Source organism: Pseudomonas sp. Ors-4-3C (assembly GCF_055755035.1).
In genome coordinates this window covers 4,870,001-4,926,924 of the sequence record NZ_CM146900.1, presented here as the reverse complement: position 1 = coordinate 4,926,924, position 56,924 = coordinate 4,870,001, and the positions used below count along the sequence as shown (strand labels likewise).

Annotated in this window: 51 protein-coding genes (2 of these 51 running past the window's edge); 24 read left to right on the top strand and 27 right to left on the bottom strand. The window is 60.2% G+C overall.

Annotated features, from left to right (window positions below):
- The 4 genes from ACVHNU_RS22320 to rpsU form a co-directional block, all read right to left on the bottom strand.
- Nucleotides 1–2,231, bottom strand: partial view of a bifunctional diguanylate cyclase/phosphodiesterase gene (locus tag ACVHNU_RS22320; RefSeq protein ID WP_473018316.1) — the 5' portion only. 1,516 nt of this gene lie to the left of the window's left edge; 2,231 of the gene's 3,747 nt are visible here — the first part of the coding sequence; it begins with the start codon at nt 2,229–2,231; its stop codon lies off the left edge, out of view.
- A 126-nt stretch (nt 2,232–2,357) separates the two neighbouring features.
- A complete protein-coding gene (gene rpoD, locus ACVHNU_RS22315) occupies nt 2,358–4,205 on the bottom strand; it encodes an RNA polymerase sigma factor RpoD (protein WP_003228865.1) in 1,848 nt (615 codons plus the stop codon).
- Nucleotides 4,206–4,272: 67 nt separating this feature from the next.
- Nucleotides 4,273–6,237: a DNA primase gene (dnaG, locus tag ACVHNU_RS22310; protein ID WP_003228863.1), complete on the bottom strand. Its 1,965-nt coding sequence runs from the start codon at nt 6,235–6,237 to the stop codon at nt 4,273–4,275.
- A gap of 483 nt (nt 6,238–6,720) precedes the next feature.
- Complete coding sequence (rpsU, locus tag ACVHNU_RS22305) at nt 6,721–6,936, bottom strand: 30S ribosomal protein S21 (RefSeq protein ID WP_002551877.1); 216 nt, start codon at nt 6,934–6,936, stop codon at nt 6,721–6,723.
- Nucleotides 6,937–7,135: 199 nt separating this feature from the next.
- Between rpsU and tsaD the strand changes: the two genes are divergently transcribed.
- Nucleotides 7,136–8,161: a tRNA (adenosine(37)-N6)-threonylcarbamoyltransferase complex transferase subunit TsaD gene (gene tsaD, locus ACVHNU_RS22300; RefSeq protein WP_003228861.1), complete on the top strand. Its 1,026-nt coding sequence runs from the start codon at nt 7,136–7,138 to the stop codon at nt 8,159–8,161.
- Nucleotides 8,162–8,184: 23 nt separating this feature from the next.
- Here the strand turns inward: tsaD and plsY are convergent, their stop codons facing one another.
- Entirely contained in the window at nt 8,185–8,754 is a 570-nt protein-coding gene (plsY, locus tag ACVHNU_RS22295; RefSeq protein WP_103485902.1) for a glycerol-3-phosphate 1-O-acyltransferase PlsY, read from the bottom strand.
- A gap of 74 nt (nt 8,755–8,828) precedes the next feature.
- On the opposite strand from plsY, the gene folB reads away from it, so the two are divergent.
- Together folB and folK are read left to right on the top strand one after the other, a co-directional pair.
- Entirely contained in the window at nt 8,829–9,185 is a 357-nt protein-coding gene (gene folB / locus ACVHNU_RS22290) for a dihydroneopterin aldolase (protein ID WP_003228857.1), read from the top strand.
- Nucleotides 9,176–9,694 carry a 2-amino-4-hydroxy-6-hydroxymethyldihydropteridine diphosphokinase gene (gene folK / locus ACVHNU_RS22285; protein ID WP_103521082.1) on the top strand — a complete coding sequence of 173 codons (519 nt, stop codon included), beginning with the start codon at nt 9,176–9,178 and terminating at the stop codon, nt 9,692–9,694. Before folB ends, folK begins: the two co-directional genes overlap by 10 nt.
- A gap of 84 nt (nt 9,695–9,778) precedes the next feature.
- On the opposite strand, the gene ACVHNU_RS22280 is transcribed toward folK, so the two are convergent.
- From ACVHNU_RS22280 to ACVHNU_RS22230, 11 genes are all read right to left on the bottom strand, one after another.
- Complete coding sequence (locus ACVHNU_RS22280; protein ID WP_473018315.1) at nt 9,779–11,008, bottom strand: multifunctional CCA addition/repair protein; 1,230 nt, start codon at nt 11,006–11,008, stop codon at nt 9,779–9,781.
- A 64-nt stretch (nt 11,009–11,072) separates the two neighbouring features.
- Nucleotides 11,073–12,635 (bottom strand): SpoVR family protein, encoded by a 1,563-nt coding sequence (locus ACVHNU_RS22275; protein ID WP_003228850.1) that lies wholly within the window; start codon nt 12,633–12,635, stop codon nt 11,073–11,075.
- Nucleotides 12,632–13,903 (bottom strand): YeaH/YhbH family protein, encoded by a 1,272-nt coding sequence (locus ACVHNU_RS22270; RefSeq protein ID WP_003228849.1) that lies wholly within the window; start codon nt 13,901–13,903, stop codon nt 12,632–12,634. The genes ACVHNU_RS22275 and ACVHNU_RS22270 overlap by 4 nt, the downstream gene beginning before the upstream one ends.
- Before the next feature lie 121 nt (nt 13,904–14,024).
- Complete coding sequence (locus ACVHNU_RS22265; RefSeq protein WP_003228848.1) at nt 14,025–15,947, bottom strand: PrkA family serine protein kinase; 1,923 nt, start codon at nt 15,945–15,947, stop codon at nt 14,025–14,027.
- 295 nt (nt 15,948–16,242) lie between these two features.
- Nucleotides 16,243–16,572, bottom strand: a complete 330-nt coding sequence (glpE, locus tag ACVHNU_RS22260; RefSeq protein ID WP_003228847.1) for a thiosulfate sulfurtransferase GlpE — start codon at nt 16,570–16,572, stop codon at nt 16,243–16,245.
- 33 nt (nt 16,573–16,605) lie between these two features.
- Complete coding sequence (locus tag ACVHNU_RS22255) at nt 16,606–17,487, bottom strand: symmetrical bis(5'-nucleosyl)-tetraphosphatase (protein ID WP_473018314.1); 882 nt, start codon at nt 17,485–17,487, stop codon at nt 16,606–16,608.
- A complete protein-coding gene (gene apaG / locus ACVHNU_RS22250) occupies nt 17,487–17,867 on the bottom strand; it encodes a Co2+/Mg2+ efflux protein ApaG (protein ID WP_003228843.1) in 381 nt (126 codons plus the stop codon). The genes ACVHNU_RS22255 and apaG overlap by 1 nt, the downstream gene beginning before the upstream one ends.
- Before the next feature lie 114 nt (nt 17,868–17,981).
- The gene (rsmA, locus tag ACVHNU_RS22245) at nt 17,982–18,800 is read right to left on the bottom strand and encodes a 16S rRNA (adenine(1518)-N(6)/adenine(1519)-N(6))-dimethyltransferase RsmA (RefSeq protein WP_003228841.1); all 819 of its coding nucleotides are present in this window, start codon (nt 18,798–18,800) and stop codon (nt 17,982–17,984) included.
- Complete coding sequence (pdxA, locus tag ACVHNU_RS22240; protein WP_473018313.1) at nt 18,797–19,786, bottom strand: 4-hydroxythreonine-4-phosphate dehydrogenase PdxA; 990 nt, start codon at nt 19,784–19,786, stop codon at nt 18,797–18,799. The genes rsmA and pdxA overlap by 4 nt, the downstream gene beginning before the upstream one ends.
- Nucleotides 19,783–21,099 (bottom strand): peptidylprolyl isomerase SurA, encoded by a 1,317-nt coding sequence (gene surA, locus ACVHNU_RS22235; protein WP_003228836.1) that lies wholly within the window; start codon nt 21,097–21,099, stop codon nt 19,783–19,785. The genes pdxA and surA overlap by 4 nt, the downstream gene beginning before the upstream one ends.
- Nucleotides 21,080–23,878: an LPS-assembly protein LptD gene (locus tag ACVHNU_RS22230; RefSeq protein WP_473018312.1), complete on the bottom strand. Its 2,799-nt coding sequence runs from the start codon at nt 23,876–23,878 to the stop codon at nt 21,080–21,082. The genes surA and ACVHNU_RS22230 overlap by 20 nt, the downstream gene beginning before the upstream one ends.
- A 130-nt stretch (nt 23,879–24,008) precedes the next feature.
- Here ACVHNU_RS22230 and ACVHNU_RS22225 point away from each other — a divergent pair, with 130 nt between their 5' ends.
- From ACVHNU_RS22225 to ACVHNU_RS22215, 3 genes are read left to right on the top strand one after another with little or no spacing between them, the layout of a single operon-like run.
- Complete coding sequence (locus ACVHNU_RS22225) at nt 24,009–25,028, top strand: aminoglycoside phosphotransferase family protein (RefSeq protein WP_262143352.1); 1,020 nt, start codon at nt 24,009–24,011, stop codon at nt 25,026–25,028.
- Nucleotides 25,025–25,696 carry an N-acetylmuramate alpha-1-phosphate uridylyltransferase MurU gene (murU, locus tag ACVHNU_RS22220; protein ID WP_103485895.1) on the top strand — a complete coding sequence of 224 codons (672 nt, stop codon included), beginning with the start codon at nt 25,025–25,027 and terminating at the stop codon, nt 25,694–25,696. The genes ACVHNU_RS22225 and murU overlap by 4 nt, the downstream gene beginning before the upstream one ends.
- A gap of 1 nt (nt 25,697) precedes the next feature.
- Nucleotides 25,698–26,465 carry a TerB family tellurite resistance protein gene (locus ACVHNU_RS22215; RefSeq protein ID WP_473018311.1) on the top strand — a complete coding sequence of 256 codons (768 nt, stop codon included), beginning with the start codon at nt 25,698–25,700 and terminating at the stop codon, nt 26,463–26,465.
- Nucleotides 26,466–26,594: 129 nt separating this feature from the next.
- On the opposite strand, the gene ACVHNU_RS22210 is transcribed toward ACVHNU_RS22215, so the two are convergent.
- On the bottom strand, nt 26,595–27,584 hold the full coding sequence (locus tag ACVHNU_RS22210; protein ID WP_003228824.1) for an alpha/beta hydrolase family protein: 990 nt from the start codon (nt 27,582–27,584) through the stop codon (nt 26,595–26,597).
- 74 nt (nt 27,585–27,658) lie between these two features.
- Here ACVHNU_RS22210 and ACVHNU_RS22205 point away from each other — a divergent pair, with 74 nt between their 5' ends.
- The 10 genes from ACVHNU_RS22205 to trpE all read left to right on the top strand — a co-directional run bounded on the left by ACVHNU_RS22205 (nt 27,659) and on the right by trpE (nt 40,252).
- On the top strand, nt 27,659–30,055 hold the full coding sequence (locus ACVHNU_RS22205) for a PAS domain-containing sensor histidine kinase (RefSeq protein ID WP_473018310.1): 2,397 nt from the start codon (nt 27,659–27,661) through the stop codon (nt 30,053–30,055).
- A 127-nt stretch (nt 30,056–30,182) separates the two neighbouring features.
- Nucleotides 30,183–30,812, top strand: coding sequence for a response regulator (locus ACVHNU_RS22200; RefSeq protein ID WP_003228820.1), 630 nt, complete (start codon nt 30,183–30,185; stop codon nt 30,810–30,812).
- A gap of 349 nt (nt 30,813–31,161) precedes the next feature.
- On the top strand, nt 31,162–32,286 hold the full coding sequence (locus ACVHNU_RS22195) for an ABC transporter ATP-binding protein (protein WP_473018309.1): 1,125 nt from the start codon (nt 31,162–31,164) through the stop codon (nt 32,284–32,286).
- A 49-nt stretch (nt 32,287–32,335) separates the two neighbouring features.
- On the top strand, nt 32,336–33,379 hold the full coding sequence (locus tag ACVHNU_RS22190; RefSeq protein WP_473018308.1) for an ABC transporter substrate-binding protein: 1,044 nt from the start codon (nt 32,336–32,338) through the stop codon (nt 33,377–33,379).
- 240 nt (nt 33,380–33,619) lie between these two features.
- Nucleotides 33,620–34,867, top strand: coding sequence for an ABC transporter permease (locus ACVHNU_RS22185; RefSeq protein ID WP_003228813.1), 1,248 nt, complete (start codon nt 33,620–33,622; stop codon nt 34,865–34,867).
- Between the two features lie 12 nt (nt 34,868–34,879).
- Nucleotides 34,880–35,704, top strand: coding sequence for an ABC transporter permease (locus ACVHNU_RS22180; protein WP_003228811.1), 825 nt, complete (start codon nt 34,880–34,882; stop codon nt 35,702–35,704).
- Nucleotides 35,705–35,981: 277 nt separating this feature from the next.
- A complete protein-coding gene (locus ACVHNU_RS22175) occupies nt 35,982–37,130 on the top strand; it encodes an iron-containing alcohol dehydrogenase (protein ID WP_473018307.1) in 1,149 nt (382 codons plus the stop codon).
- 80 nt (nt 37,131–37,210) lie between these two features.
- Nucleotides 37,211–37,885 carry a ribulose-phosphate 3-epimerase gene (rpe, locus tag ACVHNU_RS22170; protein ID WP_003228808.1) on the top strand — a complete coding sequence of 225 codons (675 nt, stop codon included), beginning with the start codon at nt 37,211–37,213 and terminating at the stop codon, nt 37,883–37,885.
- The gene (locus ACVHNU_RS22165) at nt 37,882–38,700 is read left to right on the top strand and encodes a phosphoglycolate phosphatase (RefSeq protein WP_103484973.1); all 819 of its coding nucleotides are present in this window, start codon (nt 37,882–37,884) and stop codon (nt 38,698–38,700) included. Before rpe ends, ACVHNU_RS22165 begins: the two co-directional genes overlap by 4 nt.
- A gap of 70 nt (nt 38,701–38,770) precedes the next feature.
- On the top strand, nt 38,771–40,252 hold the full coding sequence (trpE, locus tag ACVHNU_RS22160) for an anthranilate synthase component I (RefSeq protein WP_003228804.1): 1,482 nt from the start codon (nt 38,771–38,773) through the stop codon (nt 40,250–40,252).
- Nucleotides 40,253–40,425: 173 nt separating this feature from the next.
- On the opposite strand, the gene estP is transcribed toward trpE, so the two are convergent.
- A complete protein-coding gene (gene estP / locus ACVHNU_RS22155; protein ID WP_473018306.1) occupies nt 40,426–42,336 on the bottom strand; it encodes an esterase EstP in 1,911 nt (636 codons plus the stop codon).
- Nucleotides 42,337–42,742: 406 nt separating this feature from the next.
- Between estP and ACVHNU_RS22150 the strand changes: the two genes are divergently transcribed.
- The 4 genes from ACVHNU_RS22150 (at nt 42,743) to ACVHNU_RS22135 (ending at nt 46,060) form a co-directional block, all read left to right on the top strand.
- Nucleotides 42,743–43,336 (top strand): aminodeoxychorismate/anthranilate synthase component II, encoded by a 594-nt coding sequence (locus ACVHNU_RS22150; RefSeq protein ID WP_003228801.1) that lies wholly within the window; start codon nt 42,743–42,745, stop codon nt 43,334–43,336.
- A gap of 8 nt (nt 43,337–43,344) precedes the next feature.
- Entirely contained in the window at nt 43,345–44,394 is a 1,050-nt protein-coding gene (trpD, locus tag ACVHNU_RS22145) for an anthranilate phosphoribosyltransferase (RefSeq protein WP_003228800.1), read from the top strand.
- On the top strand, nt 44,391–45,227 hold the full coding sequence (gene trpC / locus ACVHNU_RS22140; protein ID WP_262143357.1) for an indole-3-glycerol phosphate synthase TrpC: 837 nt from the start codon (nt 44,391–44,393) through the stop codon (nt 45,225–45,227). The genes trpD and trpC overlap by 4 nt, the downstream gene beginning before the upstream one ends.
- Before the next feature lie 134 nt (nt 45,228–45,361).
- On the top strand, nt 45,362–46,060 hold the full coding sequence (locus tag ACVHNU_RS22135; RefSeq protein WP_473018305.1) for a lipoate--protein ligase family protein: 699 nt from the start codon (nt 45,362–45,364) through the stop codon (nt 46,058–46,060).
- Between the two features lie 9 nt (nt 46,061–46,069).
- Here ACVHNU_RS22135 and crp read toward each other — a convergent pair whose 3' ends face one another.
- Nucleotides 46,070–46,714 carry a cAMP-activated global transcriptional regulator CRP gene (gene crp / locus ACVHNU_RS22130; protein WP_003228797.1) on the bottom strand — a complete coding sequence of 215 codons (645 nt, stop codon included), beginning with the start codon at nt 46,712–46,714 and terminating at the stop codon, nt 46,070–46,072.
- 238 nt (nt 46,715–46,952) lie between these two features.
- Between crp and ACVHNU_RS22125 the strand changes: the two genes are divergently transcribed.
- A complete protein-coding gene (locus ACVHNU_RS22125; RefSeq protein WP_003228794.1) occupies nt 46,953–47,375 on the top strand; it encodes an OsmC family protein in 423 nt (140 codons plus the stop codon).
- A gap of 237 nt (nt 47,376–47,612) precedes the next feature.
- Nucleotides 47,613–48,407, top strand: a complete 795-nt coding sequence (gene speD, locus ACVHNU_RS22120; RefSeq protein ID WP_003228791.1) for an adenosylmethionine decarboxylase — start codon at nt 47,613–47,615, stop codon at nt 48,405–48,407.
- Nucleotides 48,408–48,524: 117 nt separating this feature from the next.
- On the opposite strand, the gene coq7 is transcribed toward speD, so the two are convergent.
- From coq7 to hemJ, 6 genes are all read right to left on the bottom strand, one after another.
- Nucleotides 48,525–49,172: a 2-polyprenyl-3-methyl-6-methoxy-1,4-benzoquinone monooxygenase gene (gene coq7 / locus ACVHNU_RS22115; RefSeq protein WP_473018304.1), complete on the bottom strand. Its 648-nt coding sequence runs from the start codon at nt 49,170–49,172 to the stop codon at nt 48,525–48,527.
- 205 nt (nt 49,173–49,377) lie between these two features.
- Nucleotides 49,378–49,716 (bottom strand): histidine triad nucleotide-binding protein, encoded by a 339-nt coding sequence (locus ACVHNU_RS22110; protein ID WP_003228789.1) that lies wholly within the window; start codon nt 49,714–49,716, stop codon nt 49,378–49,380.
- An 80-nt stretch (nt 49,717–49,796) separates the two neighbouring features.
- A complete protein-coding gene (locus ACVHNU_RS22105; RefSeq protein WP_045122654.1) occupies nt 49,797–50,585 on the bottom strand; it encodes an SDR family NAD(P)-dependent oxidoreductase in 789 nt (262 codons plus the stop codon).
- A gap of 61 nt (nt 50,586–50,646) precedes the next feature.
- Nucleotides 50,647–51,594 carry a DUF805 domain-containing protein gene (locus ACVHNU_RS22100; protein ID WP_473018303.1) on the bottom strand — a complete coding sequence of 316 codons (948 nt, stop codon included), beginning with the start codon at nt 51,592–51,594 and terminating at the stop codon, nt 50,647–50,649.
- Nucleotides 51,595–51,673: 79 nt separating this feature from the next.
- Nucleotides 51,674–52,642, bottom strand: coding sequence for an NAD(P)H-dependent flavin oxidoreductase (locus tag ACVHNU_RS22095; protein WP_210556567.1), 969 nt, complete (start codon nt 52,640–52,642; stop codon nt 51,674–51,676).
- Between the two features lie 35 nt (nt 52,643–52,677).
- Nucleotides 52,678–53,106, bottom strand: a complete 429-nt coding sequence (hemJ, locus tag ACVHNU_RS22090; protein ID WP_098965883.1) for a protoporphyrinogen oxidase HemJ — start codon at nt 53,104–53,106, stop codon at nt 52,678–52,680.
- Nucleotides 53,107–53,241: 135 nt separating this feature from the next.
- Between hemJ and argC the strand changes: the two genes are divergently transcribed.
- Both argC and erpA read left to right on the top strand, forming a co-directional pair.
- A complete protein-coding gene (gene argC, locus ACVHNU_RS22085) occupies nt 53,242–54,276 on the top strand; it encodes an N-acetyl-gamma-glutamyl-phosphate reductase (RefSeq protein ID WP_047296942.1) in 1,035 nt (344 codons plus the stop codon).
- Between the two features lie 168 nt (nt 54,277–54,444).
- Nucleotides 54,445–54,795, top strand: a complete 351-nt coding sequence (gene erpA / locus ACVHNU_RS22080; protein ID WP_003228776.1) for an iron-sulfur cluster insertion protein ErpA — start codon at nt 54,445–54,447, stop codon at nt 54,793–54,795.
- Nucleotides 54,796–54,872: 77 nt separating this feature from the next.
- Here erpA and ACVHNU_RS22075 read toward each other — a convergent pair whose 3' ends face one another.
- Nucleotides 54,873–55,964, bottom strand: a complete 1,092-nt coding sequence (locus ACVHNU_RS22075; RefSeq protein ID WP_473018302.1) for an anhydro-N-acetylmuramic acid kinase — start codon at nt 55,962–55,964, stop codon at nt 54,873–54,875.
- A 3-nt stretch (nt 55,965–55,967) separates the two neighbouring features.
- Nucleotides 55,968–56,924, bottom strand: the 3' portion of a protein-coding gene (locus tag ACVHNU_RS22070) for a peptidoglycan DD-metalloendopeptidase family protein (RefSeq protein ID WP_003228772.1). The gene runs 468 nt beyond the window's last position; only the last 957 of its 1,425 coding nucleotides appear in the window; its start codon lies beyond the right edge, outside the window; its stop codon occupies nt 55,968–55,970.

Sequence of the window (56,924 nt, the reverse complement as noted above, 5' to 3'; positions counted from 1 at the left end):
ATCGCCGCGTAGAACGCGCTGTCGTGCAGGCCGGAGGCGAGCAGGCGCGGGGTGTGGCCGAGGGCTTCACTTTCGCTATAACCGGTGATCTCGGTGAACGCGCGGTTGACCGCGCTGATGTGCTGCTGGGTGTCAGTGATCAGTACGCCTTCGGCAGTGCTCTCGAATACGGTGGCGGCCTGCTGCAGCTTTTCCTGCATCAAATGGCGCTCGGTGATGTCCCGGGCGATGGTCAGCATGCAGTCTTCGTCGCCGATTGGCAGGGGGCGGCTGGACACTTCGCACAGACGGATCTGCCCGTCGCTGCGACGGATATGGCAGGTAAAGTCGCGTACGAAGCCGTCGCGGTGCAGCAGGTCGAGCATCTGCTTGCGTTCGTTGAGGTTAACCCAGATCCCCAGGTCCAGCGCCGAGCGATCCACCGACATCGCGCTGTTGAAGCCGGTGATGCGGCTGAAGCCCTCGTTGACCTCCAGTAACAGGCCATCGCTTTGCCGCGACAACAGTAATCCATCCGGCGAGGCGTGGAAGGCCTTGGCGAACTTCTCTTCGGAAGTTTGCAGTTGCTGTTGGGTTTCCTTGAGCTGGGTGATGTCGCGCACTACGACCACCAGCGCCGGAGTGGTGTCGAGATCGAACGGCTCGGCGGAAATCAGGCCGGTGAACACATGACCATTGTTGCGGCGAAAAGGCATCTCCAGGTTGCGGATGCTGCCGGCCTGCAAGCGCTGCAGCAGTCCCGGGCCGACCCCGGGAATGCCCCAGATGTTGAGTTCAGTGGCGGTCTGGCCGACGACTTCTTCCGCTTTCAGGCCTATCTGTTCTTCAAAGGCCTCGTTGACTTCCAGCAGGCAGCCATCGGACAGCCGCGCGATCACCAGAATGTCCGGGCATTGCTGGAACACCGAGGCGAACTTCTGTTCCGACAGGCGCAGCGCTTCTTCGGTCCGTTTGGTTTCGCTGATGTCGATCATCAAGCCGCGCATCACCGGCTCATGGCCATGTTCAATCAGACTGACGATGTCGCGCACCCACAGACAGCGCCCGTCTGCGGTGATCACCCGATAGTCGAGGGTGTGATCGCGTCCTTCACGTACCGCGTCATCACAGAAGGCCTGGGCGCGGGTCAGGTCGGCGGGGTGGATGATGTTGCGCCAGAAGCCCGGAATCAGCCAGTGCGCCTGTGGATAACCGAGCAGATCCTCGGCATGGGGCGACACATAGCTGTAGGTGAAGTCGCTTATGCGCGCTTCCCAGGCGATGGCCGACAGGCTTTCCACCAGCCCGCGGTAGTGGTATTCGCTGCTGCGCAATTCCTGTTCGAGGTCGACACGTCGGGCAATTTCCGAACTCAAGCGGCGATTGATGCGAATGACCACCGCCAGAATGATCACCAGCAGCGACAGACCGGGTAGACCATAAATCAGCAGGTCCGACCAGAATGTCCGATGGTCGAGGACGTTGCCGACCCAATGTTCCTGAATGCTGCTGATCTCGTCCGGGGTCATGTCGGCGAGGACTTTGTCCAGAATCTCCACCAGCATTTTGTTGTCACGCGGTACAGCCATCGCCAACTGGTAGCGGTACGGTGTTTCGCCGCTGACGTACAAGCCTTCGAGCTTGAGTTGACGCAGGCTCCAGACACTGGAAGCGAGATCGCCGACAACCGCGTCGACCTGGCCGGTGGCCAATGCCTGCAAGGTCGAGCTGACATTGGGCATGGCCACTAGATTCAGATCCGGGTGATGTGTACGCAGCAGCTCATGGGGGGCGTAGTTTTCCACGACCGCAATTTTCAAACCGTACAAATCCTCTATCTTGCGTGGCTGGGCGCCGCCAACGTGGGCGAGGATGACAATGGGGAAGTCGAGGTAGGGGCGAGTGAATGACAGATAGTTTTGCCGCTCCGGGGTGGACATGATGCCCGGCAGCAGATCGATCTTGCCGTGTTTGACCTGCTCCAGTACTTCGGTCCAGCTCGACGGTTCGACGGGGGTGAGATTGATCGCCAGTCGCTGGCGGATCACGCCGATATAGTCGGCGGCCAGGCCCTGATAGCGGTTTTCATCATCGCGGAACTCGAAAGGCGGCCACGAAGCATCGACACCCAGGCGCAAGTCCGGGTGAGCCGCCAGCCAGCTACGTTCTTCATCGGTCAGAGTCAGCGCGTCAGCCGTTGCGGTCCAGATCATCAGTGACAGCAAGAAAAGCAAGGGCGCCAGTCTGGGCATAACCGTCTCGTTATGGCACGGGATTCATTGTTTTCGAGTGTAGACGGGGTATGCAGGGGAGGGGCGGTGAGAGGGATTTAATCTGCCCATAAACAAAACCCCCGGCCTGGGCCGGGGGGTCTGGTATCACTCGTCGAGGAAGGAGCGCAGATGCTCGCTTCGCGTCGGGTGGCGCAGCTTGCGCAGCGCCTTGGCTTCGATCTGACGGATCCGCTCACGCGTTACGTCAAACTGTTTGCCCACTTCTTCGAGTGTGTGGTCGGTGTTCATGTCGATACCGAAGCGCATGCGCAGTACCTTGGCTTCACGGGCAGTGAGGCCGGACAGCACTTCGCGGGTCGCTTCTTTCAGGCTTTCAACGGTTGCAACATCGATTGGCGACTGCATGGTCGAGTCTTCGATGAAGTCACCCAGATGAGAGTCTTCGTCATCACCGATCGGGGTTTCCATGGAGATCGGCTCTTTAGCGATCTTCAATACCTTGCGGATCTTGTCCTCAGGCATTTCCATGCGTTCGCCCAGCTCTTCCGGGGTCGGTTCGCGACCCATTTCCTGCAGCATCTGGCGGGAAATGCGGTTGAGCTTGTTGATCGTCTCGATCATGTGCACCGGAATACGGATGGTGCGGGCCTGGTCGGCGATCGAGCGAGTGATCGCCTGACGGATCCACCAGGTGGCATAAGTCGAGAACTTGTAACCACGACGGTATTCGAACTTGTCCACCGCTTTCATCAGACCGATGTTACCTTCCTGGATCAGATCGAGGAATTGCAGGCCGCGGTTGGTGTACTTCTTGGCGATCGAGATCACCAGACGCAAGTTGGCTTCAACCATCTCTTTCTTCGCGCGGCGGGCCTTGGCCTCACCGATCGACATGCGACGGTTGATGTCCTTGATTTCAGCGATGGTCAGGCCGGTCTCGGTTTCCAGCGCGGTCAGCTTCTGCTGGCAACGAATGATATCCGGCTGTACGCGACCAATGGCTTCGGCGTATTTGCTCTTGCCTTTGGCCAGGGCGTCGGACCAGCTTTCGTCGACTTCATTGCCCGGGAACTGACGCAGGAAATCGGCGCGTGGCATACGTGCATCACGTACGCACAGTTGCATGATCGCGCGCTCTTGCTGACGCAGACGATCCAGGGCACTGCGAACACGCTCGACCAGGGCTTCGAATTGCTTCGGCACCAGTTTGATCGGCATGAACAGCTCGGCCAGGACCAGCAACTCGGCAACCGCTGCCTTGTTGTGACGACCGTGCTTTTTCAGGGCCTTGCGGGTGATTTCCATCTGATCGGCCACAGCGCCGAAACGCTGGGCAGCGATGACCGGATCCGGACCGCTTTCGGCTTCTTCTTCGTCATCCGAAGCTTCGGCGTCATCGTCGTCGGTATCGTCGTCAGCCTTCGCGGCTTTCGCGTCGATCGGCGGTGGCACTTCGGCAGCCGGCGGCGCAATGCCGTCGTCCGGGTCGATGTAACCGCTCAGAACGTCGGACAGGCGACCACCTTCGGTGGTGACGCGAGTGTACTCGGAGAGAATGTGGTCAACCGTGCCAGGGAAGTGCGCGATTGCGCTCATCACTTCACGGATGCCTTCTTCGATACGTTTGGCGATTTCGATTTCGCCTTCACGAGTCAGAAGCTCGACCGTACCCATCTCACGCATATACATGCGCACAGGGTCAGTGGTGCGACCGATATCGGTCTCCACCGCTGCCAACGCGGCGGCTGCTTCTTCCGCAGCGGCCTCGTCGGTATCGGCGTCGGCCAACATAAGGGCGTCCGCATCCGGAGCACTCTCGTGTACGGGGATCCCCATGTCGTTAATCATGCGGATGATGTCTTCCACCTGCTCCGGATCTGAAATATCCTCGGGCAGGTGGTCGTTGACCTCGGCGTAAGTCAGATACTTCTGCTCACGACCCAGTTTGATCAACTCAATAATACGAGACTGCTGTTGCGCTTTTCCGGACATAACACCCTATCCACTGAAGGTCTTGGCGGGCAAAAAACAAGCCGAGGATTATACCTGAGCTATGACCTCACGCGCCAGTTGAGGTCGGGTTTGATGCGGAAACATTGCGACTTAGAAGGTCGCGCAGTTGATTTTTCTCTTCGGCGCTCAGTTCGCTTTGACGCGCTTTCCTGAGCAACTGTTCCAGATTTCGCTCGCGTTGGCGGGCTGACAAGCTAGTAATGGTGTCGAAAAACTGTTGTTCAAGGTTTTCTCCGTCAATCAGCCACTCCTTTTCCGCCAGTGCCTTGAGCAACCGACCTTGTTCAGTGCCGTGCCATCGCGCGATCAACTGAAATGAGTTTAGCTTGGGATTCTTCTGTACGGCCTCGAGCAGCGCCACAAGTAACTGTGCGTTGGTCTGATTTTCGTCCGCAATGTGTCCGGCGTCTTCAACGCGCTTGGCCAGTTGCGGGTGGTGCAGCAATGTACGCAGGGCGGTCAGGGTTGGCGACTCGACGCCAATCGGCGTGCGTGGGCGCTGTTGATCGCGATCACCGCCGCGCTTGCCGTTCTTGTCCCAGGGTTTCTTGTCCCATTTCTTGCCGCCGGCGCCGGGTTTCTTTGGCGTCCACTCCTGCTGCGGCACGTACATATCCTGTGCCTGCGGCTGATGGTAGTCGCTGTAGTCCGGCATTGCGTCGTAATCGATGCCCGGATCGTAGGCGGGCGGCGCTTCCTGTGGTGCGCTTTGGGCCAGCTGACTGACGGTTTCGCTGCTCAGACCGGTGATTTCGGTCAGGCGCTGACGCATCAGGATGCGCAGGTTGGCGCCCGGCACTTTGTCGATCAACGGTGCGGCGAGGGTGGCCATGTGAGCCTTGCCTTCGAGCGAGCGCGGATCGGCTTCCTCGGTCAGTTGCTGGAAGAAATAGTCTGCCAGCGGCTGCGCATGCTGATTGATGCGTGCCTTGAAAGCGTCAGTGCCTTCGGCGCGAACCAGGGTGTCCGGGTCTTCGCCTTCCGGGAGAAACAGGAAGCGTGCGCGGCGTCCATCCTGCAGGCACGGCAGTGTTGCTTCCAGTGCGCGCCATGCGGCGTTGCGTCCGGCCTGGTCGCCGTCGAAACAGAACAGAACGTTCGGCACGACGCGAAACAGGCGCTTGAGGTGTTCTTCGCTGGTCGCTGTGCCCAGGGTCGCGACGGCATTGCGCAAGCCTTGCTGGGCAAGAGCGATGACGTCCATGTAACCCTCGACGACGATGATTTCATCGAGATTGCGGTTGTTCTTGCGTGCTTCATAGAGGCCGTAGAGTTCCTGGCCTTTATGGAACACCGGGGTTTCCGGCGAGTTCAGGTATTTCGGCTTGTCGTCACCCAGTACCCGGCCACCGAAAGCGATGATCCGGCCACGGGTATCACGGATCGGGAACATCACGCGATCGCGAAAGCGGTCATAGCGTTTGCCGGTTTCAGCGTTCTCGATCAGCAGGCCGGCGTCGATCATGGCTTTCTGCTGCAACGTGTCGCTGCTCAAATGCTTGAACAGATTGTCCCAGCCCGGCGGTGCGAAACCCAGGCCGAAGTCCCGGGCGATCTCGCCAGTCAGGCCGCGGCCCTTGAGGTAATCCACGGCGGCTTTGCGTGCGGGATGGCTCTTGAGCGCCTGCCGGTAAAAATCGGCGGCGGCGGTGAGCAGCGGATACAGTGGCGAATCGGTCGGTTGCCGCGGTTTGTGCGGGCGACCGCTTTCCTCGCGGGGGATCTCCATGCCGGCGGCTTTGGCCAGGTCCTCGACGGCCTGGGGGAAATCCAGGTTGTCGTGGTCCATGAGAAAGCCGAGGGCGTTGCCGCCGGCGCCGCAGCCGAAGCAGTAATAGAACTGCTTGTCGGGGCTGACGCTGAACGACGGGGTTTTCTCTTTATGAAACGGGCAGCAGGCGGTGTAGTTCTTGCCGGCCTTTTTCAGTTGCACACGCGAGCTGACCACGTCGACGATGTCGGTGCGGTTCAGGAGGTCGTCAATAAAGCTCTGGGGAATCAGCCCGGCCATGGCGTTCTCGTCTGTGCTTGTAATGAGTCCGATGCGAAGGGCGGCCGGACGCAGGTCTTGAGTGAGGCGCACAAAATGGGCGGCTCGACCGGTGTCGTTTGCGTGATCGCTGTCGGGAAGTGTATCTGCCGAAAATCCACTGACGTTAGTGCCTATCAGTCTTCGACTATTTGAAAGTGTTGCGCTGAATCCGCTGACGGCCGATAAATGGCCTCGGATAGCTCAATAAAACGGGCACGCATGCAGGTGCCTTGGGCTGATCGTCGTGAGAGGAATCAGTGGGTGTGCTCGTCAGTAGCCTTGAAAGGCTCGTCAGAAAAGACGTGCACCGCTGGCAAAAGAGCCAGGCCTGACGCGGTGAAGCAGTTTTGTCTCGATCGCATGTGCGGCTTCGACGGTGAAGCATCAAGCGTTTTACGCAAATGCCATTAGCCCGGCTGAGGGCCGGGCTTAGGCAAGAAGCTTGCTACGATCGTCTGTGTATTAGTACAGACGAACGGCGCGGCGCTGTTCGCGCTGAACTTTCTTGGCGTGACGCTTAACAGCGGCTGCTGCTTTGCGCTTACGCTCAGAAGTTGGCTTCTCGTAAAATTCGCGGCTACGAACTTCAGCCAGTACACCGGCTTTTTCGCAGGAGCGCTTGAAACGACGCAGAGCTACGTCGAAGGGTTCGTTCTCTTTAACTTTGACGGCTGGCATCCAGAGCTACCTTCATTCATTACCGGGGTCAACATCCTCGCGGCAAAAGAGCACTTGAAGACGTCGGTTTTTAAGGGTTGCGGATGTTAACCCCTCATCGCTCGGAATGCAAAGCCTCTGATCGAAAACCGCTAGTCGGGGCATCGCATGGCGACTATTATGCGCGCCTTCGAATTCAGCCTAAACAAGGCGCAAACCCATGCTAGTACTGGGATTAGAAACTTCCTGCGACGAAACCGGCGTCGCATTATACGACAGCGAACGCGGCCTGCTGGCCGACGCGCTGTTCAGTCAGATCGACCTGCACCGCGTTTATGGCGGTGTGGTGCCGGAGCTGGCCTCGCGTGACCACGTCAAACGCATGCTGCCCTTGATTCGTCAGGTGTTGGCCGAGGCTGACTGCGTGCCGACCGAGATCGACGCGATCGCTTACACCGCGGGGCCCGGCCTGGTCGGAGCGCTGCTGGTCGGTGCCTCATGCGCGCAGGCGCTGGCGTTTGCCTGGGGTATTCCGGCACTCGGAGTGCACCACATGGAAGGCCACTTGCTGGCGCCAATGCTGGAGCCAAAACCGCCGGAATTCCCGTTCGTCGCTTTGTTGGTTTCCGGTGGTCATACGCAGCTGGTTCAGGTCGATGGCATTGGCCAATACAGCCTGCTCGGCGAGACACTCGACGATGCTGCCGGCGAAGCGTTCGACAAGACTGCGAAAATGATGGGCCTCAATTATCCGGGCGGGCCGGAAATCGCCAAGCTGGCCGAGAAGGGCGCCGCAGGGCGTTTCACCTTCCCGCGTCCGATGTGTGATCGCCCGGGTCTGGATTTCAGCTTCAGCGGTCTGAAAACCTTTGCCCTCAACACCTGGCAGCAATGCGTCAGCGCCGGGGACGACAGCGAGCAAGCCCGTTGCGACATCGCGCTGGCGTTCCAGCAGGCCGTGGTGGAGACTTTGACCATCAAGTGCAAGCGCGCGCTGAAACATGCGGGCATGAAGCGTCTGGTGATCGCCGGCGGCGTCAGCGCCAACAAGGCGTTGCGCGCATCGCTGGAAAAGATGCTCGGCGACATGCAGGGCGAGGTGTTCTACGCCCGTCCCGAGTTCTGCACCGACAATGGCGCGATGATCGCGTTCGCCGGTTGTCAGCGTTTGCAGGCTGGTCAGCAGGAAAGTCTGGCGATCAGCGTGCAGGCGCGCTGGCCGATGGAGCAGTTGTCGGCGCTGTGATGGGCGGTGTGGCTGAGCGGTATTTAAAAATGCCGTTCGCGCCCGGCAAACAGGTCGCGTAGATTGCCGCGGTGGCGCCAGACGATCAGCAGTGTCAACGCGCTCATCGGCAGTAGCGCCTCCGGTTCTTGCCACGCAAGCAAGGGCAGGGTCAGGGGCGTGGCAATCAGCGCCGCCAGCGAGCTGGTGCGGGTCAGGTAGAACGTCAGCAGCCAGGCACACACCGCCAGCAGTGCGGCGGGCGGATACAGGCCCAGCAACATGCCGGCAGCCGTGGCGACGCCTTTGCCGCCGCGAAAACGGAAATACAGCGGGAACAGGTGACCGATCACGGCGCACACGCCGATCCAGGCCTGATCCTGCAGCGAAAGGCCTATGGCCGCTGCGATCAGCACCGGTACCAGGCCTTTGCACAGATCACCCAGCAGGGTCAGGATCGCCAGTTTGCGACCGGCCAGGCGCAGCATGTTGGTGGCGCCGGCATTACCCGAGCCACTCATTCGCGGATCCGGATTTCCGGTCAGGCGGCTGAGCAAAATGGCGAAGGACAGAGAGCCGAGCAGGTAGGCGAGGATCGCCACTAACCAAAACATGCTAACTATTCCGGGCGAGGACGCCCTGATTCTAACGGCGCATTGCGCCCTTGTCGTGCAGCGGAGAAAAGTGCTTGGACAGAGTGTTTATCGAGGGCCTGGAAGTTGACACCGTGATCGGTGCCTACGACTGGGAGCGCGGCATCCGACAGTGCTTGCGTCTTGATCTGAGCTTCGCCTGGGACAATCGCCCGGCGGCGGCCGGTGACGACCTGACCCTGGCGCTCGATTACGCCAGCGTTTCCACGCGCATCCAGGCCTTTGCCGAGCAATCCCAGTATCAACTGGTCGAGACCTTTGCCGAGCGTCTGGTCGAAGTGCTGATGGCTGAATTCAAGATCACCTGGGTTCGTCTGAAGCTGACCAAGCCTGGCGCCGTGCCGGCCGCCAAGGGTGGTGTGGGTGTGGAGATCGAGCGCGGATGTCGCTGACTCAGGTGTACCTCGGGCTCGGTAGCAATATCGAGCGCGAAACCCATTTGCGCGCCGGACTCGACGCATTGGCGACGTTTCTGGTGGATATCCGCTGTTCGGCGGTGTTCGAGAGTCAGCCGGTGGGGATCAAGAGCGGGCCGTTCTACAACTTCGTGGTTTCGGCGCTGACCGATCTGCCGTTGATGGAGCTGGATCGGCGCCTGAAATTCATCGAAGCCGATAACGGTCGCTATGCACCGGATCGCAAGGGGCTGCCGCTGGATATCGACGTGCTGTTATACGGCGATCTGACCGGTAACTTCGACGGCTTGATTCTGCCGCGTGCCGAAATCCTGAAAAACGCCTTTGTGCTGTGGCCGCTGTCGCTGATTGCGCCGGATCGGGTACATCCGGGTGTGGGAAAAAGCTTCGCGACGTTGTGGGCCGAGGCGCAGATTGATCAGGTGTTGGCGCCGGTGGCCTTTGAGTGGCGTGGGCAGCAGCTGACGTCTTCGGATTTGCGTTGAATTAACTGCCGCTTTCGCGAGCAAGCCCGCTCCCACATTTGCAATGCCTTGCCCTTGTGGGAGCGGGCTTGCTCGCGAAGCTTTTCAGGCTGACGCCTCGTCTTTGTAGGCTTTTAGCGCCTTCAGTCGTTCTCGCTTCAGCGCTTCGCCCAGTTCCGGGCCTTTGAATCCCTTCTCCAGCAACGGCTGCACCGCGACTTCCCGTGCAGCCTTGGCAGCGCCGCGCAGATAATCCGCCTGTGGGTAACTGCGTTGCTCCAGGCCCTTGCGTCCACGGGCATCCATCTCGCAGGCGACGATGAATTCCTCAAAACGCTGCGGGCGGCGATACACGTCAAAGCTCTGCAGCAGCTCCAGCAAGGTCGACGCCTTCAGCTCCAGGGCGCGGTGGCCATGGGTGTGGTACTCGCCGACTAGCAACGCCAGTTCCTGGCAGTCCTTCGGTGCCTTGAAGCGTTCGTTGACCGCTTTGATCAGCTTCAACCCGGTGTGTTCATGGGCGATATGTCGTGGCCACTCTTCTTCCGGCGTCAGGCCTTTGCCGAGGTCATGCAGCAGACAAGCCCAGCGTACCGTTAGCGGTTGTTCGTGCAGCGCTGATTGCTCCAGAACGCTGAGAGTGTGCAGGCCGGTGTCGATTTCCGGGTGATGCGCTTCCGGTTGCGGTACGCCAAAAAGCGCGTCGACTTCCGGCATCAATACTTTCAAGGCGCCACAGTCGCGCAGCACCTGGATGAATACCTGCGGCTGATCTTCCATCAGTGCGCGGGAGATTTCTTTCCAGCTGCGTTCGGCGGTCAGCGCCTGCAGTTCACCGGACTCACTGAGCTGGCGCATCAGTTCCAGTGTTTCTGGTGCGACAGTGAAGCCAAGACTGGCATATCGGGCAGCAAAGCGCGCAACGCGCAGCACACGGAGCGGATCTTCGGCGAATGCGGGGGAAACGTGGCGCAGGATGCGCGCTTCGAGATCGCGCTGGCCATGATACGGATCGGTCAGGTTTTGCAGGTCGTCCTCGGCGATCGCGTTGATCGTCAGATCACGGCGGATCAGGTCTTCTTCGAGGGTGACTTCGGGGCTGGCGTGAAAGGTGAAGCCGCCATAACCGCGACCGCTTTTGCGTTCGGTGCGGGCGAGGGCGTATTCCTCGCCGGTCTTGGGGTGAAGGAATACCGGAAAATCCGCTCCAACCGGGCGATAACCCTTGGCGAGCATCTCGTCTGCCGTGGCGCCGACCACCACCCAATCAATATCGGTTACCGGTAAGCCGAGCAAGCGATCGCGCACCGCACCGCCAACCTTGAAAATCTGCATAAAAAACCTCCGTTAGCCCGACAGGATAACCCTTGCGCCGGACTTTCGGAGGTCAGAGCCGCATCTAAAGATGAATCACGGCCAGGTCGAGCCGACCGTAATCGCCTTCGCTGTGTTCACTTCGCGGTGGTACATGGTGGGTTTTCATGATCTGGTCACCCTGCAGGGTTTCCAGATGAATGTCGAAGCCCCATAACCTGTGCAGATGTTTCAGTACCTCGTCGGTGGAGTCGCCCAAGGGTTTGCGGTCATGTTGCTGATGACGCAGGGTCAGCGAGCGGTCGCCGCGCCGGTCGATGCTGTAGATCTGCACGTTGGGCTCGCGGTTGCCGAGGTTGTACTGCGCAGCCAGGGTTTCGCGGATGATCCGGTAGCCGGTTTCGTCATGGATCGCCGGTACCAGCAAATCGTCCTTCTGATCGTCATCAAGGATGCTGAACAGCTTCAGATCGCGGATCACCTTCGGTGACAGGTATTGCAGGATGAAACTCTCATCCTTGAAGCTGCTCATGGCGAACTTGATGCTCGACAGCCAGTCGGAGCCGGCGATGTCCGGGAACCAGCGCCGGTCTTCCTCGGTGGGGTTTTCGCACATGCGGCGGATGTCGCGATACATCGCGAAACCCAGTGCGTAGGGGTTGATCCCGTTGTAGTAAGGACTGTCGAAGCCGGGCTGGAATACCACGCTGGTGTGCGAGGTAAGAAATTCCATCATGAACCCGTCGGTCACCAGGCCCTCGTCGTACAGGTCGTTCATCAGTGTGTAGTGCCAGAACGTCGCCCAGCCTTCGTTCATTACCTGAGTCTGGCGCTGTGGATAAAAATACTGGGCGATCTTGCGCACGATCCGCACGATCTCCCGTTGCCACGGCTCCAACAGCGGCGCGTGTTTCTCGATGAAGTACAGGATGTTTTCCTGTGGCTCGGCCGGGAAACGGGCGTTGTCCTTGTCGCTGTATTTGTCCGCGCCTTTGGGAATGGTTCGCCACAGATCGTTGATCTGCTTCTGCATGTGTTCTTCGCGATCCTTCTGCCGCCGGCGTTCTTCCTCGGCGGAAATCGGATACGGACGCTTGTAGCGGTCGACCCCGTAGTTCATCAGCGCATGGCAGGAGTCGAGCAGGTCCTCCACCGCGTCGATACCGTGGCGCTCTTCGCATTGCATGATGTACTGCTTGGCGAACACCAGGTAATCGATGATCGAGCTGGCGTCAGTCCAGGTGCGGAACAGGTAGTTGCCCTTGAAGAAACTGTTGTGCCCGTAGCACGCGTGAGCGACCACCAGCGCCTGCATGCAGATGGTGTTTTCCTCCATCAGGTAGGCGATGCACGGGTCCGAGTTGATCACGATTTCGTAGGCCAGCCCCATCTGGCCGCGGCTGTAGGATTTCTCGGTGCTGAGGAAGTGTTTGCCGTAGGACCAGTGGTGATAGCCCAGTGGCATGCCGACCGAGGCATAGGCATCCATCATCTGCTCGGCGGTGATCACTTCGATCTGGTTGGGATAGGTATCCAGCGCGTAGCCGGCCGCAATCCGGGCGATTTCGCGGTCGTAGGCCTGGATCAGCTCGAACGTCCATTCGGAGCCGGTGGAGATGGGTTGGCGTTTCTGCTCTTTGGCGGTCATGTCACTAACCTGCGCTGGAAGAGTTCACGGAAGACGGGATAGATATCCCCGGCCGAGACCAGCTGCTGCTGGGCAAACGTGTCGGAAAAGGCTTCGGCAATGCGTTCGTATTCGTACCAGAGGGCCTGGTGCTCGCGCGGGGTGATCTCCACATAAGTGTAGTACTGCACAAACGGCATGATCTGGTTGATCAGGATGTCGCGGCAGATCGGCGAGTCATCGTTCCAGTTGTCGCCGTCGGAAGCCTGCGCGGCATAGATGTTCCATTCGTTGCTCGGGTAACGCTCGGCCATGATCTCCTGCATCAGCTTCAGCGCGCTGGAGACGATGGTGCCGCCGGTTTCCCGTGAATAGAAGAACTCTTCCTCGTCCACTTCCCGGGCGCTGGTGTGGTGGCGGATGAACACGACGTCGATCTTGTCGTAATTCCGCTTGAGGAACAGGTACAGCAGGATGAAAAAGCGTTTGGCGATGTCTTTGGTCGCCTGGGTCATCGAGCCGGAAACGTCCATCAGGCAGAACATCACCGCTTTCGAGCTGGGGTTGGGTTGCTTGATCAGCAGGTTGTACTTGAGGTCGAAGGTGTCGAGAAACGGCACGCGATGAATGCGCGCGCTGAGTTTTTCGATTTCCGCTTCGAGTTCCTGAATATCGCCGAAGTTATCCGGCTCTTCGCGCTTTAATCGCGCCAGTTCCTCTTTGGCCTCGCGCAGTTTGGCACGGCTGCTGCCGGACAGCGCAATGCGCCTGGCGTGAGCCGAGCGCAGGGTGCGGATGATGTTGATCCGCGACGGGTTACCCTCGTTGCTGATCCCGGCGCGCACAGTCTTGAACGTGTCGGTACCACTGAGGTTGCGTTTCACCAGATTCGGCAGTTCGAGGTCTTCGAACATGAATTCGAGGAATTCTTCCTGGGTGATCTGAAAGACGAACTCGTCCATGCCCTCGCCGGAATTGCCGGCCTTGCCCGGACCGCGTCCGCCGCCACCCCCCGGTGGACGGGCGATATGTTCGCCGGCAGTGAATTCCTTGTTGCCGGGATGAACCACGGTCTGCTTGCCGCCGCGACCGTGGTGAAGCACCGGTTCGTCGATGTCGCGACCGGGAATGCTGATCTGTTCGCCGTGTTCCATATCGGTGATGGAACGCCGGCTGACCGCCTCTTCGACAGCCTTCTTGATGTGATCACGGTAACGCCGCAGGAAGCGCTGGCGATTCACCGTGCTCTTGTTCTTGCCATTGAGACGTCGGTCGATCACATAACTCATAGGAAGCCCTCCGGGCAGCTTCAAGTTGTGAGCTTCAAGCTGCAAGTAAAAGCAGGTTCCCGGGCATCTGTGGGTTACGCGCTTTGTTCTTGCAGCTGATAGCTAGAAGCTTGCAACTGCTTCACTGCGACTTCCGGACCCGCAGGTACCACTCGGACAGCAGTCGTACCTGTTTGTCGGTGTAGCCGCGTTCGACCATTCGAGTAACGAAGTCGTTGTGTTTCTGTTGATCCTCTTTGCTGGCCTTGGCATTGAAGCTGATGACTGGCAGCAGGTCTTCGGTGTTCGAGAACATTTTCTTCTCGATGACCACCCGCAGTTTTTCGTAGCTGAGCCAGGTCGGGTTCTTGCCGTTGTTGTTGGCTCGGGCGCGCAATACGAAGTTGACGATTTCGTTGCGGAAATCCTTCGGATTGCTGATGCCGGCCGGTTTCTCGATTTTCTCCAGTTCTTCGTTCAGGGCGACACGGTTGAGAATCTCGCCGGTTTCCGGGTCACGGTATTCCTGATCCTGAATCCAGAAGTCCGCATATAGCACGTAGCGGTCGAAGATGTTTTGCCCGTATTCGCTGTAAGACTCCAGGTACGCGGTCTGGATCTCCTTGCCGATGAATTCGATATAACGCGGCGCCAGGTATTCCTTGAGGTAGCGCAGGTAGCGTTCGCGGGTCTCGGCCTGGAACTGTTCCTGTTCGATCTGCTGTTCCAGCACATACAGCAGGTGCACCGGGTTGGCGGCGATTTCATGCGGATCGAAGTTGAACACCTTGGACAGGATCTTGAACGCGAAGCGGGTCGAAAGACCGTTCATACCCTCGTCGACGCCCGCCGAGTCGCGGTACTCCTGAATCGACTTGGCCTTTGGATCGGTGTCCTTGAGGTTTTCCCCGTCGTAGACGCGCATCTTCGAATAGATGTTGGAGTTTTCCGGCTCCTTGAGGCGCGACAGCACGGTGAACTGCGCCAGCATCTTCAGGGTGTCGGGTGCGCAGTGGGCCTTCGCCAGCGAACTGTTGAACAGCAACTTGTCGTAGATTTTCACCTCGTCGCTGACCCGCAGGCAGTACGGCACTTTGACGATGTAGATCCGGTCGATGAAGGCTTCGTTGTTCTTGTTGTTGCGGAAGGTGTGCCACTCCGATTCGTTGGAGTGCGCAAGCAGGATCCCGGTGAACGGAATCGCGCCGAGGCCTTCGGTACTGTTGTAGTTGCCTTCCTGGGTGGCGGTCAGCAAAGGGTGCAGCACCTTGATCGGTGCCTTGAACATTTCGACGAATTCCATCAGGCCCTGGTTGGCCCGGCACAGCGCACCGGAGTAGCTGTAGGCGTCGGCGTCGTTCTGTGGGTACTCCTCGAGTTTGCGAATGTCGACCTTACCGACCAGCGCCGAGATGTCCTGGTTGTTCTCGTCGCCCGGTTCGGTCTTGGCCACGGCGATCTGATTGAGGATCGACGGGTACAACTTGACCACGCGGAACTGGCTGATGTCGCCGCCAAATTCGGCCAGGCGTTTGGTCGCCCAGGGCGACATGATGGTGTTCAGGTAGCGCCGTGGGATGCCGAAGTCTTCCTCGAGGATCGCGCCATCTTCGGTGGCGTTGAACAGACCCAGGGGCGATTCGAATACCGGCGAACCCTTGATCGCGTAGAAGGGCACCTTTTCCATCAGCTGTTTCAGCTTCTCGGCCAGGGACGATTTACCGCCACCGACGGGGCCGAGCAGGTAGAGGATCTGTTTCTTCTCTTCCAGACCTTGGGCGGCATGGCGGAAATACGAGACGATCTGGTCGATGCATTCTTCCATCCCGTGGAAGTCTTCAAAGGCCGGATAGCGACGGATCACCTTGTTGGAGAAGATGCGCGACAGCCTCGAATTGGTCGATGTGTCGAGCAGTTCCGGTTCGCCGATGGCCATCAATAGACGCTCGGCTGCGGAAACGTAGGCGCTCCGGTCTTTCTTGCACAGCTCCAGGTACTCTTGCAGCGAGAGTTCTTCCTGGCGTGTGGACTCGAAGCGTTGTTGGAAGTGGCTAAAGATACTCATGACGTCACCTCGCTCGATACGTGGAGCCGACGCCGGATCACTCAGTCGATGCTGGCAAGCAGCCGCTGTGGCCACTTGTTTACCCCCCAGAACACTTTCGCGGTCGACAACCTTGAAAGTCACTCCCGATGACCCGTGCGCCGGTGTACCGGCTCTCCCCTGTTTTGGATGGCCTGGGCTTAAGGATAGTTGGGAATTCGGGAGGTAAAGGGGAGATACGTAATTAGTTGTGGCAGACCGTTCGTCTGCCCCGCGCAGGCCCACGGCAGCCGGGGCCTGCGCGGGACAAAAAAAATTATTCGGGCGTGCCTTGCGCGGTTTCTGCAGGATAAGTCGTACGCCACAACTCGAAACCGCCGTCCATGCTGTAGACGTCGGAGAAGCCCTGACTGATCAGGTACGCGGCGGCACCCTGGCTGGAATTGCCGTGATAGCAAACGACGACAGTCGGTGCATCAAGGTCGGCGCCCTGGATAAAAGCGTGCAAGGAATGGTTGTCCAAATGCTTCGAGCCACTGATATGCAGTGCGGCAAAGGTGGCGGGATCACGGACATCAACCACGACGGCGCCTTGTTCACGCAGGGCCTGGGCCTGTTCCGGGGGGATTCGTTTGAATTCGCTCATGGCGGGTTCCTGTTGCTCGGCAGAATGCGCAGTCTAACGCGGCGCGCTGACTGGCGACGTTTCGGGGTTAAGTGGTGCGACTGATGGTGCAAGGCCGCCGTGTTCATCGCACTTGCAGGACACGCGTTCGCCGCTGTCGACGTTCATCAGGGTCAGGCTGCCGCCCCAGACACAACCGGTGTCCAGTGCCGAGATGCCCGGTTCGTGGACATCGCCTTCCAGCGCAGCCCAGTGACCGAAGATGATCCGCAGGCCGCGGGTCTTGCGCTCCTTGTGCTGGAACCACGGTTTGTAGCCGGGCGGGGCGGTATCGAGGCCTTCCTTGCTCTTGAGGTCGAGCTTGCCCTCGGCGGTGCAGAAGCGCATGCGGGTGAAATAGTTGGTGATGACGCGCAGGCGGGTCACGCCCGTGAGCTCGCTGTCCCATTTCGCCGGCTCATTGCCGTACATGCCGTCCAGGTAAAGCGGAAACAGGTTGTCGTCACGCAATGCCGCTTCGGCCTCGGCCGCGTACTTCAGGGCCTTGCGCAAGGACCACTGCGGAGGGATGCCCGCATGCACCATGGCCACTTCACGTTGCTCGTCGTAGTGCATGAGCTTTTGCTGGCGCAGCCACTCGAGCAGATCGGCCGCGTCGGGGGCTTCAATGATCTCGCGCAGGGTATCGGACTTCTTCAGGCGCTCAATGTTGTTGGCCGCAGCGAGCAGGTGCAGGTCATGGTTACCCAGTACGCAAACCAGCGAGTCGCGCATGCCGTAGAGAAAACGCAGGGTCTCCAGCGATTGCGGGCCGCGGTTGACCAGGTCGCCGACCAGCCACAGCCGATCGAGCTTCGGGTCGAAAGCCACTTGCTTGAGCAGACATTTGAGCGGTTCGAGGCAGCCTTGCAGGTCGCCGACGGCGTACGTCGTCATCAGTGCAAGGCTCCGGGTACGGCGAGGCGGAAAGGCTTGATGATCGCGTCGAAATGCTTGCCGTCGTCGGCGACCATTTCATAAGAGCCCTGCATGGTGCCGACCTTGGTGGTCATCACTGTGCCGCTGCTGTAAGTGTGGCTCTTGCCTGTGTCGATCAGCGGTTGCTGGCCGACGACACCGGCGCCGCGCACTTCTTCGACATGCCCGTCACCGTCGGTGATCACCCAATGCCGCGACAACAGTTTGGCCGGGAGCGCGCCATTGTTTTGCACGGTGATGGTGTAGGCGAAGGCGAAGCGGTTGTGCTCGGGTTGCGATTGGTCTGCCAGATAGTGGGTGACGACACTGACATCGACCTGATAGCGAGAATCGGACATGCAAAAGGGCCTTAAGCAAAGCGGAACGCGAGGCGTAGCTGATGGGGAATCAGTCTAGGCAAGTATCGGGCAGTAAACCAGAGTGGCGTCCTGCCCGATAGCGTTCATCGCCGGTCAGTCGGCGGCGGGGGCTTGCGGGGCTTGTTCGCTGAGCTTGTCGGCCAGGCGCACGAATGCGGCCAGGTCCAGTTGCTCGGGGCGCAGGCTGCCATCGACGCCGGCGGCTTCGATCTCGGCAGCGGTCATCAATTGCTTGAGGGTGTTGCGCAGGGTCTTGCGGCGCTGGTTGAACGCTTCGCGTACCACGCGCTCGAGCAGGCGATGATCCTTGGCCGGGTGCGGCAATACGGCGTGCGGCACCAGACGGACGATGGCCGAGTCGACCTTCGGCGGCGGGTTGAACGCGCCCGGGCCGACGTTGAACAGGTGTTCCACGCGGCAATGGTACTGAACCATGATCGACAGACGACCCCAGTCGCCACCACCGGGGCCCGCGGCCAGGCGCTCGACCACTTCCTTCTGCAGCATGAAGTGCATGTCGCGAATGATGCCGGCGTTATTCAGCAGGTGGAAAATCAGCGGCGTGGAGATGTTATACGGCAGGTTGCCGACCACGCGCAGGCTGTTCGGCGCGGCGTTCAGTGTATTGAAGTCGAACTTCAGCGCATCGCCCTGATGCAGGTTGAAGTTGCTCTTGCCGGCGAACTGCTGGTTGAGGATCGGGATCAGGTCCTTGTCCAGTTCCACCACGTCGAGTTGCGCGCCGGAGTTGAGCAGGCCAGCCGTCAGTGCGCCCTGGCCCGGGCCGATTTCCAGCATGCGGTCGCCGGATTTGGCGCTGATGGAGCGCAGGATGCGGTCGATGACGCCGGCATCGTGCAGGAAGTTCTGGCCAAAGCGTTTGCGCGCCTTGTGTTGGTATTGCTCGGTCATAAACGGGTCTCGGCCATCTGGTAGGCGGTTTCCAGGGCGACCTGCAGGCTGCCGGTGTCGATCTTGCCGCTGCCGGCCAGATCCAGGGCGGTGCCGTGGTCGACCGAGGTGCGGATGATCGGCAGGCCAAGGGTAATGTTGACCGCGGCGCCGAAGCCTTTGTACTTCAGCACGGGCAGGCCCTGGTCGTGGTACATCGCCAGCACTGCATCGCAGTGCTCCAGATATTTGGGGGTAAACAGAGTGTCGGCAGGCAGCGGGCCACGAAGGTCCATGCCCTCGCCGCGCAGGCGCTCTAATGTAGGTTCGATGATGTCGATTTCTTCATGGCCCAGGTGTCCGCCTTCACCGGCGTGCGGGTTGAGTCCGCAGACCAGGATGCGTGGCTGGGCGATGCCGAATTTGTCTTGCAGGTCGGCGTGCAGAATCCGTGTGACCCGCTCCAGCCGATCAGGGGTGATTGCATCGGCAATCTCGCGCAGCGGCAGGTGAGTGGTGACCAGCGCCACGCGCAAACCGCGGGTGGCGAGCATCATCACCACTTGTGCGGTATGGGTCAGGTCGGCGAGGAATTCCGTATGCCCGGAGAACGGGATGCCTGATTCGTTGATCACGCCTTTGTGTACCGGAGCGGTGATCATCCCGGCGAAATCGCCGTTCAGACAGCCGTTGCCGGCGCGGGTCAGGGTTTCCAGAACGAATGCGGCGTTAGTCTTGTCCAGTTGCCCGGCAACCACGGGGGCGCTGAGCGGGGTATCCCAGACGTACAGGCTGCCGGCGGGTGCCGGTACATCCGGCCAGTGATCTGGCGCCACCTCCAGCAAAGTGACGGCCAGCCCCAGCTGCGCGGCCCGCTCGAGGAGCAGGTCGCGGCTGGTGATGGCAATCAGGGGGTGTGGCTGGGCTTGCGAGGCGAGCAGCAGGCACAGGTCGGGACCGATGCCGGCTGGTTCGCCGGGTGTCAGCGCGAAACGCTTGGGTTTCACTGCGCTGCCTGGTCTGCACCAGGGAGTTTGATTTCTACGTAGGCTTCTTCACGAATCTGACGCAGCCAGTTTTGCAGCTCTTCATCGTATTTTTTGTTACGCAGAACGGTCATTGCCTGTTGCTCGCGGGCCTGCTCGGTGCTGTCGGTGGCGCGGCGGCCAAGGACTTCCAGAACGTGCCAGCCGTACTGAGTCTGGAACGGCTTGGACAGCTGACCTTGTGGGGTCTTGGCCATCACTTCGCGGAATTCCGGTACCAGTGCGTTCGGGTCGATCCAGTTCAAGTCACCGCCGTTGAGCGCCGAACCCGGGTCTTCGGAGTAGTTCTTCGCCAGTTCAGCGAAGTCTTCACCCGCCAGGATGCGCTCGTACAGCGACTGCACCAGCGCTTTGGTCTTGGCTTCGTCGCGGATCGGGCTTGGCTTGACCAGAATGTGGCGCACATGCACCTCATCACGCATCTGGGTTTCACCGCCACGCTTGCCGAGCACTTTCAGGATGATGAATCCACCTGGTGTGCGTGCCGGTTGGGTGATATCACCCACCGCCATGTTGCTCAGCTCGCGATCGAACGGAGGTGGCAGTTGAGCGGCTTTACGCCAGCCCATGTCGCCGCCTTCCAGAGCGTTGTCGCTGCCGGACTTGGCAACGGCCAGTTGACCGAAGTCAGCGCCTTGCTTGAGTTGCTGGTAAACGTCCATGGCCTGACGGTAAGCGCTCTGAATCGCTTCAGAGTTGGCACTTTCCGGCGTTGGAATCAGGATGTTCGCCAGGTGCAGCTCCTCGGACAGTTGCATCTTGCCCAGGTCGGAGGCGAGGAAGTTCTTCACTTCCTGCTCGGAGACCTGGATGCGTTCTGCCACGCGGCGCTGACGCACACGGCTGATGATCATTTCGCGCTTGATCTGGTCACGGGCGTCGTCGTAGGACAAGCCGTCGTGAGCCAGAGCAGCGCGGAATTGATCCACGGTCATGTTGTTGCGCTGAGCGATAGTGCCGACCGCCTGGTTCAGCTCTTCATCGGTAATGCGGATGCCGGAGCGTTCGCCGATCTGCAATTGCAGGTTTTCGACGATCAGACGCTCGAGCACCTGCTGATCCAGCACGCCGGGAGGCGGCATGCCGCCCCCGCGCTTGGCGATGGTCTGCTGAACTTCGTGGACACGCTGGTCCAGTTGGCTCTGCATGACCACGTCGTTATCAACGATCGCGACCACTTTATCGATGGACTGTACTGCGGCGTTCGCCGCAGTACCCAGGAACAGCGCGCCCAGCAGCAGCGGGCGCAGACAATCAGAAAGCTTGGTCTTCACGTTGACGATAACCTTGGATGCCTTTGTCGAGGAAGGTTTCAGTCTTGGCGCCGGTAAGGCCGCCGAGTCCCTTCAGAACAATTTGGAGGAAGACGCCGTGGTCGCCTTTTTCGTTTTGCGGAGCTTCCTGACTGAATTCGTCGTAGGAAACCCAGTAACGGTTGATCAGGCGAAGTTTCCAGCAGCAGTTGTCGTACTCGAAACCACCGAAGGCTTCCAGCGTACGGTTGCGGTTGTAGTCGTACTGCCAGCGGCTGATTGCGCTCCATTGTGGAACGATCGGCCAGATGACCGAGAAGTCATGCTGCTGGATTTTGTAGTAGTCCTTCACGTAGCCAGGCTGCCCCGGGGTGCCGTAATCGCCACCGCCCACCGACCACTTACCGGTGGTCTGGTCGTAGCGAACCTGGTCGTTACGATAGCGATAGCCGACGTTGACGACCTTGTTCGGGTTGTCCTCAGGCTGGTAATGGAACATCGCACTGCCGGAGCGTGGGCTGCGGCTGTCCGGGTCCCAGTTGTAGTCGGCAGTGGTGCGCCAGTCGCGGTTCCAGCGGTATTCGTATTCCAGTGCGTATGGCGATACGTCGGACTGGGCATCTTTGCGATCCTTGAACGCGATGCCTGGCAGTTGTACTTCACGATCCTTGAAGTAGTAAGCCTGGCCGACGCTGATGCGCTGACGCTCGAAACCGTTGTCTTCGATCCAGCGGCTGGTCACACCCAACGACAGCTTGTTCTCGTCGCCGACGCGGTCGGAGCCGGAGAAGCGGTTGTCGCGGAACAACGACGCGTAGTTGAAGGTGTATTCACTGGTGTCGAATACTGGAATGTCTTCCTGATCAACCTTGGGTACATAGAGGTAGAACAGACGCGGTTCCAGGGTCTGGCGATAGTTCGTGCCGAAGTACGACGTGTTGCGGTCGAAGTACAGGCCGCTGTCGACGCTGGCGATTGGTACGCCACGGTTCTGGTTGCTGTCGAACTTGCCATTGAGCTTCTGGTTTTCCGGCGACATTGCAGCAATCTGCGATTTGCCAGTGCCGTCCAGATCCAGTTGGTACTGGGTGTACTGGTACTTGAGCGACGGCTTCAGGAAACCGTAGGTCCAGTTCATCGGCAGGCTGACGCCAGGCTTCAGGTTCAGACGGTCGCCGTTGGCACGCGCCAGGCCCTGTACGTTGGTGTCCAGGCGCGGCGTAACGGTGCCATCTTCATCCGTGAAGTTGCCGTTTTGCAGGTCACGATCGAACCGGACAATTTCGGTCTCATAATCGAAATTCAGACCTTCCGGGTGATACGGCAGCTGACCATTGAAGGTGATCTGCGGCAGACGGCCGTAAGGCGTGATGTTCGAAACGGTTGCCAACTGGTACTGCTGCGCATTCAGGCGAGCGGTGTAGCTGTCGCCGCGGTAGGTCACCGAACCCTGCTGGTTCACATAGTCAGAGCTCTTCACACCGATCTGATCGGTGGTCAGATCCTGGAAGTAATACGGATCGCTGATCTTGGTGTAGTCAACCTGGGTGAACACACGGGAGTCAAGACCACCCTTGTGCTGCCAGTTGTACATGTAGCGATTTTTTTCGTAATCAGACTGTTTGCTGCGATCGGTATCTTCGTCGTTCAGATACGCCGCACCGAACTGGCCTTCGCTGGACTTGGTCAGGTAGCGGAACTCGCCTTCGACCAGCATGCCGCGCTTGCTCATGTAACGCGGGTACAACGTGGCATCGTAGTTCGGTGCCAGGTTGAAGTAGTACGGGGTGACCAGCATGAAGCCGGTGTCGCTGCCGGTGCCGATGGTCGGCGGCAGGAAGCCCGACTGACGACGGTCATCGATCGGGAAGTAGATGTACGGCGTGTACAGGATCGGAATGTCCTTGACCCGCAGTGTCACGTTGGTCGCGGTACCGAAGCCGGTGGCAGGGTTCAGGGTGATGTTGTTGCCCTTGAGCTGCCAGGCGTTGCTGTTCGGTTCGCACGTGGTGTACGTGCCGTCCTTCAAGCGGATGATCGCGTTTTCGGCACGCTTGGCGTACAGCGCGTTACCGCGGATGCGCGATTTGTGCAGCACGTATTCGGCGTTGTCGACCTTGGCTTCACCGGTATCGAGCTGCACATCGGCGTGGTCGCCGACGATCAGTGCACCGTTGTCGCGAATGCGCACGTCGCCGTTGAGTTCGGCGCGGCTCTCGGCCTGGTACAGGCTGGCCTCGTCGGACTCGACCTGCATGCTGCCCTGACGCAGGACCACGTCGCCGGCCAGCGTACCCACCTGATCTTCGGTGTTGTAGCGCGAGGCTTTGGCGCCGATAAAGGTCGGTGCGTCACTTTTATTCGTCTTGTCATTCATGCCAGGACGAATCGGTTCGATATAGGAACCAGAGCAGTAAGGACCGGTCTCGGCCAATTGGGCGGCGGTGAGCTTCTCGCGCGGAACCCAGTCGAGGTGACTGTAGTCTTCGCTACGGGATTTCAGGCCGCGACCTTTGGCTTCGGTGACCAGCACAGGCTTGGCGCCGGTGTCGGAAGTGGAACCGTTCTGGGCCGGGGCTTCGCCAGCGGCGCTGACGGCACTGCCGTCATGCACCGGACGCGGCGGCAATGCAGCTGCCGGCGTCTTGGGCGCACAAGCCCAGCCACCCGTTGCCGAGACGGCGCAGTCATACTGCTCGGCGGCGACAACGAATTGACTGGCCAGAGGTTGCATAGCCAGCAGACTGCCGGTTACCAACAACGGAAATTTTTTACGAAACGCGGGGGATTTCAATGCCATCTTATTAGTCCGGGCTTCCTGCGTGCCATCTGCCCGCGGTGTGGGCCGCACGCCTCTCGATGGTCTGAAAAAGATGCTGGATAATAAAGCATGACCCGCTTGACGGCTAGCGCCGTCGGAGACCCTTGCAATGCCTGACCAAGATGTACGCTTGCAACACCTGAAAGTTTGGCTCGATGAACAGTTGGCAATCCTTTTTGCAGATCAGGGCTGGGGCGCCGTACCCCCGGCCACGTTGACCGCGGCCAGCAGCGACGCGAGTTTCCGGCGGTATTTCCGCTGGGAAGGAGCGGGCCGCAGCTTCGTCGTGATGGATGCTCCGCCACCCCAGGAAAACTGCAAACCGTTCGTGGATATCGCCTTTTTACTGGCGAAATCCGGAATTAATGTGCCGAAAATTTATGCAGAAGACCTCGAACGCGGATTTCTTTTGCTCAATGACCTGGGCAACAAGACCTATCTCGACGTAATCGACAGCGAAAATGCTGACGTTTTGTTCAGCGATGCGCTGCAATCTCTGCTGGCTTTTCAGCAATTGCCGATGGTCGCACCACTGCCGAGTTACGACGTGGCACTGCTGCGCCGCGAACTGGAACTGTTCCCCGAGTGGTACGTGAAGCGCGAACTCGGCATCGAGTTTGATGCAGCACAGCAGCAACAGTGGCAAGCCGTCAGCGATCTGCTGATCGACAGCGCTCTGGCCCAGCCGAAAGTGTTGGTGCACCGCGACTACATGCCGCGCAATCTGATGCTCAGCGCGCCGAATCCCGGTGTGCTCGACTTTCAGGACGCGGTCTACGGCCCGGTCACCTACGACGTCACCTGCCTGTTCAAGGACGCCTTCCTCAGTTGGCCTGAAGAGCGTGTGCGTGGCTGGCTGGAAAGTTACTGGCAGCAAGCCGCTGCGCTGAACATCCCGGTGCAGGCCGATTTCGAAGACTTCCTGCGCGCCAGCGACCTGATGGGCGTACAGCGTCACCTGAAAGTCATCGGCATCTTCGCCCGCATCTGCCATCGCGATGGCAAGCCGCGCTATCTGGCCGACGTGCCGCGTTTCTTCGCCTATATAGAAGCGGTGATCGCTCGTCGTCCTGAACTGGCGGATCTGCAGGCGTTGCTCGCCAGTCTGCGTGGCGGAGTGACTGCATGAAGGCCATGATTCTGGCGGCAGGCAAGGGCGAGCGCATGCGCCCGCTGACCCTGACCACCCCCAAACCGCTGGTGCGTGCCGGCGGCGTACCGTTGATCGAATATCACCTGCGCGCGCTGGCAGCGGCCGGTTTCAGCGAGATCGTGATCAACCATGCCTGGCTCGGTCAGCAGATCGAGGATTATCTGGGCGACGGTTCGCAGTTCGGCGTGAGCATCCAGTACTCGCCGGAAGGTGAGCCGCTGGAAACCGGCGGCGGGATTTTCCGCGCCTTGCCATTGCTCGGTGACGACGCGTTCCTGGTGGTCAACGGTGACATCTGGACCGATTACGACTTCAGCGTGCTGCATCAACCGATCAATGGTCTGGCGCATCTCGTACTGGCGGACAACCCGGCCCATCATCCGACGGGCGATTTCACCCTGTCTGATGGTCGGGTGAGCGATGGTCAGCCCGGTGCGCAAACCCTGACCTACAGCGGCATTGCCGTGCTCCATCCGCAGTTGTTCGATGGCTGCGCCGACGGCGCATTCAAGCTCGCACCATTGCTGCGCAAAGCCATGGCCGATGGACAGGTCACGGGCGAGCGTCTGAAAGGCCATTGGGTGGATGTCGGTACGCATGAGCGTCTGGCCGAAGCTGAAGCATTGATAGAAGCGAGTCGTTGATATGTTGTGGCCAGGGACTCTGATTGGAGCCGGAGCAGGTTTTGCGATCGCCAGCATTCCGGGGGCCATGCTTGGGGCATTGTTGGGACAGGCGCTGGATCGGCGTCTGCACTTGCAGAGCTGGGGGCACTTGCGGGAAAAACTCGGCGGCCGGCCGATGTTGCGCAACGACGAATTGCTGTTCGTGTTGCTCGGGCGTCTGGCCAAGAGTGACGGGCGGGTGACGGACGGTCATATCCAGCAGGCGCGCAATGAAATGAACGCCCTGGAAATGAGCGAACCGGCGCGGCGGCGGGCGATTGCCGCGTTCAATCGCGGCAAGTCCGGCGGCGACCGCCTGCGCGGTTATCTGCGACGCCTGAGTGCTCAGCCGCATGCTGCCGAAGGCGTGTTGCGCGCGTGCTGGCGGATGGTCTGGGCCGACGGTCGCGCGGGCGTCAGTGAGCGTGAATTATTGGCGCAGTGGGGCAAGTGGCTGGGGTGGACAACGCACCAGATCCAGGCGCTGGCCAATGATTACGAGCCGAACAAACGGCCGATTGTCAGTGCGGCGATGAGTTATCAGGAAGCGATGCGCCTGCTCGGCGTGTCGGCGACCAGCGAGCCGGCGCAGATCAAGCGCGCCTATCGACGACTGCTCAGCCGTCATCACCCGGACAAGATCGCCGGCAGCGGCGCAACGTCGGAGCAGGTGCGTGACGCGACCGAGAAAACCCGCGAGCTGCACAACGCGTTTACGTTGATTCGGGCGCGACGGGATTTTCGCTGATCGTTAGAAGTTAGTTGTTGATGAGGGCCTCTTCGCGAGCAAGCCCGCTCCCACTTTGATCGCATTTCAGCTGAAGGAACGCGATCAGGGTGGGAGCGGGCTTGCTCGCGAATGGGGCGACTCGGTCTATCAGTCAGTCTTCTGCGGATTCAACCAGCCACGCACCCGCCGGAACAACTGTTCCTGCTCAGCCTTTTTATCCGGCAACGCCTTGAGCGCCACCTGGCTGAACGCTGAAGTCTTCAAGCGCTTGCTGGCCTGCATGCGTTCCAGCGCCGCGGTGCGATCCAGCGCCTTGTCCATGTAGAAAATATCCGCCGTCGGCAACTTCAGGGTCGGCGTTAGCTCGGCCAGTGGGGGTTTGGCCTTGCTTGGCGTTTGCGCATCGACCATCACCAGCTTCTCGACCTGCGAACTCTGCCGCTCGCTGAGGAAGCGCGCTGCCCAGTACGCGCCCGTGCCGTGACCGAGGACGACGACCCGGCGTGCGCTTTGTTGCTCAGCGTAGGCAATCGCCGCGTCGATCCGCGCGAAGATGCGCTCGGCATCCGCCTTGGACTGTTCTTCAGTCGTTTCGGCAACCACTTGATCCGCCACTTCCGCTTCACCGCCCGCCGCCTGTTCGATCGGTTGCGCGGTGGTGGAATCCTTGCTGCCACTTTCCGGGGCTTTCGGCGCGGCGGCGGGCGCAATCACCCGCGGGGCGATGACATCGCTTTGCAGATCCGGCAGGGTGATGCTCAGGCTGCTCCACTCGACGTCGGGCAATTTGTTGCGCAGCGGGCCGATCACTTGCGGCCAGTCAGCGGTTTCGCCGGCGCCCGGGACGATAATCACCGCACCTTTCGGGTCGGCGGTGTTGGCCGGTTTCCACAGGGCGAGGAAAGTGTCGGCGCCGGCCTGCAGTTGCTGCTGTTCTTGCGCCGGGACTTTGCGTTCGAGTGCCGCGGCTTCTTCCTGACTACGCTCAAGCAGTGGCTGGCGTTCGGCCGGTTTTTCGGTAGCCGGTTGCTCGGCGGTGGAGGCGGGCGCCGGATCGGCAGCCTCGACGGAAAACGCACAAGGCAGGATCAGCGACAGGCACAATGCTGGCATTGCCAGGCGGTAGACAGAGGGCATCGGTTATTCCAGGCCAGAAAAGTATCCCGGCAGCCTAATGGGTTGGTCAGAATTTGTCAGTGTACGAGACTTCAATGATGCGTTTTTGCTGCCTGTGGGTTATCGGCTGGTTGTGTTTTCCCTTGATGGGCTGGGCGGCGTCTGCGCCGGCGGCGCACGCGGCGCTGTTGACGCCCGGCGAGCAGCAATGGCTGGCGCAGCACCGAGAGCTGCGCGTCGGTCTGGTCTTGCAGGCACCGTACGCGCAGTACGACCGGCGTCTGCAGCGCTTGTCCGGGGCCAATGTCGAATTGATGAAGTCACTGGCCAAAACCCTGAATGTCGATCTGAGCTGGCGCAATTTTCAGGATCTGACACAACTGGAGGAGGCCGCTCGCGAAGGTGAAATCGACATCGCCCCGGGCCTGACCCAGACCCCGGAGGCACTGCGCCTGTGGCTGTTTTCCGATCCTTACATGCGTGTGCCGCAACTGGTGGTCAGCGACCAGAAGAGCGGCGGAGTGGTCGAGCTGGAAAAGCTCGACAGCCTGTCCCGCGTCGCCGTGCGCATGCCCAGCGTCACCGCCGATTATTTGCGCAGCAATTATCCGCACCTGAATCTGCAAGGCGTGCCGCTGGAGCGTCAGGCGTTGCAACTGTTATTGACTCAGCAAGCGTCCTACGCCGTGGTGGACGAAGCGCAACTCGGGCGATTGTCCGCCGAGCCGGAGTTCGCCGGGCTGGTGGTGGTCGGCGATATCGGCTTGCCGCAGCTGTTGCGAGTCGCCACGCGGCGGGACTGGCCACAGTTGGCCGGGATTATCGAAAGCGCCTTGCGGGCGATCCCGGCCAAGGATCTGGAGCGCCTGCACAACCAATGGCTGCAACCCAAGTACCCGCGCCTCACCGAATCGCCGGGGTTCTGGCAGAACCTCAGTCTGCTGTTTGCCGTGTTGCTGCTCAGTTGTGTGGCCATCGTGGTCTGGCAGCGACGCCAGCAACATAGCCTCGAACAGCGCCTGCTGGCGGCCCGGGAAGATATTGCCCTGCGCGCGGCCAGCGAAGAAGCCTTGCGCCTGACCCAGTTTTCCATCGATCAAAGCACCGTCGGCATTCTCTGGGTCAACTGGGACAGCCATGTGCGCTACGCGAACCGCGCGGCGGAACACATGCTCGGTTATCCACAGGGCGCGCTGATCGAGCGGCCGCTGATCGACTTTGAACCCGGCCTGCACATGGACCGCTGGCTCAACCTGTGGAAACGCGCGCGGGCCAGTGAAGAAGGGCCGCTGAGCTTTGAAACCAGTTGCGTGCGCGCTGATGGCAGCATCCTGCCGGCGGACGTCTCGCAGAGTTTTCTGCGTTTTCGCGACAGCGAGTATCTGGTGGTTTACCTCAACGACGTCACCGAGCGGCGTCGCGCTCTGGCCGCCCTGCAGGAAAGTGAAGCGCGCTTGCAAGGCATCGCCGCCAACGTACCGGGGCTGGTGTTCCGTCTGGAGCGGGCGGCGGTGACCGGGCAGATCGATTTCGCCTACATCAGTGAGGGCAGCGAGAGTCTGGTCGGTTACGCGCCGGCCGCCATCGCGCACCGTGACATGGGCTTGCGCAGTCTGGTGCATCCCGACGACAGGGCCAGTTACCACCAGACCCAGGATCAGGCGCTGGACACCGACAGTGACTGGTCGTGGCAGGGCCGCATCCTCACTCGCCAGGGCGAACAGAGGTGGGCCGAGATCAAGGCGATCACCCGCCAACTGGAGGATGGCGCCTATGTCTGGGACGGCATCGTCTGGGACATCAGCGAAAGCAAGCGCATTGAACTGGAGCTGGCCGCGTCCCGCGAGCAACTGCGCGAATTGTCGGCGCACCTGGAAAGCGTGCGCGAAGAAGAGAAGGCGCGAATCGCCCGGGAAGTGCACGATGAGCTGGGGCAGATGCTCACGGTGCTGAAACTGGAAACGTCCATGTGCGAGCTGGCCTATGCGCAGCTCGACCCGGGGCTGAACGAGCGCTTGAACAGCATGAAACGCCTGATCGCCCAGTTGTTCCAGTTGGTGCGCGATGTGGCGACGGCGCTGCGCCCGCCGATCCTCGATGCCGGGATCGCCTCGGCGATCGAGTGGCAGGCGCGGCGCTTCGAGGCGCGTACGCAGATTCCGTGTCTGGTGCAGGTGCCGGACAATCTGCCGGCGCTCAGCGATGCCAAGGCGATTGGCCTGTTCCGTATCCTGCAGGAGGCGCTGACCAACGTCATGCGCCATGCCCAGGCGCATACTGTGGAGCTGACGCTGGTGCTGGAAGGCGATGAGTTGTGTCTGACGGTCAGCGATGATGGCGTAGGCTTTGTCGCCACTGCGGATCGGCCGACTTCCTTTGGTTTGGTCGGTATGCGCGAGCGGGTGCTGATCATGGGCGGGCGCTTGCAACTTGAGAGTGAGCCGGGGGAGGGCACCAGTCTGCATGTGTGGGTGCCTGTGAATGAGGTCTGATGGTTATGTGGTGTTTGGGTCGACGCTTTCGCGAGCAGGCTCGCTCCCACATTGGAATGCACTTCCCTGTGGGAGCGAGCCTGCTCGCGAATGACCCTGGCGCTGAATAAGAATAATGGAGAAGAACGTGATCCGTGTATTGGTAGCCGAAGACCACACCATCGTCCGTGAAGGCATCAAGCAATTGATCGGCCTGGCCAAGGATCTGCAAGTGGTGGGGGAGGCGAGTAATGGCGAACAACTCCTCGAAACCCTGCGCAGCGTGCCATGTGAAGTGGTGTTGCTGGACATCTCGATGCCCGGGGTCAATGGACTGGAAGCGATTCCGCGGATTCGCGCGCTGAACAATCCGCCGGCGATTCTGGTGTTGTCGATGCACGACGAAGCACAAATGGCTGCCCGTGCGCTGAAGGTCGGCGCCGCTGGCTATGCGACCAAGGACAGCGATCCGGCACTGTTGCTGACGGCGATTCGCAAGGTAGCGGCCGGCGGGCGTTACATCGACCCGGAGCTGGCCGACCGGATGGTCTTCGAGGTCGGCCTGACTGACACACGTCCGTTGCATTCGCTGTTGTCCGAACGCGAGTTCTCGGTGTTCGAGCGCCTGGCCCAAGGCGCCAACGTCAACGACATCGCCCAGCAACTGGCCCTGAGCAGCAAGACCATCAGCACCCACAAGGCGCGGCTGATGCAGAAGCTCAACATCACCTCGCTGGCCGAGCTGGTGAAATACGCGATGGAACATAAACTCCTCTAAGCACACCGTATTTCTACTGTGGGAGCGGGCTTGCTCGCGAATGCGGTGTGTCATCCAATCATTCAGTGACTGACACACCGCGTTCGCGAGCAAGCCCGCTCCCACAGGGAATCTCCATCTGGCCTGCAATTGCGGACATATCCATTAGCGACAGGCGCTTTTGCCTGTTCTTGCGGCTCGCCGCTTGTCGCTTCCGCTGCGTTTGCCAAAACGCGCCATCCTTGTAGGGCAATCCCTACCCCCAACCTTCCATCCGGCTGAGGCGATTCTCTCCTGCGCCCCGATTTGCGTGACTGGCGCCAGCCACTAGGCTTGATCCACAGCAGTTACCAATAACAAAGGTGTGGGTATGAGCCAGGTCGATTCAAACGCAGGGACCAGTGACGTGCTGGTCAGCTTTCGTGGAGTGCAGAAGAGCTACGACGGCGAGAACCTGATCGTCAAAGACCTCAACCTGGACATTCGCAAAGGCGAGTTCCTGACCCTGCTCGGGCCGTCCGGCTCCGGCAAGACCACCAGCCTGATGATGCTCGCCGGGTTCGAAACCCCGACCGCCGGCGAAATCCTCCTGGCCGGCCGTGCGATCAACAACGTGCCGCCGCACAAGCGCGACATCGGCATGGTGTTCCAGAACTACGCGCTGTTCCCGCACATGACGGTGGCCGAGAACCTCGCCTTCCCGCTGACCGTCCGTGGCTTGAACAAGAGTGACGTCAGGGACAAGGTCAAGAAAGTCCTGAGCATGGTCCAGCTCGACGCGTTCGCTTCGCGCTATCCGGCGCAACTGTCCGGCGGTCAGCAGCAGCGTGTGGCGCTGGCCCGGGCGCTGGTGTTCGAACCGCAATTGGTGCTGATGGACGAACCGCTGGGCGCACTCGACAAGCAATTGCGCGAACACATGCAGATGGAGATCAAGCACCTGCACCAGCGCCTCGGCGTGACCGTGGTCTACGTGACCCACGACCAGGGTGAAGCCCTGACCATGTCCGACCGCGTCGCCGTGTTCCATCAGGGCGAAATCCAGCAGATCGCCCCGCCGCGCACCCTTTACGAAGAACCGAAAAACACCTTCGTCGCCAACTTCATCGGCGAGAACAACCGCCTCAACGGCCGTCTGCTCAGTCAGAGCGGCGAGCGCTGCGTGGTCGAGCTGGGCCGTGGCGAGAAGGTCGAGGCGCTGGCTGTCAACGTCGGCCAGACCGGCGAACCCGTGACCCTGTCGATTCGCCCGGAGCGCGTGAGCCTCAACGGTTCGAGCGACCAATGCGTCAACCGCTTCTCAGGGAGGGTGGCGGAATTCATCTATCTGGGCGACCACGTCCGGGTGCGCCTGGAAGTCTGCGGCAAGACCGACTTCTTCGTGAAACAGCCGATTGCCGAGCTCGATCCAGCGCTCGCGGTCGGCGACGTGGTACCGCTTGGCTGGCAGGTCGAGCACGTTCGTGCACTCGATCCGCTGTTAGAGGCGAACTGATCGCCCCCCGCAATACCAACACCAACCCTGCACGTGGAGAGAACAATAAATGTTGAGATCCCTGAAGTTGACAGCCCTGACCCTGGGCCTGATGGGTGCGGCACACGCGATGGCCGCCGGCCCTGATCTGACTGTGGTGTCGTTTGGCGGGGCGAACAAGGCCGCCCAGGAAAAAGCGTTCTACGCACCGTGGCAGGCGGCGGGCAACGGCAAGATCGTTGCTGGCGAGTACAACGGCGAAATGGCCAAAGTCAAAGCCATGGTCGATACCAAGAGTGTGTCTTGGGATCTGGTGGAAGTTGAATCCCCGGAGCTGGCCCGTGGTTGTGATGAAGACATGTTCGAACAACTCGACCCGGCGCTGTTCGGCAAGACCGAAGACTATGTAAAAGGCGCGATCCAGCCGTGCGGCGTGGGCTTCTTCGTCTGGTCGACCGTGCTGGCATACAACGCCGACAAGCTCAAAGCGCCACCCGCCAGTTGGGCAGATTTCTGGGACACCAAGAAATTCCCGGGTAAGCGCGGCCTGCGTAAAGGCGCCAAGTACACTCTGGAATTCGCGTTGATGGCTGACGGTGTTGCACCAAAAGACGTTTACAAAGTATTGGCCGGCAAGGACGGTCAGGATCGCGCCTTCAAGAAACTCGACGAACTCAAGCCTTACATCCAGTGGTGGGAGGCGGGCGCCCAACCGCCGCAATACCTCGCTTCCGGTGACGTGGTCATGAGCTCGGCCTACAACGGTCGCATCGCGGCCGTGCAGAAGGAATCCAACCTCAAGGTCGTCTGGAACGGCGGCATCTACGACTTCGACGCGTGGGCCATCCCGAAAGGTCTGGACAAGACCCGCGCCGATGCTGCGAAGAATTTCATTGCCTACTCGGTTCAGCCGCAGCAACAGAAGACCTACTCGGAAAACATCGCCTACGGCCCGGCCAACACGCAAGCGGTACCGCTGCTGAGCAAAGACGTACTGAAAGACATGCCGACCACCCCGGAAAACATCGCCAACCAGGTGCAGATCGACGTCAGCTTCTGGGCTGACAACGGCGAGCAACTGGAGCAGCGTTTCAATTCGTGGGCTGCGAAATAACCATCGCTCCCACTATGAGGGCTCCTGTGGCGAGGGAGCTTGCTCCCGCTTGACCGGGCTGGCGCACCAGTGCGCAGCACTCACAAAATTGGCACTGCCAACACAATTTTGGGGCCGCTTCGCAGCCCAGCGCGAGCAAGCTCGCTCGCCACAGGGAATCGCCATCCTCAGGCATGGTGTTTCAACACAACAGAGGTGGTTCGCCACCTCTGTAACGATCAAAGATTTGCGGAGTACGTCATGGCCATCGCCGTTCCCTTGAACGAGGGCACCAGCCCCACCTTGAAGCAGAAGCTCAAGCGCGCCGAGCGGGTCAACCGCTGGAAGGCCCAGGCGTTGATTGCGCCGCTGGTGCTGTTTCTGTTGCTGGTGTTCCTGGTGCCGATTGTGGCGCTGCTCTATAAAAGCGTCGGCAACCCGGAAGTGGTCGGCGGCATGCCGCGCACCGTGGCGGCCATCGCCAGTTGGGACGGCCGCGGCCTGCCCGCCGAACCGGTTTATAAAGCCGCCGGCGAAGACCTCGCCGAAGCCCGCAAAAACCAGACCTTGGGCGATCTGTCCAAGCGCTTGAACATGGAGTTGGCCGGCTATCGCAGCCTGCTGACCAAAACCGCCCGCGCGCTGCCTTTCGCCAGCGAGCCGGCCTCCTATAAAGAAGCCCTCGAAGCGCTCGACGAGCGTTGGGGCGATCCGGCCTACTGGCAAGCGGTGCGCCGCAACACCAGCAACATCACGCCTTACTACCTGCTGGCGGCAGTCGATCACCGCATCGACGACCTTGGTGAAGTGGCGCCGGCCACCCCGGATCAGGCGATCTACCTCGACATTTTTGCCCGGACTTTCTGGATGGGGCTGGTCATCACCGTGATCTGCCTGTTCCTCGCCTATCCACTGGCCTACCTGTTGGCAAACCTGCCATCGCGGCAGAGCAACCTGCTGATGATTCTGGTGCTGCTGCCGTTCTGGACTTCGATTCTGGTGCGGGTCGCGGCGTGGATCGTGTTGCTGCAATCGGGCGGGCTGATCAACAGCGCGCTGATGGCCATGGGCATCATCGATAAGCCGCTGGAACTAGTGTTCAACCGCACCGGGGTCTACATCTCGATGGTGCACATTCTGCTGCCGTTCATGATTCTGCCGATTTACAGCGTGATGAAAGGCATCTCGCCGACCTACATGCGCGCCGCGATCTCGCTGGGCTGCCATCCGTTCGCCAGTTTCTGGCGGGTGTATTTCCCGCAGACTTATGCCGGCGTCGGTGCCGGTTGCCTGTTGGTGTTCATTCTCGCCATCGGCTACTACATCACCCCGGCGCTGCTCGGCAGCCCGAACGATCAGATGGTCAGTTACTTCGTCGCGTTCTACACCAACACCAGCATCAACTGGGGCATGGCCACTGCACTGGGCGGCTTGTTGCTGCTGGCGACCGTGGTGCTGTATCTGATCTACAGCTGGCTGGTGGGCGCCAGTCGCCTGCGCCTGAGCTAAGGGGAATTTGAAATGCTGAGTCCTTACATGTCGCCCATCGAACGGGTGTGGTTCTACAGCTTGCGGATCCTCTGCGGCCTGATCCTGCTGTTCCTGATTCTGCCGGTACTGGTCATCGTGCCGCTGTCGTTCAACTCGGGCAGTTTCCTGGTGTATCCGCTACAGGGCTTTTCCCTGCACTGGTATCAGGACTTCTTCGCCTCAGCGGAATGGATGCGTTCGCTGAAGAACAGCATCATCGTCGCCCCCGCGGCCACGGTGCTGGCGATGGTCTTCGGAACCCTGGCCGCGATCGGCCTGACCCGTGGCGACTTCCCCGGCAAGGCGCTGGTGATGGCGCTGGTGATTTCGCCGATGGTGGTGCCGGTGGTGATCATTGGTGTGGCGAGTTATCTGTTCTTCGCACCGCTGGGACTGGGCAATAGCTTCTTCTCGCTGATCGTGGTGCACGCGGTGTTGGGTGTGCCGTTCGTGATCATCACCGTATCGGCGACGTTGCAGGGTTTCAATCAGAATCTGGTGCGGGCGGCGGCCAGCCTCGGCGCATCGCCGCTGACCACGTTCCGCCGGGTGACCCTGCCGCTGATTGCGCCGGGAGTGATTTCCGGGGCGTTGTTTGCTTTCGCCACATCGTTCGATGAAGTGGTGGTGACGCTGTTCCTCGCCGGCCCCGAGCAAGCGACGCTGCCACGGCAGATGTTCAGCGGGATTCGCGAGAACCTCAGTCCGACGATTGCTGCTGCGGCAACTTTGTTGATCGCCTTCTCCGTCATCCTGCTGTTAACCCTCGAATGGCTGCGCGGTCGTAGCGAAAAACTGCGTACCGCGCAGGTCTGACGCCCAGATCAAAAGCCACCCCCTCACCCCAGCCCTCTCCCCCAAGGGGGCGAGGGGGAAAGGGAGCAGATCTTCATGCTGTTCAGAATCTGAGTTCGACTCGGTATTGCACGTCGATGGACTTCGAGAGTGCAGCTCGGTCAGTCCCCTCTCCCTCCGGGAGAGGGTTAGGGTGAGGGGCTTTTGCTCTTGATTATTCACCAACTGAATACCAGACAACCCCAAACCCTCAACTACGCTTGTGCTCAGCTCCCACATCTATAAGAGGCTGCGCACGATGAGTCTGTCCCAGTTCAAAATCGCTCACAAACTGATCACCGGCGCCGGGGCCATCGAGCAACTGGCGGCGGAACTCACGCGGCTGGATATCGACAACCCGCTGATCGTCACCGACGCCGCGCTGGTCAAGTCCGGCACCGTGGAGCTGGCGCTGTGCCAATTGGGCGGGCGCGAGTACGAGATTTTCGATCGGGTGCTGCCGGACCCGGAAATCGCCATCGTCGAAGATTGCATGCGCGTGTATCGCGAGGGCGGGCATGACGGCTTGATCGGTCTCGGCGGCGGCAGTGCCATCGACATCGCCAAGAGCGTTGCCGCGTACGCCGGCTATCACGGCGCGCTGGAAGACCTGTTCGGCGTCGATCAGGTGCCGCGCAAAGGTCCGCCGCTGATCGCCATCCCGACCACCGCCGGCACCGGCTCGGAAGTGACCAACGTCGCCATCCTCTCCGACAAGGTTGCCCAACTGAAGAAAGGCATCGTCAGCGATTATCTGCTGCCGGATGTGGCGCTGGTCAGTCCACAAATGACCCTGACCTGTCCGCGCAGCGTCACCGCCGCCAGTGGCGTCGATGCGCTGGTGCATGCCATCGAATCCTATCTGTCGGTCAACGCTTCGCCGATCACCGACTCGCTGGCGCTCGGCGCAATCAAGTTGATCGCCAGGGCGCTGCCCAAGGCCTACGCCAATGGCGGCAATCTGCAAGCCCGGGAAGACATGGCCACCGCCAGCCTGATGGCCGGCATGGCGTTCGGCAATGCCGGGGTCGGCGCGGTGCATGCGTTGGCCTATCCGTTGGGCGGGCGTTTCAACATTGCCCATGGCGTCAGTAACGCCTTGTTGCTGCCGTATGTCATGACCTGGAACAAGATGGCCTGTGTCGAGCGCATGCAGGATATCGCCGAAGCCATGGGGGTGAAGACCGCTCATCTGAGCGCCACTGAGGCGGCGGACAAAGCCGTGCAGGCGATGACCGAGTTGTGTGCGGCGGTGGAAATTCCGGCCGGGCTGCGCAGTTTCGGTGTGCCGCAAGAGGCGATCCCGGCCATGGCTGTGGAGGCCGCGGGAATCGAGCGTTTGATGCGCAACAACCCGCGCAAGCTCAGCGCTGCGGATATCGAGAAGATCTACCGAGCGGCGTACTGATCATCGCGGTCACGGTGCGCGCACGGAAACTTGAGGTATACAATGCGCGCCATCGTGATTTAGCTCAGAAAAGGTGCGTCATGCAGCCCTTCGTAATTGCTCCGTCGATTCTCTCCGCCGACTTCGCCCGCCTCGGCGAAGAAGTGGACAATGTTCTGGCCGCCGGTGCCGACTTCGTCCACTTCGATGTCATGGACAACCACTACGTGCCGAACCTGACCATTGGCCCGATGGTCTGCGCGGCATTGCGCAAGTACGGCATCACCGCGCCGATCGACGCGCACCTGATGGTCAGCCCGGTGGATCGCATCGTTGGCGACTTCATCGAGGCCGGTGCGACGTACATCACCTTCCACCCGGAAGCCACGCTGCACGTTGATCGTTCGTTGCAACTGATCCGTGAAGGCGGCTGCAAATCCGGTCTGGTGTTCAACCCGGCGACCCCACTGGACGTGCTCAAGTACGTGATCGACAAGGTCGACATGGTCTTGCTGATGAGCGTCAACCCGGGCTTCGGCGGGCAGAAGTTCATCCCCGGCACCCTCGATAAACTGCGCGAAGCGCGGGCGATCATTGATGCCTCGGGCCGCGACATCCGTCTGGAAATCGACGGCGGCGTCAACGTCAACAATATCCGTGAAATCGCCGCGGCCGGTGCTGACACCTTCGTCGCCGGTTCGGCGATCTTTAATGCGCCGAACTATCAGGAAGTCATCGACAAGATGCGTTCCGAACTGGCGCTGGCGCGCCCATGAGCGGTTTTGAGCAGCTGTTCCCGGGGCAACTGCCACGGTTGGTGATGTTCGATCTGGATGGCACGTTGATCGACTCGGTTCCCGACCTGGCGGCCGCGGTGGACACCATGCTGCTCTCCCTCGGCCGCAAGCCTGCCGGCATCGAGGCGGTGCGCGAGTGGGTCGGCAACGGCGCACCGGTGCTGGTGCGCCGGGCGCTGGCCGGTGGCATCGATCATTCGGCGGTGGACGACGTCGAGGCCGAGCACGCGCTGGAAGTGTTCATGGAAGCCTACGGCGCGAGTCATGAGCTGACCGTGGTCTATCCCGGCGTGCGCGACACCCTCAAGTGGTTGCACAAACAGGGCGTGGCCATGGCGCTGATCACCAACAAGCCGGAGCGTTTCGTCGCACCGCTGCTGGATCAGATGAAGATCGGCCGCTACTTCAAATGGATCATCGGCGGCGACACCCTGCCGCAGAAGAAGCCTGATCCGGCCGCGCTGTTCTTCGTGATGAAAATGGCCAACATTCCTGCCTCGCAATCGCTGTTCGTCGGCGACTCGCGCAGTGACGTGCAGGCGGCGAAAGCGGCGGGGGTCAAGTGTGTGGCGCTGAGCTACGGCTATAACCACGGTCGACCGATTGCCGAGGAATCCCCGGCACTGGTGATCGACGATCTGCGCAAGCTAATTCCCGGTTGCCTCGGTACTGCCGCTGAGATAACGTTGCCCGACGCTTCTCAATCTCCTTCTGGAAACGCCATCGTGGTGGTCACCCGCAAACTCTGGATGAAAGTCATCAAGGCCCTGGCCCGCTGGCGTTGGCGCGCCTGACTGGTTCCTGGCCGGCTTGCCGGCGCGTTTGCATACCTGACTGTTAGCACCTCACACCACGAGGCACCTCATGATCCGCGAAGAATTCCTGCGCTTGGCCGCTGACGGCTACAACCGCATTCCGTTGGCCTGCGAAACCCTGGCCGACTTCGACACGCCGCTGTCGATCTACCTGAAACTGGCCGACCAGCCCAACTCCTATCTGCTCGAATCGGTGCAGGGTGGCGAGAAATGGGGCCGTTACTCGATCATCGGCCTGCCGTGCCGCACTGTGCTGCGGGTGCACGACCATCACGTGAGCATCACCGTCGATGGCGTCGAGACCGAAAGCCATGACGTCGAAGACCCGCTCGCCTTCGTCGAAACCTTCAAGGCCCGCTACAACGTGCCGACCATCGCCGGTCTGCCGCGTTTCAACGGTGGTCTGGTCGGCTACTTCGGTTACGACTGCGTGCGCTATGTCGAGAAACGTCTGGGCAAATGCCCGAACCCGGATCCACTGGGCGTGCCGGACATTCTGCTGATGGTCTCTGATGCGGTGGTGGTGTTCGACAACCTCGCCGGCAAGATGCACGCGATTGTCCTCGCTGACCCGGCGCAAGCCGATGCTTACGAGCAGGGGCAGGCGCAATTGCAGGAACTGCTGGAGAAACTGCGCCAGCCGATCACCCCGCGCCGTGGCCTGGATTTCAGCAAGCAACAAGCGGCTGATCCGGTGTTTCGCTCCAGTTTCACCCAGAGCGACTACGAAAAAGCCGTCGACACCATCAAGGAATACATCCTCGCGGGCGACTGCATGCAGGTCGTGCCGTCGCAACGCATGTCGATCGACTTCAAGGCGGCGCCGATCGATCTGTATCGCGCTCTGCGTTGCTTCAACCCGACGCCGTACATGTACTTCTTCAACTTCGGCGACTTTCACGTCGTCGGCAGTTCGCCGGAAGTGCTGGTGCGGGTCGAAGACAACCTGATCACCGTGCGCCCGATTGCCGGCACTCGTCCACGCGGAGCTACCGAAGAGGCGGATCTGGCGCTGGAAGAGGATCTGCTGTCGGACGACAAAGAGATCGCCGAGCACCTGATGCTGATCGACCTCGGTCGTAACGACACTGGCCGGGTTTCGGAAATCGGTTCGGTGAAGCTCACCGAGAAAATGGTCATCGAGCGTTATTCCAACGTGATGCACATCGTCTCCAACGTCACCGGCCAGTTGAAGGCCGGGCTGACCGCGATGGACGCGCTGCGGGCGATTCTGCCGGCGGGCACCTTGTCTGGCGCGCCGAAAATCCGTGCGATGGAAATCATCGACGAACTGGAGCCGGTCAAGCGTGGCGTGTATGGCGGTGCGGTCGGTTATTTCGCCTGGAACGGCAACATGGACACCGCGATTGCGATTCGTACCGCGGTGATCAAGAACGGCGAACTGCACGTGCAGGCCGGTGGCGGCATCGTTGCCGACTCGGTGCCGGCACTGGAATGGGAAGAAACCCTGAACAAGCGCCGCGCGATGTTCCGTGCCGTGGCCCTGGCCGAGCAGACCCCGGAAAGCTGAGTTCACACAGTCCCCCTGTGGGAGCGAGCTTGCTCGCGAATACGGCCTGACATTCAAAATGGATGTCGGCTGATACACCGCTTTCGCGAGCAAGCCCGCTCCCACATTGGATTGTGGTCTGGCATAAAAAAACGCGGCGCCTGTGAGGGCGCCGCGTTTTTTATGCCTACAGATCAGAAATCCAGACTGACCCCCACGTTCACCCCTTGCTGGGTGAAGTCATCATCCTTGCGCACGTTGTAGCTGGCGCGCAACGCCAAATCCTGCGTGAGCTTGTGGCTCACGCCCAGGTTCAGGCGATTGAGGTTGGTCTGCGGCTCGTAGCCTTCGAGGGTAAAGCGATTACCTGGCAGGCTGTTGAGGTTGATGGTCAGATCCTGGCGGTCGTCGTTGTACTCACGCTCGTGAGCGAATTCGCCGAACACTTCGGTCTGCGCGGTGATCTGGTACTTGCCTTGAATACCCAGGCCCAGACGCCGCGAGTTGCGTGACTGGTCATCGAAGGTCAGCGCTGTGGCGTCCGCGCCTTTTTCCGAATAACCATCGACTTCAGTCTTGCCGAAGTCGGCGCTGACAAACGGCGACAGGTGCCACGGACTGCTGGCCTGCTGCGCAATGTCGTAGCCGATGCGGCCGCTGATCGCCAGTACATAGCCGTCGGTGTCGCCTTTCTCCCCGCGCTCGTTGACCCCGAGCTGGAATTTACGCTTGAGACTGTCATAGTCGAGTTTGCCGGCGGTCATCGCCAGGTCGCCCCACCAGCGATCTTGCTGGTACTGGGCGAACGCGGTGCCCATGTAGGAGTTGAGTTTGTATTCGGAGTCAGCGTCGCCGGCTTCGAGTTTCTGGTGGTAGAGACCCGCGGCCAGACCGACCCGCCAGGCTTCGTTGACGCGATAGCTGCCGCCGATGTTCAGGTTATAGCCATTGCCATCGGCACTGGCTGCGCTGTGCTGGCTGTCGAAATCCTGATGTTGGCCGCCACCGGCGACAATCGCCCGCCATTGGCCGATGCCCTGCCAGTTTTCCCAGTCGGCCAGCCATTGATTGCGCAATTCGTCCTGGTGCGCGCGCAAGGCGCCTTGAGCCATTTCCGGCAGCAGGGTCAGTTCCCACGGGGCGGCCAGCAGGGAGTAGGCGTAGTCGGCGATCAGGCGTTGGCCGGCTTCGGTCGGGTGTACTGAGTCGTTGTAGATCAATTTGTACGGATCCGGCGTGGCACTGTTGATGCCGTATCGGGCGTTCTCGGTGCAGCTGTTACCGCTGAAGCAGGTGGCGGTCAGGTTCTGGTCGGTGGCGAGACCGAACTGCGCCGGGTTGGCGAACACTTCCTTGAGCAGCACTGGAATGTTGAGCGGGATGATTTCAGCGTTGATGCCCTGCAGCTGGCTGACCAGTTCGGTGTTGAACTGCGCGCTGAGCTGCGAGGTGAAACCCTGCAGCGGCGAGCCGTTGATCGCCGGGGTCAGACCGATGTCCGGCAGTAGCCAGACCATGATGTATTTGGCCCCGGCGCCTTGCAGTGTGCGTACGCTGTCGGCCAGGCGATCGGCTGCTGAACTGGCCTGATCGAGGCTGAGCACGCGACCTTGCAGGAAGTCGTTGCCGCCACCGGACAGGTAATACAGCGCGTTCGGATCGGCACGGAAGCCGTTCGACGGCAGGTAACCGGCGCGGGTGCGTTCACCGGTGGCCGACTCCGTGGTGATCGAGTCGAGAATCTGGTCAGTGCGATAGCCGCCGACCGCCCAGTTGTTGCCATCGGGCAAACCTTCGCTGGCGCGTACCGCCGAGGATGAAGAGGCGGTCTGGTTCGGATTGAAACCCAGCTTGCCGCCAATGATCTGGGTGGCATTAAGATCTCGGTTTTCCCCGGTTCCATCCTTGTAAAGCGGGCCGGTGCGGTTGGTGTAGCGCTGGGTGGCGCCGGCAGGGCCGCCCGGGTCGCTGAAGGTCCCGGCATCGTTCAGACTGTCGCCGAACACGATGAAGTTGGAATAGGGCGCGGGTGCTGCGTAAGCCTGGGCGCAAGCCATGGCGAGCAGGCATCCGGCAAGCGGTACGAACAACGTCTGTTTGATCATGAGCAAGTCCGTTTATTTATTGTTGTAGTGAACAAAACGACAGTACCAAAAACTTCCGGCCTTTTGCCATCGGTCGCGAACACCCCTGTTGTTTTGCCCCCCGTCAGCCCCGCCATATTGCACGCTCTGCCCAGCTAAGTTACTGTGCCGGAACGTATGAACGAGACCTTCCCCGTGTTGATCGTCAGCAAACTTCTGGATCAAGTCATCAAGGCACACGCCCGTTGGCGTTGGCGCGCCTGAATCTTTTCTGCCGGCCCGGCCGGATCTGTATCGCTTTGCCTTCCTTGCCCGTTTGAAATACCGCTGTGCCGACGCCACCTGTGCGTCCGACATCGTGCAGCGCCCTGCGGGCAAGTCATTCGAAGGCTGTCTTCAAGTCAGAATTCAAGAGGTTCGAAACGCCATGTTGCTGATGATCGACAACTACGACTCCTTTACTTACAACGTTGTGCAATACCTCGGCGAGCTGGGGGCCGAGGTCAAGGTCGTGCGCAACGACGAACTGACCATCGCTGAAATCGAAGCGCTCAACCCGGAGCGCATCGTGGTCTCGCCAGGCCCATGCACGCCGACTGAAGCCGGCATTTCCATCGAAGCCATCAAACATTTCGCCGGCAAACTGCCGATCCTTGGCGTCTGCCTGGGCCATCAGTCCATCGGTCAGGCCTTCGGCGGCGATGTCGTGCGTGCCCGTCAGGTAATGCACGGTAAGACTAGCCCGGTATTCCACGAGGACAAGGGCGTTTTTGCCGGTCTGAATCATCCGCTGACGGTTACCCGCTACCACTCGCTGATCGTCAAACACGATACTTTGCCCGAGTGCCTGGAGCTGACCGCGTGGACGCAGCACGACGACGGCTCGGTCGATGAAATCATGGGCCTGCGTCACAAGACCCTGAACATTGAGGGCGTACAGTTCCACCCTGAATCGATCCTGACTGAACAGGGCCATGAACTGTTTGCCAACTTCCTCAAACAAACCGGCGGCACGCGCTAAGGACTTCCATGAACATCAAGACAGCCCTGAGCCGTATCGTCGAACACCTCGACCTCAGCACCGAAGAAATGCGCGACGTGATGCGCGAAATCATGACCGGTCAATGCACCGAGGCGCAGATTGGCGCGTTCATGATGGCGATGCGCATGAAGAGCGAGAGCATCGACGAAATCGTCGGCGCGGTTTCCGTGATGCGTGAGCTGGCCGATCAGGTCGAACTCAAGACCCTCGACGGCGTGGTCGATGTGGTCGGCACCGGCGGTGACGGTGCGAACATTTTCAACGTATCGACGGCCTCCGCGTTCGTCGTCGCGGCAGCCGGTTGCACCGTGGCCAAGCACGGCAACCGTGCAGTGTCGGGCAAAAGCGGCAGCGCCGACCTGCTGGAAGCAGCCGGTATCTACCTGAACCTGACGCCGGTACAGGTCGCCCGTTGCATCGACAACGTCGGCATCGGTTTCATGTTTGCCCAGACTCACCACAAAGCCATGAAGTACGCCGCCGGCCCGCGCCGCGATCTCGGCCTGCGTACGCTGTTCAACATGCTCGGCCCGCTTACGAATCCGGCCGGTGTGAAACATCAGGTGGTGGGCGTGTTTACGCCTGCGCTGTGCCGGCCATTGGCCGAAGTCTTGCAGCGCCTGGGCAGCAAGCACGTACTGGTGGTGCATTCGAAGGACGGTCTGGACGAGTTCAGTCTCGCCGCGCCGACCTTCGTCGCTGAACTGAAGAACAACGAAATCACCGAATATTGGGTCGAGCCGGAAGATCTGGGCATGAAGAGCCAGAGCCTGCACGGTCTGTCGGTCGAAGGCCCGGAAGCTTCGCTGGCGCTGATCCGCGATGCACTGGGCAAGCGCAAGACCGAAAACGGCCAGAAGGCTGCCGAAATGATTGTGCTCAATGCCGGTGCGGCGCTGTACGCGGCTGACCTGGCGACCAGTCTCAAAGAAGGCGTGGCACTTGCGCACGATGCTCTGCACACCGGTCTTGCTCGGGAAAAACTCGAGGAGTTGGGTGCCTTTACCGCGGTATTCAAAGTGGAGAATGAGGGATGAGTGTACCGACGGTTCTGGAAAACATTCTGGCGCGCAAAGTCCAGGAAGTCGCCGAGCGCAGCGCTCGCGTCAGCCTGAGCGAGCTGGAAAGTCTGGCCAAGGCGGCCGATGCACCCCGTGGTTTTGCCCAGGCCCTGCTGGCGCAGGCCAAGACGAAGCAACCGGCGGTGATCGCCGAAATCAAAAAGGCTTCGCCGAGCAAAGGCGTGATCCGCGAAAACTTCGTGCCTGCCGATATCGCCAAGAGCTACGAGAAGGGCGGGGCGACCTGTCTTTCCGTGCTGACCGATATCGACTACTTCCAGGGCGCTGATGTCTACCTGCAACAGGCCCGCGCCGCGTGCAAATTGCCGGTGATCCGCAAGGACTTCATGATCGATCCGTACCAGATCGTCGAAGCCCGCGCGCTGGGCGCCGACTGCGTGCTGCTGATCGTCTCCGCACTGGACGACGTGAAAATGGCCGAGCTGGCCTCGGTTGCCAAAGGCGTCGGTCTCGATGTGCTGGTGGAAGTACACGATGGCGATGAGCTGGAACGCGCATTGAAAACCCTCGACACGCCACTGGTCGGGGTCAACAACCGTAACCTGCACACCTTCGACGTCAGCCTGGAAACCACCCTCGACCTGCTGCCGCGCATCCCGCGCGATCGCCTGGTGATCACCGAGAGCGGCATTCTCAACCGTGCCGATGTCGAGCTGATGGAAATCAGCGACGTCTACGCATTCCTGGTCGGCGAAGCGTTCATGCGCGCGGAAAGCCCGGGCACCGAACTGCAGCGCCTGTTCTTCCCGGAGCGTGGTGTACCGGTCAGTGGTTCGACCCTCGACTGACTCAGTCAGACCGAGTAGACGCCATCGCGAGCAGGCTCACTCCTACACTTGGAATGCGTTCCCCCTGTAGGAGTGAGCCTGCTCGCGATGACGACATAAGTTTCACCTCAGACTGAACGTCCTACGGAAACCTTATGATCCCTGCCTCCCTCACCATCGAAGCCGGCCTGCAAGCCGAACAAGACTTGTTGGCCTCGATCTGTGCCGGCGATGCCGAATTCGGCCTGCTGTTCTGGCAACCCAGTGATCGCGCCTTGGTCATGCCGCGTCGCCTCAATCGTCTGCCCGGTTTCGAGCATGCCTGCGAAGTCTCCGCTGCTGCCGGTTGGCCGGTATTGCTGCGGGAAACCGGTGGTGAACCGGTCCCGCAATCCGCCTCAACCGTCAACATCGCGTTGGTCTACGCCCCGCCCCGCAGCGAGGGTGATCTGAACCGCATCGAAACCGGCTACCGGCGTCTGTGCGATCCGATCTGCGAGTTGCTGGATGAGTTGGGCGGCACGTCGTCGTTGGGCGAAATCGCCGGCGCGTTCTGCGACGGTCGTTTCAATGTCAATCTCGATGGCCGCAAGATGGTTGGCACCGCTCAGCGCTGGCGCCAGAGTCAGGGCGGTCAGCGTCCGGTGGGGCTGGTGCATGGGGCGATGCTGATGGATAACGAGCGCGAGTCGATGGTCGCGGCGGTCAATCGCTTCAACGAGGCTTGCGGTCTGGAGCAGCGGGTACGGGCCGAAAGCCACATCGCCCTGCATGAGAAGTTCGTCGCGCCAACGGCTTTGGCGCGTCTTGATGAACTGTTTCGACTGATGCTGGCGCAGGTCTACGGCGCCTGAGTAGCGCGCTTAGCGCGTGCCGAAGACCACCATGGTCTTGCCTTTCACATCGACCAGGTTGCGTTCTTCAAGATCCTTGAGCACGCGACCGACCATCTCCCGCGAACAACCGACAATCCGCCCGATTTCCTGACGCGTCACCTTGATCTGCATGCCGTCCGGGTGGGTCATCGCGTCAGGTTGCTTGCACAACTCCAGCAGGCAACGGGCCACGCGACCGGTGACATCGAAGAACGCCAGGTCGCCGACCTTGCGCGTGGTATTGCGCAGGCGTTGTGCGATTTGTCCGCTGAGAACGTAAAGAATGTCTGGATCCTGCTGCGACAATTCGCGGAACTTCACGTAGCTGATTTCGGCGATTTCACATTCAACCTTGGCCCGCACCCAGGCACTACGCTCCTGCTCCTGACCCGCTTGTTCGAACAGCCCCAGCTCGCCGAAGAAGTCCCCGGCGTTGAGGTAGGCGATGATCATTTCGCGACCGTCGTCATCTTCGATGAGGATCGTCACCGAGCCCTTGATGATGAAGTACAGCGTGTCCGAGCGATCGCCGGCGCAGATGATGTTGCTCTTGGCCGCATGGCGACGGCGCTGGCAATGCATCAACAGCTTGTCGAGGTTCTTGATTTTGGGTGTGGGGGTAATAGCAACCATGGTTGTATCCCGAAAAGACTGCACGGTGATGTTTGATTTTTTATGAGGCGCTGAAGGCGGTCGCTACACAGGCTGACAATTGGCGCCAGCGAATTGGCGCCAGCTTACCAGACACTTCGTCGAAAATTCGAGAAATTACCTACACCGCAGAGGCATCCGTCCTAGGAACGCCAAGCGCTGTCAGAGCAAGGGCCTGTGCTAAGCTGGCGACCCTTTTTTCTACAGTGGAGTCTTGGCGATGAAGGCACGCATCCAATGGGCTGGCGAAGCCATGTTCCTCGGCGAATCCGGTAGCGGTCATGTCGTGGTCATGGACGGTCCGCCGGACGCCGGTGGTCGTAATCTGGGTGTTCGCCCGATGGAAATGCTCCTGCTGGGCGTTGGCGGTTGCAGCAACTTCGACGTGGTCAGCATTCTGAAGAAGTCGCGTCAGGCGGTTGAAAGCTGCGAAGCGTTCCTCGAAGCCGAGCGCGCGACCGAAGATCCGAAGGTGTTCACCAAGATCCACATGCACTTCGTGGTCAAGGGCCGGGGCCTGAAAGAAGCCCAGGTCAAGCGCGCCATCGAACTGTCTGCCGAGAAGTATTGCTCGGCCTCGATCATGCTCGGCGCGGCCGGCGTGGCGATCACTCACGATTATGAAATCGTCGAACTCGGCTGAGCCGACATTCAACTATCATAAAAGCAGTGCAGACTCTGGCGATCCCTCGCTGACGTCTGCATAATGCGCCACTTTTTTCAGGGCAGTGATCGGTCAGCCGACGGGTCATCCGCCTGAACAGATAACCAAAATCGCCATCGCGAAGAGGTGTTAACCGTCCTACGCAGGTGCGTTGTTCGCACTTGACGGGCATGCTTGATCACGCGGCCGGGCCGCATACATAGAGAGTTTTTAACGGTGAAAAGCAAACTCAAGCTCCACGGGTTCAATAACCTGACAAAGACCTTGAGCTTCAACATCTATGACATCTGCTACGCGGAAACCCCGCAAGACCAGCAGGCTTACGTCGAGTACATCAATCAAGAGTACAACGCCGAACGCCTGACGCAGATTCTCACGGAAGTTGTCGAAATCATTGGTGCCAACATTCTGAACATTGCCAGTCAGAATTATGAGCCTCAGGGTGCCAGCGTCACGATTCTGATCTCGGAAGAGCCGGTGACCCCGACTGACAGCCAGATCGAAGAGTCCCCGGGTCCATTGCCCGAAATCATCCTTGCCCACCTCGACAAGAGTCACATCACGGTGCATACCTATCCGGAAATCCATCCGGACGCCGGTATCGCGACGTTCCGTGTGGACATCGACGTGTCGACCTGTGGTGTCATTTCACCGCTTAAAGCGCTCAACTTCCTCATTCACCAGTTCGATTCGGACATCGTGACCGTGGATTACCGTGTGCGCGGCTTTACCCGTGACGTTGAAGGCAACAAGCACTTCATCGACCACGAGATCAACTCGATCCAGAACTACCTTTCCGAAGACACTCGCGACGCGTACCAGATGACCGACGTGAACGTGTACCAGGAAAACCTGTTCCACACGAAAATGCTGCTGAAGAACTTCGAACTGGACAACTACCTGTTCGGCGACGCCACCAGCAATCTGTCGTCCGAGCAGCGCGCTCAGGTGACCGAACGTGTGAAACACGAAATGCTGGAAATCTTCTACGCGCGCAACATGCCGACGTAAGATTCCCGGGCACAAAAAAGGCGACTACCGTGCGGTAGTCGCCTTTTTATTGCCGAAAAACAGAACCCTGTGGGAGCGGGCTTGCTCGCGAAGAGGCCCTTTGTGGCAATACAGATCTCAAATTCGATAAGTACTCTTGGTCATCACCTTCGCCAGCAGGCTCATTCCGAACTTCACCGGCGCCGGAAAGCGGAAACCACCCGCATCCAGTGCACTCTCCGCATGATGTTCTTCATCAATGCGCATCTGCTCCAGAATCGCCCGGGACTTCTCGTCCTCGGCCGGTAATTGCTCCAGGTGTTCGTTCAAGTGCTTGCACACCTGATGCTCAGTGGCCGCGACGAAACCGAGGCTGACCTTGTCACTGATCAGGCCGGCCACAGCGCCAATGCCGAACGACATCCCGTAGAACAACGGATTGAGCACGCTGGTATGGCTGCCCAGTTGATGGATGCGCTGTTCGCACCACACCAGATGGTCGATTTCTTCTTCGGCGGCGTGTTCCATGGCCGCACGTACCTGCGGCAACTTGGCGGTCAGCGCCTGCCCCTGGTACAGCGCCTGGGCGCAGACTTCACCGGTGTGGTTGATGCGCATCAGGCCGGCGACGTGGCGGGTGTCTTCTTCGCTCATCTGCACATCCGGCTGCACGATGGCGGGTGACGGGCGGTACGGCTGGCCACTGAAGGGCAGCAGGGTGCGCATCGCGGCATCGGCTTGCAGCAGAAGACGGTCAATCGGCGAGTAGTGACGTTGGGTAGTCATGCTGACCTCCGGGAAAAATCTCGACGGCCAGTTTAACCGAATCGGCCGGGGAAGGTTTGCGCTGGGTCATTTGCCATGCGGAGAGCACGGTGGTGTTTGTGTGGGAGCGGGCTTGCTCGCGAAGACGTCAGCACATTCAAAGTATCAGTGCCAGACAATCCGCTTTCGCGAGCAAGCCCGCTCCCACAGGGTCTGATGCAGTGAATCAGCCCGGTGGCCAGTTCATCTGACGCTGACCGAGTACGTGCATATGAATGTGATAGACGGTCTGCCCACCCTTTTCATTGCAGTTCATCACGACCCGGAAGCCTTCCTCGCAGCCCAGCTCCAGTGCCAGACGCTGGGCAGTGAACAGGATGTGCCCGGCCAGTGCCTTGTCGTCTTCGGTCAGGTCATTGAGGGTACGCACCGGTTTCTTCGGGATCACCAGAAAATGCACCGGTGCCTGAGGAGCGATGTCGTGGAACGCCAGAACCTGGTCGTCTTCGTAAATGATCTTGGCCGGGATCTCCCGGTTGATGATCTTGGTGAACAGAGTATCCACTGCTGTTTTCTCCGTTGTGTGGGCTGGCCTGAGTGTACGCATGGGGAATGCCCCCGCCCAGTGTTTTGCCGTAGGACAGTTCAGCGCGGGCAGTAAGCCTTGTTGACCATGCCGACAAGGGTGCGATTGAGCCAGCGCGAGCCGAGGCGTGGCAGGAAGGCGAACCAGCGATTGCGCCTCCCGGGAATGATGATGGCGCGGTTTTTTTCCAGCGCCCGCACGGTGTACAGCGCGACTTCCTCGGGACTCATCAGCAGCTTGCTGTCCTTGAGTTTGTCGCTGTTGAGCTGCGCCGTGCGGAAAAATGCAGTGCGGGTCGGGCCGGGGCAAAGCACCGAAACCTTGACCGCGCTCTGTTTGAGCTCGACCCGCAGGGCTTCGGAGAAGTGCAATACGTAGGCTTTGCTGGCGTAATAAGTGCTCATCCACGGACCGGGATTGAAAGCCGCCACCGAGGCGACGTTGAGAATCTGCCCGCCGCCCTGCAGCGCCATGCTGTTGCCAATGGCGTGGCACAGGCGGGTGAGGGCGAGGATGTTGACTTCTATCAGGTCCTGCTCGGTCATCCAGTCCTGGGCGAGGAATGGGCCGCAGGTGCCGATGCCAGCGCAATTGACCAGCAGATCGATCTGCCGGTCGCCTTCTTCCAGTTCCAGCAGGAACCCGGACAAGCGCAATGGCTCGCCCAGGTCGCAGGCACGGAACAACACCTCCACGCCAAAGCGCTGGGTCAGTTCGATCGCGATACTTTCCAGCTGATCACGCTGGCGAGCCACCAGAATCAGGCTGCGGCCGCGCCGGGCCAGAGCTTCAGCCAGGGCCAGGCCGATGCCGCTGGAGGCGCCAGTGATCAGAGCGTAACGGGTCATGCAATTCTCCATCGCAACAGCTCCGCGCCAGCGACGCAGGTGTCACGGCGGGGAGCGCTGTTCATTCTTTCGCAGAGTCTACAGGGGCCGGGGCCGCTTCGGCTGCATCGTCCACGGAATTCGCCGGTTCAGTCTCGACCTCGACTTCATCGGTGGTGACCGAGCCGCTTTCGTAGCTGCTCTCAAGGTTGCTTTCGTATTCCTGCTGAATGGCCGAGATGCCGCCGAGCATGCCGCCGGCAAATACCAGGGCGAAGAACACGATCCACAACGAGCACAACACTTTGACCGCGGTACTGTTGGGCGGCGGCGGCGGGCCGTAGCGGTTGGCGCCAGTGTTGCCCGGTACGACCATGATCACCAGCGGGAAGAAGCTGCCCACGAACGGCACCAGGTTCAGCAGCCACAGCCAGCCGGACCATCCGATATCGTGCAGGCGCTGCACGCTGAACAGGATGCTGACAATGATGAAGCCGAGGAACAGGAAGAACGCGAATATCCCGCCGATGATCAGACCGGTGGTGGAGTCGCCACTGACCAGTCCGAGCGCGAGCAGAGCGAATATGCCAACGATCGGCAGGGTTACCAGGCTCAGTACCATTGTCCAGGCCAAAAACCGCAGGCGACCGATCCGGCCTTCAACGCTGAAGGGCTTGAGCACAGCGAAGGCCGGCAGGTTCTCGCCAACCTCGGCGCGTGGTGGTGCGTAGGGGGATGCTGGTTCTGCAATGACGGGCTGATGTTCGTGCACGTCCGCCAGATTCAGCGCGATTGCCGTTTCCGCCTCGATCCGCGCGTCGATCCCGGTTTTGCTCAGTGCTTGCAGATACGTCTGCGCATCACTGTGAGTCAGGTCGCGCTTGAGGGCGACGGTGCTGCCGTTGAACAGGCGCTCGATGGCAGCGACATCGCTTTTGAACAGGGCCGCCAGATTGAGCTTGGCGGTGGTGAGATCGACGCCGGGCTGCAGAGCACCGTCGAAAACGATCTTGTAACGAGGTTCGCTCATGGTCGGGGCATCCTTGTCGCGAATCAATTGAAAGTCAGCAAGTGTAAGGCCAGTCGGTCGATCACTGGCCTGATTTTTCTCAGCGCGGCCAGCGTTTGGGCAATTGCGCCGCGCGTTCCAGCGCCTGACGATATTCCGCGTCGAGCCGGGCGATCAACTGGTCGACGCTCGGCAGGTCGTCAATCTGGCCTACGCCCTGGCCGGCCGACCACACAGTCTTCCAGGCCTTGGCTTCGTCGTTGATCGGCTTGAGCTTGTCACCGAAGTTGACTTCGCCCTTGCCTTGCAGCGCGGCCATGTCGAAACCTGCCGCCTCCAGGCTTTGGCGCATGAAGCTGGCCGGCACGCCAGAGACGGCAGGAGTATGAATGATGTCCGCCGCCTTGGCCGTCAGCAGCATGTCCTTGTAGGCGTCAGGCGCATGACTTTCGGTGGTGCCGATAAATCGCGTGCCGAAGTAGGCCAGATCCGCGCCGAGCAGTTGTGCGGCCAGGATCTCATGACCGTGGTTCAGACATCCTGCAAGCAGCAGGGTTTTGTCGAAGAACTCGCGGATCTCGGCGATCAGCGCAAACGGGCTCCAGGTGCCGGCATGGCCCCCGGCGCCCGCCGCAACAGCGATCAAACCGTCGACTCCGGCTTCGGCGGCCTTCTCGGCATGCCGGCGCGTGGTCACATCGTGGAACACCAGACCACCGTAACTGTGAACTGCGTCGACCAGTTCCTTCACTGCGCCAAGGCTGGTGATGACAATCGGCACCTTGTGCTCGACACAAATGTTCAGGTCCGCCTGCAGGCGCGGGTTGCTGTTGTGCACGATCAGGTTCACGGCATACGGCGCCGGGTTGTCCAGCGTCGCCAGTCCCGCTTCGATCTGCTCCAGCCAGGCTTTGAATCCGCTGCTTTCGCGTTGGTTCAGCGCCGGGAAACTGCCGACCACGCCGTTACGGCAGCAGGCGAGTACCAGCTCCGGGTTGGAGATCAGGAACATCGGCGCTGCCACTACCGGCAGGCGCAGACGTTGTTCGAGCAGAGCGGGCAGCGACATTGGAAATCCCCCGAGGTGTTATGCCTGTATAGAAGTTAGAACGGCTTGACCACGACCAGAATTACGATAGCCAGCAATATCAGAACCGGCACTTCATTGAACCAGCGATAAAAGACATGGCTGCGGGTGTTCTCGCCACGGGCGAAGCGTTTTACCTGCGCACCGCACATGTGGTGGTAACCGATCAGCAAGACCACCAGGGTCAGCTTGGCGTGAATCCAGCCGCCCATGCTGAAGATGCCCGGATTGAGGTAGATCAGCCAGCCGCCGAAGATCAGCGTGGCGATCATCGCCGGGCCCATGATGCCGCGATACAGCTTGCGCTCCATGACGCTGAAGCGTTCCTTGCTGATCGCGTCTTCACTTTGCGCGTGATAAACGAACAGCCGGGGCAGATAGAACAGCCCGGCAAACCAGCACACGACACTGACGATGTGAAACGCTTTGATCCACAGATAGAGCATTTTTAGTTATTCCCAGGTTCACGGTAGCCGGGATAGTAGAGGCTTGAGCGTCCGCACGTCACCTTGATGGTTGTCGCAGGGGCGCGCGGCCCCTATTATCGACGGCTTTCCAGTGGGTTCGTTGAGGGCAGGTTTATGGTCAAGGTCGGTATCGTCGGCGGCACGGGTTACACCGGTGTCGAACTGCTGCGTCTGTTGGCACAGCATCCGCAGGCAGAAGTGGTGGTGATCACTTCCCGATCCGAGGCCGGTCTGGCCGTGGCTGACATGTACCCGAACCTGCGCGGCCACTACGACGGTCTGGCGTTCAGCGTTCCCGATATCAAGACCCTTGGCGCTTGTGATGTGGTGTTCTTCGCCACTCCGCACGGTGTTGCCCATGCCTTGGCCGGTGAATTGCTGGCGGCGGGCACCAAGGTCATCGATCTGTCAGCGGACTTCCGTCTGCAGGACGCTGAAGAATGGGCCAAGTGGTACGGCCAGCCACACGGTGCGCCGGAATTGCTGGACGAGGCGGTCTACGGTCTGCCGGAAGTCAATCGCGAGCAGATCAAGAAGGCTCGTCTGATCGCCGTTCCCGGCTGCTATCCAACCGCTACGCAGTTGGGTTTCCTGCCGCTGCTTGAGGCGGGGCTGGCTGACACTTCGCGTCTGATCGCTGACTGCAAATCCGGCGTCAGCGGTGCCGGTCGCGGCGCGTCTGTAGGCTCGCTGTACTCCGAGACGTCGGAAAGCATGAAGGCTTACGCGGTAAAAGGTCACCGTCATCTGCCGGAAATTCGCCAGGGTCTGCGTCGCGCTGCCGGTAAGGACGTTGGTCTGACCTTTGTGCCGCACCTGACGCCGATGATCCGTGGCATTCACTCCACGCTCTATGCGACCGTGGTCGATCGTTCGGTGGATCTGCAGGCGCTGTTTGAAAAGCGTTATGCCAACGAACCGTTTGTCGATGTGATGCCGGCCGGCAGCCATCCGGAAACCCGCAGCGTACGTGGCGCCAATGTCTGCCGCATTGCAGTACATCGTCCGCAGGATGGTGATTTGGTGGTGGTGCTGTCGGTGATCGACAACCTGGTCAAAGGCGCGTCGGGTCAGGCGGTGCAGAACATGAATATCCTGTTCGGCCTGGATGAGCGCTTCGGCCTGTCCCACGCCGGCATGCTGCCGTAACACTTTCGGCAACACAGCAATAAGGCCCGTCAAACGGGCCTTTTTGCATTCTGGGCAGTTGGTCGGGTTTATTGATATACCGTAACAATAGTTGACCGATTTTCTAGGACAAGCGGATAATGCGCGTCATCACGCATTATGGCGGCGTAACGCCGGGAGATAGTCAGCATGAGCGTCGAATCCTTCACCCCCACGGCTTTGCAATTCACCCAAGGTGCTGCGCACAAGGTGAAGAGCCTGGTCGATGAAGAGGGGAATGATCGCTTGAAGCTGCGCGTATTCGTTACGGGCGGCGGTTGTTCGGGGTTTCAGTACGGCTTCACCTTCGATGAGGATGTGGCCGAGGACGACACCATCGTCGAGCGCGAAGGCGTGAGTCTGGTGGTCGATCCGATGAGTTTCCAGTACCTGGCGGGTGCCGAAGTGGACTACCAGGAAGGTCTGGAAGGTTCGCGCTTTGTGATCAAGAACCCGAACGCCACCACGACCTGTGGTTGCGGCTCTTCGTTCTCGATCTGATCGCACCTCGCTACACACAACAAAACGCCGCAGAGCCTTACGGTTCTGCGGCGTTTTTTTTGTTGTCGGCGTTTTGTTCAGTTGGGGTAAATGGCGCCGAGTATCCGCAGGCCTTTGGCGCCGGTGACGCTCGGACGGTTGGCGGCAATGCCTTCGAGGCAGCAATGGGCCAGCCAGGCGAAGGCCATTGCCTCGACCCAGTCCGGATCGACGCCGTGAGTGGCGGTGCTGGCCACGGTAGCGTTTGGCAACAGGTCGGCCAGACGCTTCATCAGCGTGACGTTGTGAGCGCCGCCGCCGCAGACCAGCATTTCCCGGGTATCGGCTTGAGCGGTTTGCAGCGACTCGACAATGGTCAGCGCCGTCAGTTCGAGCAGCGTTGCCTGGACGTTTTCAGGGGCGAAGCTCGGTAGCTCTGAGAGATGGTGTTCCAGCCAGGGCAGGTTGAACACTTCCCGGCCAGTACTCTTTGGACCTTTGGTCACGAAGAACGGATCGCTGAGCAGCGCTTTCAGCAAGACTGGCTCGACAGTGCCGGTGGCTGCCCACTGACCGTTGCGATCATAGTTCTCGCCGCGTTGCTGATGAATCCAGGCATCCATCAGCACATTCCCAGGGCCACAGTCGAAACCGGCTACAGGCCTGGTCGGCTCAATCAGACTCAGATTGCTGAAACCGCCGACATTCAAGACTGCACGGTTACCGCTACGCTCTTCGAACAAAGCTTCATGGAAGGCAGGCACCAGCGGCGCACCCTGGCCGCCAGCAGCCACATCACGGCTGCGGAAGTCACTGATCACGGTGATGCCGGTCAACTCGGTCAGTAGTGCGGGATTGCCGATTTGCACGGTGAAGCCGCGAGCGGGCTCATGGCGAATGGTCTGACCGTGGCTGCCGATTGCGCGAATGGCTTCAGGTTTGAGTTGCTGCTGATCGAGGAGGGTGTTGATGCCCTGTGCGGCGAGTTTTACCCAGTGCTGCTGGGCGAGCGCCGAGCGGGCGATCTCGTCAGGGCCGCTGACGCACAGGCCAAGCAGCTCGGTGCGCAGGGATTCGGGCATGGGGATGTAGTGCGTGGCGATCAGTCTGATCGCCGAGGTCTGCTCGATCAGGGCGATGTCCAGCCCGTCGAGACTGGTGCCGGACATCACGCCGATATAAAGAGCCATGCCTTAGCGCTTGCTCGAAGCCAGCATGGTGGCCTTCTCTTGGTCCATGCGGGCCATCAATGGCTGGCTCTGTGCAAGGAAGCGTGCGCGCTCGGATTTGGCGATCGGATCAGCCATCGGCAGCTTCTGGCCCAGCGGGTCGACGTGAACGCCGTTGACCTGGAACTCGTAGTGCAAGTGCGGTCCGGTGGACAGGCCGGTGGTACCGATATAGCCGATTACCTGGCCCTGCTTGACGGTGCCGCCGGTTTTCACGCCCTTGGCGAAGCCTTGCATGTGGCCATACAACGTGCGGTAGGTGTTGCCATGCTGGATGATCACCGTGTTGCCGTAGCCACCGCGGCGACCAGCCAGCAACACCTTGCCGTCACCGGCAGCCTTGATTGGCGTACCGCGTGGCGCTGCGTAATCGACGCCTTTGTGGGCGCGGATCTTGTTGAGGATCGGGTGTTTGCGGCCCATGGAGAATTTCGAACTGATGCGGGCGAAGTCCACCGGGGTACGGATGAACGCCTTGCGCATGCTGTTGCCATCGGCGGTGTAATAGCTGCTGTTGCCTTGTTTATTGGTGTAACGCACGGCGGTGTAGGTCTTGCCGCGGTTGGTGAAGCGCGCAGACAGGATCGGGCCGGTGCCCACTGCCTTGCCGTTGACCACTTTCTGCTCGTAGATCACGTCGAATTCGTCACCCTGGCGGATGTCCTGTGCAAAGTCGACGTCGTAGCCGAATACGCTGGCCATATCCATGGTCAGGCTATGGGACAGGCCTGCGCGGGCAGCGGATTGTGACAGTGAGCTATTGATCACGCCGTGCACGTAAGCCGTGCGAACGGTAGGTTTAGCGGTGACGCGGTTGAACGCATAGCCCTTGTCGTTCTTGGTCAGGGTAATGGTTTCTACGTCGCTGACCTTGCTGTGCAGGCTGGTCAGTTGGCCTTGCGGGTTCAGTTCGAACTCGAG

Bases quoted from the DNA above. Each gene is read 5' to 3' on its own strand.
- rpoD (WP_003228865.1), bottom strand. From the start codon at position 4,205: ATGTCCGGAAAAGCGCAACAGCAGTCTCGTATTATTGAGTTGATCAAA.
- dnaG (WP_003228863.1), bottom strand. From the start codon at position 6,237: ATGGCCGGGCTGATTCCCCAGAGCTTTATTGACGACCTCCTGAACCGC.
- rpsU (WP_002551877.1), bottom strand. From the start codon at position 6,936: ATGCCAGCCGTCAAAGTTAAAGAGAACGAACCCTTCGACGTAGCTCTG.
- tsaD (WP_003228861.1), top strand. From the start codon at position 7,136: ATGCTAGTACTGGGATTAGAAACTTCCTGCGACGAAACCGGCGTCGCA.
- plsY (WP_103485902.1), bottom strand. From the start codon at position 8,754: ATGTTTTGGTTAGTGGCGATCCTCGCCTACCTGCTCGGCTCTCTGTCC.
- folK (WP_103521082.1), top strand. From the start codon at position 9,176: ATGTCGCTGACTCAGGTGTACCTCGGGCTCGGTAGCAATATCGAGCGC.
- ACVHNU_RS22280 (WP_473018315.1), bottom strand. From the start codon at position 11,008: ATGCAGATTTTCAAGGTTGGCGGTGCGGTGCGCGATCGCTTGCTCGGC.
- ACVHNU_RS22275 (WP_003228850.1), bottom strand. From the start codon at position 12,635: ATGACCGCCAAAGAGCAGAAACGCCAACCCATCTCCACCGGCTCCGAA.
- ACVHNU_RS22270 (WP_003228849.1), bottom strand. From the start codon at position 13,903: ATGAGTTATGTGATCGACCGACGTCTCAATGGCAAGAACAAGAGCACG.
- ACVHNU_RS22265 (WP_003228848.1), bottom strand. From the start codon at position 15,947: ATGAGTATCTTTAGCCACTTCCAACAACGCTTCGAGTCCACACGCCAG.
- glpE (WP_003228847.1), bottom strand. From the start codon at position 16,572: ATGAGCGAATTCAAACGAATCCCCCCGGAACAGGCCCAGGCCCTGCGT.
- ACVHNU_RS22255 (WP_473018314.1), bottom strand. From the start codon at position 17,487: ATGACGACGTACGCCGTCGGCGACCTGCAAGGCTGCCTCGAACCGCTC.
- apaG (WP_003228843.1), bottom strand. From the start codon at position 17,867: ATGTCCGATTCTCGCTATCAGGTCGATGTCAGTGTCGTCACCCACTAT.
- rsmA (WP_003228841.1), bottom strand. From the start codon at position 18,800: ATGACCGAGCAATACCAACACAAGGCGCGCAAACGCTTTGGCCAGAAC.
- ACVHNU_RS22230 (WP_473018312.1), bottom strand. From the start codon at position 23,878: ATGGCATTGAAATCCCCCGCGTTTCGTAAAAAATTTCCGTTGTTGGTA.
- ACVHNU_RS22225 (WP_262143352.1), top strand. From the start codon at position 24,009: ATGCCTGACCAAGATGTACGCTTGCAACACCTGAAAGTTTGGCTCGAT.
- murU (WP_103485895.1), top strand. From the start codon at position 25,025: ATGAAGGCCATGATTCTGGCGGCAGGCAAGGGCGAGCGCATGCGCCCG.
- ACVHNU_RS22215 (WP_473018311.1), top strand. From the start codon at position 25,698: ATGTTGTGGCCAGGGACTCTGATTGGAGCCGGAGCAGGTTTTGCGATC.
- ACVHNU_RS22210 (WP_003228824.1), bottom strand. From the start codon at position 27,584: ATGCCCTCTGTCTACCGCCTGGCAATGCCAGCATTGTGCCTGTCGCTG.
- ACVHNU_RS22205 (WP_473018310.1), top strand. From the start codon at position 27,659: ATGATGCGTTTTTGCTGCCTGTGGGTTATCGGCTGGTTGTGTTTTCCC.
- ACVHNU_RS22195 (WP_473018309.1), top strand. From the start codon at position 31,162: ATGAGCCAGGTCGATTCAAACGCAGGGACCAGTGACGTGCTGGTCAGC.
- ACVHNU_RS22190 (WP_473018308.1), top strand. From the start codon at position 32,336: ATGTTGAGATCCCTGAAGTTGACAGCCCTGACCCTGGGCCTGATGGGT.
- ACVHNU_RS22185 (WP_003228813.1), top strand. From the start codon at position 33,620: ATGGCCATCGCCGTTCCCTTGAACGAGGGCACCAGCCCCACCTTGAAG.
- ACVHNU_RS22180 (WP_003228811.1), top strand. From the start codon at position 34,880: ATGCTGAGTCCTTACATGTCGCCCATCGAACGGGTGTGGTTCTACAGC.
- ACVHNU_RS22175 (WP_473018307.1), top strand. From the start codon at position 35,982: ATGAGTCTGTCCCAGTTCAAAATCGCTCACAAACTGATCACCGGCGCC.
- rpe (WP_003228808.1), top strand. From the start codon at position 37,211: ATGCAGCCCTTCGTAATTGCTCCGTCGATTCTCTCCGCCGACTTCGCC.
- ACVHNU_RS22165 (WP_103484973.1), top strand. From the start codon at position 37,882: ATGAGCGGTTTTGAGCAGCTGTTCCCGGGGCAACTGCCACGGTTGGTG.
- trpE (WP_003228804.1), top strand. From the start codon at position 38,771: ATGATCCGCGAAGAATTCCTGCGCTTGGCCGCTGACGGCTACAACCGC.
- estP (WP_473018306.1), bottom strand. From the start codon at position 42,336: ATGATCAAACAGACGTTGTTCGTACCGCTTGCCGGATGCCTGCTCGCC.
- ACVHNU_RS22150 (WP_003228801.1), top strand. From the start codon at position 42,743: ATGTTGCTGATGATCGACAACTACGACTCCTTTACTTACAACGTTGTG.
- trpD (WP_003228800.1), top strand. From the start codon at position 43,345: ATGAACATCAAGACAGCCCTGAGCCGTATCGTCGAACACCTCGACCTC.
- trpC (WP_262143357.1), top strand. From the start codon at position 44,391: ATGAGTGTACCGACGGTTCTGGAAAACATTCTGGCGCGCAAAGTCCAG.
- ACVHNU_RS22135 (WP_473018305.1), top strand. From the start codon at position 45,362: ATGATCCCTGCCTCCCTCACCATCGAAGCCGGCCTGCAAGCCGAACAA.
- crp (WP_003228797.1), bottom strand. From the start codon at position 46,714: ATGGTTGCTATTACCCCCACACCCAAAATCAAGAACCTCGACAAGCTG.
- ACVHNU_RS22125 (WP_003228794.1), top strand. From the start codon at position 46,953: ATGAAGGCACGCATCCAATGGGCTGGCGAAGCCATGTTCCTCGGCGAA.
- coq7 (WP_473018304.1), bottom strand. From the start codon at position 49,172: ATGACTACCCAACGTCACTACTCGCCGATTGACCGTCTTCTGCTGCAA.
- ACVHNU_RS22105 (WP_045122654.1), bottom strand. From the start codon at position 50,585: ATGACCCGTTACGCTCTGATCACTGGCGCCTCCAGCGGCATCGGCCTG.
- ACVHNU_RS22100 (WP_473018303.1), bottom strand. From the start codon at position 51,594: ATGAGCGAACCTCGTTACAAGATCGTTTTCGACGGTGCTCTGCAGCCC.
- ACVHNU_RS22095 (WP_210556567.1), bottom strand. From the start codon at position 52,642: ATGTCGCTGCCCGCTCTGCTCGAACAACGTCTGCGCCTGCCGGTAGTG.
- hemJ (WP_098965883.1), bottom strand. From the start codon at position 53,106: ATGCTCTATCTGTGGATCAAAGCGTTTCACATCGTCAGTGTCGTGTGC.
- argC (WP_047296942.1), top strand. From the start codon at position 53,242: ATGGTCAAGGTCGGTATCGTCGGCGGCACGGGTTACACCGGTGTCGAA.
- erpA (WP_003228776.1), top strand. From the start codon at position 54,445: ATGAGCGTCGAATCCTTCACCCCCACGGCTTTGCAATTCACCCAAGGT.
- ACVHNU_RS22075 (WP_473018302.1), bottom strand. From the start codon at position 55,964: ATGGCTCTTTATATCGGCGTGATGTCCGGCACCAGTCTCGACGGGCTG.